Consider the following 57,671-nt stretch of genomic DNA (forward strand, 5'->3'; position numbering starts at 1 on the left):
TAAAAAATAAAGGGTATTTCAGCCGGGTTGATATAAAATGGTGATGGCAATCGGTGCGATCGCACATTGATGAAAAAATTAATCTTATTTACTCTATATCTGATTCCTGTCCTCTTATTAATCGGATTTGTATCGAATTTTAGCGTTAACGTTCCCGTTGATGACGAGTGGAGGTTAGCTAGCCTTTTTGAAAAAATAGCTGCGGGAAATGTAACTTTTAACGATTTTTGGGCTTTGCACAGCAACCACCGCATACTTTTCCCTAAAATAATTATTGCGGTGCTGGCTTTTGCTTCCCGATGGAATATTAATTATCAGTTGTGTCTCAGCATAGGTTTGGCTGCGATAACTTTTATCGCTATGTACAAGTTATCCTCGATGCAAGTTAAGACTGTCGCGGATGATTTGTGGCATTTAGCTAATATTTTAACTTGTATTTTGCTTTGCTCTCTAGTTCAGCACGAAAACTGGCTTTGGGGATTTCAATTAGCGTGGTTTTTCGTAAACCTTTGTTTTGTAGCTGCGGTTTATGCGCTGGTTTCAAATCACAAATTATTGCCTAATATTAGAATCTCTCTTGCTGCTGTATTCTGCTTTGTGGCGAGTTTTTCGCTCGCTCAAGGCTTGCTGTCTTGGTTGGCTGCGATTCCGGCTGTGGCGGCTTTAGAAGGAAATGCGGCGCAGAAAAGAAAAAGACTTATTGTCTGGATACTGCTGTTTGCGACAACTTGTGCTGTTTACTCAATTGATTATCATCCCAGTCGGAAAACAAGTATTATTTCATTGTTGAATAAGCCCCTGCTGGTAATTGATTACTTTTTGAGTCTGTTGGGTTCCCCAATTGTGCGATCGCCTGGAATTTCCGCATTGGTTGGATTGCTAATATTTGCCACTTTCTTATTTTGGGGATTCCACTTTGGGAGAAAGATTACCGAGCATCGTGAGGCTTTACCTTGGCTGTCAATAGGTTTGTTTTCGGTTTTATCGGCTCTGTTTATTACGGCTGGTAGGGCAGAATTTGGGGCGATTCAGGCGATTGAATCGTCGAGATATACGACTAATTCGATATTGCTGTTAATTGCTTTGGTTCAGCTCGGTCAATTGTTTGTCCGAGGTAAGATTGCTACCATAAATCGCACCTATAAGTTTGTTTATCGGGTGTTAGCAGGGCTGTTAATTGGGATAATTTTTGTTAACTCTCAACAGGCGATCGCCCAATCTCGCTCAGCACTTCTTTACAAACAAGGCGCTCAAGATTGTTTGCAGTTAATTAACTATCTGGAACCCTCGGATTATTTCAAAAATTCGCCGGAAAGCTGTTTGAGGGTGCTGAGCAAAAAAACTTGGCTGGTAAGAGAAGGCGCTGCAATTATCGACAAAATAGGTTGGATAAAGTTCGCGAAAAATATAGAGTTTATTTCTAATACCGAGAAAGTGTACGGCTATTTACACAAACCTCAAACCAGCAATAAATCCTTGACTGTTAAGCAAAATGATGCTGTCAAGGCTGCTGGTTGGGCGGTTTTGCCAGAAAAATTGCAACAGCCGAATATTGTATTGCTATCTCTGGGCGACAAAAAATCTTTTTTTGCTAACGCTTATGTAAATTTGGACAGTCCCGATATAGCTAAAAGTTTAAAATCTGAGTTATACAATAATGCCAGGTGGGCTGTTGATTTGTCGGATAATAATTTGCCGATCGCCCAAACGGAAATTAAAGCTTGGGTGTATAATCCTGTTGACAACCAGTTTGTCCAGTTGCGTGGAGGATGAGGAGTGAAAATTTCTGTGATAATACCAGCCCACAATGAGGAGGGCTGTTTGTACGGTACTGTGCGGGCGATCGCCCAGACGCTTGATTTAGAAGGCATTCCGCACGAAATTTTGATTGTCAATGACAACAGTGTCGATCGAACTATTGATATTTGCCAGGAGTTGTCAGAGACTTTTCCCACAGTTAGATACATCAACAATCAACCTCCCAACGGTTTCGGATTTGCTGTGCGCCGGGGATTGGCAGAATTTGACGGAGATGCTGCAGCAATTGTGATGGCGGATGCTTCCGACGATCCCATAGATTTGGTAGCAGGATACCGCAAGTTGCAAGAAGGATATGATTGCGTTTTCGGTTCCCGCTTTATTAAAGGTGGCTTTATAGTTGATTATCCAATTCACAAGTTAGCAATTAACCGTTTAGCAAACTGGTTTGTCAAAAGTATTTTCGGCTTGCGCTACAGCGATGTCACCAATGCTTTTAAAATTTACCGCAGAGAAGTAATTGAAGGCGTACAACCGATTTTGAGCCATCATTTTAATTTGACAGTGGAACTGCCTTTAAAAGCAATTGTTCGGGGTTTTTCCTATACGGTAATTCCTCTGAGGTGGTACAATCGGACTGCTGGTATTTCTAAGCTGAAAATCAAAGAGATGGGCAGTCGATATTTGTTTATTGTCTTGTATGTCTGGCTGGAAAAACATCTCTCACGCGGCGACTACCACCGCACTAGAAAGATAGCAAAGTTGAAAGTGAATGCCTGAGAGAATTTTAATTGTTGGTGGTGCGGGTTTCATCGGCAGTTGTTTGGCAATTGGCCTGAAGAAACTGCACCCGGAATGGCAAATAATTTGTTTAGATAACCTGCGTCGCCGGGGTTCGGAATTGAATCTGCCTCGGCTTAAAAGTTGCGGGATTCAGTTTGTTTACGGGGATATTCGCACAGCGGCGGATTTAGATCCAGTTGCACTCAATGCTGACTGCATTATAGATTGTGCTGCAGAACCTTCTGTGCTGGCTGGTTTTAGTTCGCCACAGTACGTTTTGCAGACGAATTTACTGGGAACTGTGAATGTTTTGGAGTTGGCGAGACAAACGGGTGCGAGTTTGCTGTTTTTGTCTACCAGTCGGGTTTATCCGATCGCCAGTGTCAAATCTGTTAAGCTGTTAGAGTTGCCGAATAGATTTGCGATCGCCCCTGAGCAAACTTTACCCGGTATATCGGAGTTAGGCATATCAGAAGACTTCCCATTAAAAGGACACCGTTCGCTTTACGGAGCAACTAAATTAGCTTCGGAATTGCTGATTGAGGAATATAGGGAAGCATACAATGTGCCGGCAATTATTAACCGCTGCGGGTTAATTACTGGTGCTTGGCAAATGGGTAAAGTCGATCAGGGAGTTTGCGGTTTGTGGGTGGCGGCTCACTATTTTCAAAAGTCGCTGAATTACATCGGTTTTGGTGGCAGCGGGAAGCAAGTTAGGGATTTACTGCACGTTGAAGATTTGTTGAGGTTAATTAATTATCAGTTAGAACATTTTGCTGAATTTGACGGCGAAGTTTTTAATGTGGGCGGTGGTTTGAGCAACAGTCTTTCTTTGGTTGAGACAACTGATTTGTGCCGCAAAATTGTGGGTAAATCGATTTCAATTAATCCTGTTTTGGAGGAACGCGCGGGGGATATTCCGATTTTTATTACTGATTCTTCTAGGGTGATGGAGAAAACAGGATGGCGGCCTGTTATTGGGCCGGAAGCGGCTTTGCAGGATATTTATGATTGGATTGCTGCTAATGAGGTTGTTTTGAGTTCGATTTTGTAGGGATTTTTTAACCGCAGATGCAGGGGGATGTGTTGTGCAATTTGGTAATAAAACCATTTATTCTGCGGTAGGGAAACGGCTTTTGGAGTGTCCGGTATTAGGACACGGCAGTGCCATTTCCCTACATAAATTTATACATAACCCTATTTTTTAAATCAGACGAGAGCCAATTATATCTCAATTATTGCCCGATTAAAACATGAGGAATTACCGCTCGCAGATATTGAACGCGATTCAGCATTCATCCCCAAACTTCTGTCAAATCTAAGACAAACCCAGGTAACACATCTTCACCGGACAAACTAATAGGATTTTCCAAGGCTTCTACATCTTGACTTGACCTGTAAATCTCCACTTTTTTGTTTTTCCGATCTATCAACCAACCCAAACGAGCGCCATTGTTCATACACTCTTTCATCTTGGCTCGCAACGGTTCCATGTTGTCAGTTTTAGAACGGAGTTCTACCACAAAATCAGGACACAAGGGAATAAAACTTTCTTTTTGTTTTGGGGTGAGCCCGTCCCATCTTTCTTGAAGCACCCAAGCAGCATCGGGAGAGCGATCGGCTCCATTGGGTAAGTGAAAACCAGTAGAAGAGTTAAACGCTTTACCTAGTTTAGTTTGACGGTTCCACAACCAAAGTTGTCCTTCTATATCGAGATTTCTGTATCCTGTTTCGCCTCCGGTTGGTGGATTCACGATTAACTCTCCTTGTGCTGTTCTTTCTAATTGTAATTCTCGGTTGGCGATCGCCAATTCAACGAATTGCTCGCGGGTAACGGTGAGTGTTAGTGTCGGCGGAATATTCACAGCAATGGCGCGGGATGTTTGTGTCATCATTTTTTTCCTAAAATTGATGCTGTTTTAGCAAATTTATCCTGATTTTGCCCAGCCCAAACTACAGGAATACTTGCAAATTTTATTATAACAATTGAAATAGTCTAGGGGCGGCGATCGCTTTTCCCGATCATTAATTGTTTGGTGTCGATGCTTTGACAAACATTTGCCCTCCCAAAAACCGCCACAACAAAGGCAAGTTCAAGTAAACTTTTAACAGCAAAGGCGAGGCAGGTCTGCCTTTAGTCGAAAACGGTAAAAATCTCGGTATAATTAAGTCGATTTCAAACCCGACTGTTTGTAACAGTTCTTGCAGCGATAAGTGGGTAATTGGTAATTGATGATCGATAAAATCGTAATACTCTTTGAAAGAATATTTAAAATTTGGTTGGACAACTAAGAGAGAACCCCCTGGCTTAAGCGCCTCAAAGCAAAAGGAAAGAATTTGGATTAGTTCTTCTTTATTGCGGAGATGTTCAAAAAAGTTAGAGATAAATATCCGGTCAAGTTGTCCGCTAAAAGCTGGTTGATCGTCAAAAGTTAACACATCAATGTTCAGCACTTTAACATCAGGATTGGCAAATAACTTGGAATCGGGATTGAGATCAATTAAATATTTTTTTTTAGCCCGAATTTGATTTATAAACTCGCAGTAACCCCCGCCTATATCTAAAACTGCTGATTCGGGAGGAACATAATTTTGTAAAAATTCGTCAATTAAAACTTTCCATAGTGCCACCTTGGCTTGCAGTTGTCGGGAATCAAATCGATTGGCGTACAATTTTTTGAGATATGTGTCGGCTTTCATAGTAAAATAGCAGAGACTGAGTATGAGTTTATCACTTTCACAGCTAACTATGAATGTTATATCTACCGAAATACCGGAAGTTCTGATCATTGAGCCGAAAATTTTCGGAGACGATCGCGGTTTCTTTTTTGAGAGTTTCAATCACAAAGCTTTTGTCGAAAAAACAGGCGTGATAGCCGAATTTGTTCAAGACAATCATTCCAAATCCTCTAAAAATGTGTTGCGCGGTTTGCACTACCAACTGCAGCAGCCTCAAGGCAAATTGCTGCGGGTAGTTGCTGGCGAAATATTTGATGTAGCGGTGGATATTAGAAAAAGTTCGCCGACTTTTGGGCAGTGGGTTGGCTGTTTGGTGAGTGCAGAAAATAAACGTCAATTTTGGGTGCCGGCGGGATTTGCTCACGGTTTTTTAGTGGTTTCGGAGACGGCTGAAGTTTTGTATAAAACTACAGATTATTATGCACCAGCACACGAGCGGTGTATCCTGTGGAATGACCCCGATTTGGCGATCGACTGGCCGCTAGATGGTGCCCAACCAATCTTATCAGCTAAAGACCAAGCTGGACAAACGTTGAAAACAGCTCAAGTGTTTTGATTATGAAAATTTTACTCGCAGGTGGCAGCGGACAGCTAGCTCAAGAATTGCAGCCGATTTTATTATCTTCGGGAGAGGTTATTGCGGTCGATCGCACTCGCCTCGACTTATCCCAACCGGAAAGCATCCGTCAGGCAATGGCTGAAATTCAACCGGATTTAGTCGTCAATGCGGGTGCTTACACTGCGGTAGACAAAGCAGAAAGCGAACCGGAATTAGCAAACGCCGTCAACGGTATTGCACCCGGAATTCTCGCAGAAGAATGCGAAAAACTGGGAGCAAGTTTGATGCACTTTTCCACTGATTATGTATTTGACGGTAGTCACGGTTCTGCTTATCTGGAAACAGATTCTACAAACCCGCTGGGAAGTTACGGGAAGTCGAAATTAGCAGGAGAGGAAGCAATTCGGAAAGCCGGAAACCGCCATATTATTATTAGAACCGCGTGGGTTTACGGCAACGGTGGCAAAGGTAATTTTGTCAAAACCATGCTGAGGTTGGGAAAGGAAAGGGAAGAAATTCGAGTAGTAGCAGATCAGATCGGAAGTCCTACTTGGACGGGCGATTTAAGTGCGGCGACTTCGCAAATTATTCCTCTCCTTGGGCAAGAAAGTTTTGGGACTTACCACTACACTAACAGCGGTGTTTGTAGTTGGTACGATTTTGCCATCGCCATTTTTGAGGAAGCAGCACAACTCGGTCTTCCCCTAAAAGTTCAGCGCGTAATTCCCATCACCACCTCCGAATACCCGACACCCGCAAAACGTCCGGCTTTTTCTGTCCTCTCTACGGTAAAAATATCAGCACTTCTAGGCACGTATCCTCCCCACTGGCGGCAAGGACTCAGACAAATGCTGGCAAGAGAAGTGAAATAAAAAATTGAGGAAGACTCAAAACGCGAGGGCGAGTTTTGTTCATGAGTTACCTGTTATATGCAAAGTTTCTCACCTAAACTCGCCCCTACCAATTAATAAAAATCTCCCCATGTCTGAATCCATGAAAGTTAAGCAACAATATATTTTAATTGCCGCATCCGTTCTCGGCATTCTAATACCAGCGTCATATATTTTGTACTTGATATCCCAAGCGGGAGACTTGTCTAATTTTGATTATTGGTGGATGACATGGAATTTTTATTCGGTAGACGGTTTGTCTACAAATCCTTTTAATTGGATATTTCGGGCGAACGAGCATTTTGTCTTGATTCCGGCAATTATTTATGGCTTGAATATAGTTATTACCCAAGGTTCAAATATTGGTTTGTGTTTAGTTGCCTGGTTCTTGGCTTGGATTCAGTGCCACGTATTAATTGCTCTGCTGCCGTTAAAATTGAGGCGTTTTCCCCTGCAATTTATCTCGCTACTCCTTTGCATTTCTATTTTTAATTTTACTCCGGCGGCGGCTCACAATTGGATGCGGGGATTCAGCGGCGTTCACTGGATAATTGCTAATTTATTTGTGATTTGTTCGATATTTTGTTTGCAATCCTATGTGACAGTTTTGTTGAATCAAAGGGAGGCAGAGCCTGCTGATATTCATTCCCAGGCAGATCCTGGTAACGAGTTTGTAGGGGCGGTGCCCCCGTGCCCGCCCCCGCATTTACAAAATAAGTGGGTAATTGGCAGCATTGTTTTTGGCGTTTTAGGCTGTATTAGTTACAGCACTCCTTTAGCTTTGTGGCCGATATTGTGTGCTGCTGCTGTTGTGCTGCGGTTTCCTCGGCGAATAACTTATTTGTATTTCATTGCTTCGATTGCCGTGATTGGCATTTATTTTTTAACTTATAAAACTCCATCTCATCACCCTTCTTTAACTAAAATTAACCCGCTCAAAACTCTTGAATATATTCCCACTTATCTCGGCGGAATTTTTAGTGAAAATATTATTGTTGCTTCAATTATTGGTATAATTGGTTTGATTGCAACGACGGGTTTTGTGAGTTATTGGCTATTTGTAAAAAAGGTCGCTAGACCGGATTGGCTGCCTTGGCTATCAATCCAACTTTACACGCTGCAAACGGCGTTAATGGCCGCTGTTAGTCGATCGGGATTTGGCGTCGAACAAGCCACCGCTTCCCGCTACGCCACACTCCCAGCTTTGTTTTGGATGAGCACAATTGTGCTGACAGTATTGTGGGTGCGCGAGTTGCAGCCAACACCAAGAATTCAAGGGCGTTGGCGGACACCGCTGTTTGCAGTCGCCACAGTCGCCATTATTTTAATGTACGGGGTGGGAGGCGAAACTGCAATGACGATCGCCCACAGAGCAACCTATCAACCGTTAGTAGCATTATCACTGCAATTAGGCATCACCGACGTAACGCTAATTAAAGACCGCGTAGGCAACAAACCCGCCGCTTTTGTCGGGTTAATTGACGCCTTAAAAACTAACAACTTAGTGCCATTTAACCGAGACATAAAAAAACACAATTTTTGTGCAGCATTAGACACAAAAATCGACGAAAATTTACTGTCAGCACCCAAAGACGGAGTACCCGGATATTTTGATACAGCCACCAAACTTGCACCAACAGCAGCGAGAGTAATTGGCTGGGTAGGAGACCCCGAAAACAATGTAAAATGTATTGCCATTCTCAACCACGAAAATGTCGTTCGAGGTTTCGCCATGTCAGGATTTCCCCGCCCAGATTTAGTTAAATTGTTTGGCCCTTCCTACGAATTCGCAGCTTGGAGAGGATACATTCAAACATCACCAACAGATAAATTGTTGACAGCCTATGCCTCCTTTAAAAACCGCAAAGGTTGGGTAGCCTTGCGAAACTCCCAAGTTATCAATAAAAACTAAAAAACCTCTCCTTCTCCTCCTCTGCGCCCTCTGCGCCCTCTGCGGTTAATAAAAAAAATCTCATTGACAACACAAATGAAATAAAATATCTCTATGCCAAAACAACTCAGCTTCGTAATCCCAGTTCACAACGAAGAAGCTACCCTCAAATTACTGTTTGAAAAAATCCAAATTGTCATGTCCCAAACCGGAATTGACAGTTACGAAGTCATTTTCATAGATGACGGTAGCCGCGATTATTCCTGGCAAGAAATCACAGACTTAGCCAGCCAACATCCCCAACTCATTAAAGCGATTAAAATGCGCCGCAACTTTGGCAAATCCGCCGCACTTTCAGCAGGATTTCGCAATGCAGCAGGGATAATTATCTTTACTCTCGATGCTGACCTTCAGGATGATCCCGCTGAAATTCCCAAATTTTTACATCATTTAGAATCGGGATTTGATTTAGTTTCCGGTTGGCGAAAACAGCGGAACGACCCGCTTTCTAAAACTTTACCTTCCAAGCTGTTTAATGCCGTTGCGTGTTTGCTGACAGGGGTGCAAATGCACGATATGAATTGCGGTTTTAAAGCTTACCGTAGGGAAGTTTTGCAGTCGATTAAATTGTACGGGGAATTGCACCGCTACATTCCAGCTTTAGCAAACAATTTAGGGTTTAAAATTGGGGAAGTAGTTGTAGAACATCATCCGCGAAAGCACGGAAAATCGAATTACGGCTGGGAACGCTATGCGCGGGGATTTATTGATTTGTTGACGGTGTTAGCCACGACGCAGTATTTACACAAACCGGGTCATTTGTTTGGGGGTTTGGGATTGTGTTTTGGCTTGGTTGGAACTGTTTCGCTGAGTTATTTGATAGTTATTTGGTTTCTGAATTTGGCGGGGATGAATTTTGGGCCGATCGGGAATCGACCTTTGTTATTTTTTGGGATTTTGTGTACAATTCTGTCGGTGCAGTTGATTTCTTTGGGGATTTTAGCTGAGTTGATGGCGCGGAATGTGGATGCTGATTATGTGGACAAGCAAATTAGCGAAATTATTGATGATTCGGGTTTTGATATTTAACCGCTGATTAAGGCGGATTAACGCTGATTAACGCAGATAAATCGGATCTTGAAATTGCTTCTACACAAGCAAAGTCTGCCTTTGGAGACTAAGATAAAAGTCATATTTGGATTTAACAAGTTTTACGAATTACCTATGATCTAATTTTAAACAGTATCCATTTGCCTTCTTGCTCTACTATTTCTCCGTCAATATTTGGATGCCAATCGCTGCGAGTCAGGATATAATCGGCATGATAGTTTCTGGCTACTTTGACTAAATCCGCACTGCTGCGTCGGATGAATAAGTCATTTCCTCCCCAAATCATTTGCGGGTTTAAGGGAATCCCTAAAACAGCTTCCATGCGATTTTGCCATTCTTTGATGCCTTTTTCGGTAAAGGGGAAGTTCTTGAAGTTGACGACAATCGCTCTTTCGGAGAAAAACTGGAATCTGGTAACTGAAGGTGGAATTAATACGAGCGAATCGCGGCTGCTAATTTGCGAAAATCGCACAGCTAATCTGCTTAAGTCGTCGCTGGAAAGGGCATTGATATTAACTCTTGTTTGAAATACATTTAATATAGGTTTGGGCAGAATTCCTGCTACTCCCAAAACTAAGGTGGCGGTAGTTATTAAGGCTAATGTGTGAGTTAGAGTCTGTTTTATAGATTTAGCAAGGGATGTTTCTTCTAAAATGAATGGGAAGGCGAGGATTGAGAAAAGGACTGGGATGCTAATTATTCGATCGCCCATTATTTCCCATGAATCAGTCACCGGATATATCAAGCTGTAAATTACCGTTCCTACTGCTAAAATCCACAACAATATATTATATCGTTTGGGAAATACGTAATTTTTTGTTTGCCAAACTGATAATCCTAAGAAAATGATGCCCCTAAAAGGCAAAGTTAGTACAACTAACAGCAACAAGCTAATAGCTATTTGTTTGTCTCTGTAAAGTCTATCGACCATCAAAGCAACAGCAATAAATATAATTAGTTGAGCAAAAGGTACGGTTCTAGCTAACTGTAGTTTTGCGATAAAAGCCACCGGGTAAATTTCTACAAATATGTAATTTAGAAACAATCCAAAAATGGATGTACCAACAATGATATAAAAATTAACCTTGTCTTCTTTTGGCAGTAAATCGGAATTTTTGAGGCACAGCAAGCCACCAACTATAAAACATATAAAGTTGAACCAATTCCCGACATCCCAATTTGACGGGAGGATGTGGTGGGGGTTGCGGACTTTCGCATGAATGTAGACAAACTCGGCGTTGTCGATAGTGTAAGTGCTGGTAGTACCTGTTAATAACATCGGTACGTAAACGATACTTGCCATTGCTGCTAAAAGTGCGATCGCCAAAATCAATGTTTTAAACTTCCGCTGTCTTACAGATTCAATAAATAAAACGGGAACCATCATCAATCCCGGCAACAAACCAACTAAAAATTGCAGCAGACAAGCCAGTCCAAAAAATAAATATCCGCTCAGCCATTTCTGGCGCAAACTAAAGTAAATTCCCCAGATGGCGAAACCCATTGCGAAGGTACTGGGTACTGATTTTGTGGAAAATATAAGGGTGTTACCAACATCTGTAAATGAAGCCGCTATACATAAAAAAGCCATCGCTGCTGCAGGCAGTTTGGAATTAGTATAGATATTGAGAATTGCGTAGCAAGCTACGATAAATGAACCGAAGGCTAGGAATTGATAAATAAAGTGCGCTAGGGGAATGCTTGTTCCTAAGTTGGCGAGCAAATAGATAATATAATAATAGTAATATCTCGGATTAAACTTAACCATTTCCTGAACGTAATAATCATTTTTATACAGTTCAGGATTTAGCATAAGTTGAATGGGTGGCACTTCCGGGAAATTGCCTCCAATGGGGAAAATATAACCAGTGGCAATCAGGGAGCCAATGATGACAAAAGTATAGAGAGATAGATTAAAATACCAGTGAGATTTTGGGTGTTTTTGCATTGACGGTTCAACTTACCTACTGACAGCTAAATTGTTAATCTCCAGTCGGCATTGGTTTGTTAAATCCTGTTTGCTGCTACTCAATACCTCAAGCAGCAGATAAATGGGATTTTTGCCCTCAACTAATAGATTTAAGCCGATCGCACTTTTGTGACTATAAGCCATCTCTGCTGAGTCTATTAATTTACCTTGCTTGTCCCACAAAGTCAAGAGCAGGGCAACTGCCGGACATTGTTGGTTCGGTAAATTGAGTTGACCAGTAACTTTCGCTTTGTCTGAAATGGAACCTAAATACAGGAAAGATGTATCGAGTTTCTTGCTATTTTTAATTGGATGAGTTACAATTTTATAGAGGTTATCCGATTCTTGAGTTACTGAATAATTGGCACTTGTGTAGATTGACTGATGCAAACTAATCCAATCTAACTGTGTACCAGGTCGATCGCCTATTTGTCGCTGCATCGCCTCCAGAGTTCTAACTGCCGTTGCTGTATCAGTCGGCCGCATCCTCCGGTAAACGCTGACAGTCACGCCGTTTTCTAGCTTAAACTGTTCCGGTAGCAATTGGAAATCGCGGGAAATTTCCCACTTTTGAGTAAAGGCATCGTACACAACTTTAACAACATCTTGTTCGTGCGATCGCAAAACTTGTTCGTCAGTCGGTAACACCTGCTGAAAAGGTACAGCAACCACCGCATATTGTGCCTGCAACAACTCCGGTAGCGGGTAAGTATCGCGCGAGTCAATTTGCGGCCTCCCGATTGTATTTAATTTCCACCAACCCTCCGGCGGGTTTAATTTTCGGTTAGCTTGCCTGAGTATGTTAGCATTGAAATTGTTAGAAGCACCGACAATATAAATTGGTTCTTCATTCGGTGCTAATTTTCGCAGAAACTCTACTAATTTTACAACTTCGTCGTAGTCCGATCGCACTAACGGGGGAAAATTAGCCATAAACAGTCTTGACAAATCAATTTTGAGAGGAATTAACCCGACTGCGGCATTCAAAACCAGGTACAAACCCGCGGCGCCCAGCATGAAATACCGAACTTTTCCCTTGAGTGTCAGCCAAGTTGTCCAGAAAAATGTGGAGAGTCCCAAAAGTGCGATCGGTGTAATATGAATTGTATAGTGCAAGTAGCCGTAACGCAACACTAACAGCCATTCAATCAGCGACAGAACCCCAAACAAAGAAACAAAAATAACCGCCGCCGGAACCAGGATTCGGGCGAGAATTCCCGCAGAAAAACCAATCAGTACCAGCAGCCAAGTTCCCAAACCGTAAAAATCAGCATAACGAGTTAAAATATCATTTACAGGCAAACTCCAAGCGACATACAAATTGCGGTAGTCAACCGTCAGAGCACTGCGAGTAAAATCTCCCGCTACCAACATTAAAATAGTCAAGCTAGTTGCAGCTATAAAACCCAATTTGATGCCGGATTCAAACAAGCATCTGTAGGGAAACGGCAGTGCCGCGTCCTTGTCTTTTGAAGACGAAAATGCCCATTTCCCAGGGTATATTAGTACAATAAATTCGATGAAAGCCTGTAAACTCGCTGCACCAAAAAATGCGATCGCACTATAAGCAAAATGACGCCGCAACAAAATCGCCGCCGCCAGCAAAAACCCAATTAATGGGATTTTCCACCAAGATTTCAGCTTAACATCCTGCAAATAAACCAAAATTGCCAAGGCTACAAACACACAGCCGCCAGTATCCAGATATCCCCGCAGAGTCGGTATCCAACTCATCGGAATTAATAAACTCAGCAGCACAGTTAACCAAAACACCCGGCGGGGATAAACTGGGATTAGCTTTGCAGAAATTGCCCCCAGCAACAGGCGAAACGGCAGCACATAAATCAGGGATACGCTGAGAATGTAACTCAGCCGAGACTCGCCAAATAAGAGAATAAACGGCATTAACGGCAGAGAAATTAACAGGTTTTTTTCCTTAGATAGCGATTCTATAACTCCGCGCCATGCTTTATCTGGTGAGTCTCGAAATAAATTTGCCGTGTTGACTGTAGCGGTATTGTATCCCGCGTAATCCCACCAATAAAAAGTATGTTCCCTAGATACATAGATTGATGTTACTGCCACTGTGACGAGAACAACTAAAAACAAGAAAAACCCATCAATCAGAAACTTGCGAGGCAATTTAAAAGAAACAACATCAAATAATCCCATCAGTCTAGCAACCCTAAATAACTCCTAAACTTCCTCTTTATCTCTTGCTTTGCGCCCTTCGCGGTTCGTTAACTTACCTTAAAACAGTATCTACGATAAATTATGAAAAAAGACTTTATTAAAACCTCTATTTTCAGATTAATAACATATCTAATTTTTCCAATTTTTTTATCCACCACCACGGCTGAAATTGTCTTGCGAGTTGCGGGATACAAACCCTGGCAAATAGAAAATGTTGATGTTGCGGTCGAACCAAAAGGTAACTTTTTTACCAAAGACTCGGAACTTGGCTACAAGCATTTTCCGGGAAAATTCAAGGTGATACTTAACGGCAATTACTCATTTAATGCAACTCATCTCAATAATAGTCTCAGAATAACACATCCACTCACTACTTACAATCAATCCTCAAAAAAACCTGAATTTTGGATATTTGGCTGTTCTTTTACCTACGGTTGGTCATTGAATGACAGCGAAACTTATGCTTGGTTGCTGCAAGAGAAATTACCCCAATATGAAATAGTTAATTTTGGAGTTAACGGCTACGGCACGCTGCACTCGTTGATTCAATTCAAAGAAGCACTCAAACAAGCAAATAAACCCAAAATTGCGGTGATTGCTTATGCGGGATTTCATGACCGCCGCAATACTTTGTTAAGGGCGAGAAGAAAGCAAATGGCTGCTTGGAATAAACTCGGTATTTTATTCCAGCCCGATGCTAGGCTGAATGGAGAAAATAATTTTACCTACAAGATGGCAAAACTTGAATATCGCGAATTCCCGCTGATGCGGGTTTCTGCATTAAGCCATTTTTTGGAGGTTAATTACAATCAATTTGAAGAGGGATTGTATAGAAGTCATGAGGTTTCTCAGGCAATTATTAAAGAGTTTAACCGTGTGGCTGAGGCTAATGGTGTTAAGTTAGTTGTGGCGGGAATTAATGCGGGTTCTGCTAAGATGTTGGGGGAGTTAAGTCAGGAGGGAATTGCTACAACGGATATTTCGGTTGATTTGAAAATACCTGCCAATAATAATTTACCTCATGACATTCATCCAAGTGCGATCGCGAATCGGCAATATGCAGAAAAGCTGGAAGGTTTTTTGCAAGGGGCGGGTTTCACCAACCATATCGGCGTAAGACCAACAATATAATAAACCCGCCCCCGCCCAACGAATAATCGGAATCTACATTTTTTTCCATGATCTCAAACATCAGGTTAATCTAGATTATCGGCTGTGTGGGGGCGGGTTTATCTAAATTGTTTGTGAACCTCAAATATTGTTTGTAAAACCCGCCCCTACAGGCAATTGTAGGGGCGGATTTCACCAATTATCTATGTCTAAAACAAACAATCTCGTAAACCCGCTCCCGCCCAACCGATAGATTAATTCCTAATAACCAGGCTCCTCCTCATACTCAGGAGTCTTAGTTTTCTCAGGGATATTCACCCGAGGAGCCTGGTAAGGCTTCGGTGCCTCATCGTCAGCCCAAGCATCAGCCTCCACATCATCCTCGTACTCCACCACCGGCTGCTTCGGGCGAGAAATCTCAGGGCGAGTGTATTGCGGCTTCTCCTCGTACTCCTCCTCCTCGTAATCGTCCTCCTCGCCGCCCCAATTATCCTCTTCGTAATCCTCGTAATCCTCGATTTGCTGCTGCTGAACCTGCACCGCGCGCATCGGAGGCTGGCGAACCGCAGGCCGATTCCACTCTAAATCCTCATCCCAAGGAACTTCCTCCACCGCAGGCGCGGCTACCCGGCTTCGCATTTCCGGTGCAGGTATCCGCACGCCCGGACCCAATTGATTTCCCGTCGCCACGGGTTTCGGATAATAACCTGGGTCGTCCTCTTCTCGTTCCCAAGGTGCTTGGCCCAAACCAACGCGCTCCAGCAAACCTACACTAAGCTGCCTGAGCCTTTCCTCGGAACCTTCAAACACAATCAAGCGATTCGGGCCGCTGCTGACAATTTCTTCAATCCCCAACTCGTAAGTGCTGAGAACTTGGTCGGGGATTTGGGGGATTCCCAAGGAAGCGATAATTATAGAAACTAACTTACCGTCTTCGGGGTCGAACCTAAAGCCCCGCACTCTACCCAAAAGTTCGCCGGTTTCGGTAATAACTTCGCTGTTAATCAAAATGCTGTAGACTTCAACATCAACATCATCTTCGATCGCGCTCTCATCTTCCACCAACAGCACGTCGCCGATTTCACTGACATTGCTGAGGAACATAAACTTCGGCATTCCAGCGACCGCGAATATATTATCACGCAGACCGATCGCCACAACTTCCCGCCGATCGATGTCCACCCACAATTGACTAACCACCCCCAAGCGTTTACCTCTGTCGCGGGTGATGACTTGAGTGCCGAGAAGGTCGGAGCGTTGGCAGATTTGTTCGGATGTCATTCTAACTTTAATCCTGATTTATTAAGTACATATATCACTCAACACGAGCGTTAACATAAACTCCGGGACTACAACTTCAGTCCTATGACTTGAGTATAAGCTCCCCGTGCTTGAGTAACACCAATTGTACGCTCAGCCGATTGAATCATAGGTCGCCGCAAACTCACAACAATAAACTGGGCTTGTTCAGACTGTCGTTTTATCATTCTAGCTAATCGCTCCACATTTGCCCCATCTAGAAACATATCCACTTCATCAAAAGCGTAAAACGTAGACGGGCGGTAGCGTTGCAGCGCAAAAATAAAACTCAGCGCCGTCAACGACTTTTCGCCTCCAGACATGGAAGCCAGCCGCTGTACGGGTTTGCCCTTCGGGTGAGCCACCAAATTCAAGCCGCTGCTGAAGGGGTCTTCCTGGTCATCTAGCTGGAGATAGCCATCGCCTTCGGAAAGTTCCGCAAAGATAGTCTGGAAGTTCTCGTTAACCGCGTCGAAAGCTTCCTTAAAAGCGCGCCGCCTGAGTGTGGTAAAATTTTCGATTCTCAACAGCAGTTCAGTGCGTTCTCCTTCCAATGTCGTCAATTTTTGACTCAATTCTTGAAGGCGTTCTTGAGTGCGGTTGTACTCTTCCAAGGCTAGCATATTGACTGGTTCTAAAGCTTGAATGCGTTTGGCGATCGCCTTTACTTCTTGCTGCAATTCCGTCAAATTGGCTTTCTCGACATTTTCAGGAATCGACGGCACCGGGTCGGGCATTTCCGCCCGCTGCGTTTCCAATAGAGTGCGGATTGCGGCCAATTGTTCCCGGCGTTCTTGCTGAGTTTCGTGGAGTTTTTGCAACTGCCATTGTAACTGCTGTTTGGCTAAATGCTGTTCTCGCAATTGAGATTCCGCCCGATCGCGCTCTCCCTTCTGCACGCCCAATTTTTCCTCAATTTCCCCCAAAGCCGCCTTAGCTTCCGCAATTTGTCCATCGAGTTCTAACTGCTGCGAAACAATGGAATCGAGTGCATCCGCCCCCGCGTTTTGCTGCACTTGCCATTCCTGCAATTTCTCACTACCTTCCTTAATTTTCTCTTCCAAACGCCCGAATTGATTTTCCAAGTCTACAAGGCGCTGCTGGACGTTTCTCAGAGCCAATTCTCGCTCTTGGAGCTGCGCTTCGAGAGCGCGCAAACTCGATTGCATTTGCTGCCATTCGCTGTGACTGTTCGACTCTTCCAACTGCGCCAAAGTTTGCCGGTACTGCTGCAATTGAGTTTCCTGTGCGGGCAATTCTCGTTCCAGCAACTGCAATCTCGATCGCGAATTAGTTAATTCCTGTGTATTTTTGGCAATTTGCGATCGCACTTGTTCCTGTTGCGCTTGCAAATTCTTAATTTCTGAATCCAACTGTTCCAAGCGCAACTGATTTTCGCGCAAATTCTGTTTTGCTTCCATCAATTCTTGGCTGCGAGTTTTGACTGCAACAGACGCGCGGTCGATCGCTATTTTGCACCGTTCCAAAATCCGCTCAATTTCCTCCAACCTTTCTTGCAGAGATGCGATCGTCCGCGCTTCACTAGCAGCCTCGCTAGCCTCAACCGTGCCAAAATGCAAGGTTGATCTGTTAGTAGAACTTCCCCCAGTCATCGCCCCGCTAGTTTCCAAAATTTCCCCGTCCAAAGTGACAATCCGGTACTGTCCCAAATAGCGGCGGGCGTCGCTGAGGTTGCTAAACACAACCGTACTGCCAAAAACGTAAGCAAAAATTTCCTGATACCGCGAATCGCAATCAATCAAATTAACAGCGGCATCCACAAACCCAGCCGCGCGCCGCAAATTTTCATTCACCGAATACCTGCCGCCTCTAATCTTATTCAAAGGCAAAAACGTCATCCTTCCCGCCCGTTTTTGTTTCAGCAATTCGATCGCAGCAGCAGCCACGCTGTCATCTTCCACCACCATATTTCCCATGCGGCCGCCTGCAGCAATTTCCAGGGCCAACTGATAGCGCGGTTCTACCCTGCCCAGTTGAGCCACCAAGCCACAAACTCCGCCAATTCCGCTTTGCGCGACAATTTTTGCCGTAAACGTTCCCGTCGCTTCTTGCAGTGCTTGAAACTGCACTTCTAGTTTGTCTAATTTGCGCTGTCTTTCCCGCTGTTCTTCCAACAAACGAGTTTGAGTTTCCTGTTGCAGTTGCAATTCTTGTTCGGCTTCGACTAAAATCTGATTCAGCGATTCTACTTGCAAAGATGCCATGCCTTTGGTTTCCCCAAGGCGAGATTGCTGCTCTTTTTTCGCTGCAATTTCCTGTTCCAATACTTGCAGCGATTGGTTTTGTTCTTGAATTTGACTTTGCAGGCGATCGGCTCTTTCGCCAATAGTAGCTTGTTCTGTACGCTGCGGTTCCAAAGTTTGCTGAATTGTTTCGATTTGGCGGTGCAGTTCCGTTTGCTGCTGTACCCAAGCTTCTGCCGTGGAGGCGATCGCATTTGCAACTTCCCGATTTTCATCTAAACTTTGCTGGGCTGCGTCCCGCTGTTCCTGCAAACTTCCTATTTGAGACTTAACATAAGATATTTCAATCTCTATTTGCTCCAAACTTTGCTTAAATTGTCGAACTTCTTCCTCGGTTTGTGCTATGTTAGCCGCCATTTGCCCAGCAGTTGTTTCCAAATCCTGTTTGCGGTTTTGCAGTTGTCGCCGTTCCGCTTCCTGAGTCGCAATCGTCGCTTGCAAAGCCAACAATTCTGACTCCCCCAAAGCTTTAACGCGGGCATTCAGGGCGTCAAGTTCGGCGGTTGCTGCTTGAATTTGGGTGCTAATTGTTTGCAGTTGTTCGGTGAGAGATGCCGAAGTGCGATCGCCCATTTCGATTTGTTCTCGCAGCTTCCATTCTTGCTGCTGTAATTGCCGGAATTTCAGCACAATTTCCCACTGCGATTTTTCTTGAAATTCCGCCCGTAATTTTTGATATTTTTCCGCTTTTGTGCGATCGGAAGCCAGCCTATCGCGCTGAGAAATCAGCTCTTTTTCCACAATCCTGCTGCGTTCTTCCACCTCCTTAACTTCATCCAACTTCTGCCTAGCTAAAGAGATTTTGCGATCGAACTGAGCCACACCAGCTAATTCGTCAATGATTTCTCTGCGTTCCTTAGAATTCATCGAAATAATGCTGGTAACGTCTCCTTGCAGCACGACATTATAGCCTTCGGGATAAATTCGCAAGCGGTTGAGTTGTTCGTGAAGTTGAGTCAGCGTGCAAGGTTGACCGTTAATGTAATAAGTTGAAGTGTAAGTACCTTGGCGAGTTACCCGAAGTTTGCGCGTCACACTCCACTCATCCGATTTTGGATTTTGGATTTTGGATTTTTTATTAGTAGCGAGTAGTTGTCCGTTGTTGTCTTGAGTTGCTGCGATTTCAATCTCTTCTACGTCTTCAACAGATAACTCATCCGATTTTGGATTTTGGATTTTGGATTTTCGATTGACAGGAAGTGATTGTCCGTTGTTGTCTAGAGTTTCGGCAGTTTCTATCCCTTCGACTTCTTCAATAGATAGAGGCGATTTTTGATTGACAGGAGATGATTGGCCGTTGTTGTCTAGAGTTTCGGCAATTTCTATCCCTTCCACTTCCTCGGCTTCAACAGATAACTCATCTGCTGCATTTTCATCCTCATCTTCATCCTGGGCGAACCATTCCTCCCCCACATCTTCCAGCGCAAAAGTCGCAGTCACACTAGCTTCGATCGTACCGCGTTTGTTTTGGGCGCTGTTCACCAAATCCGGCAAACGTTCAGCTCGCATTCCCTTAGAACTCGAAAGTCCGAGACAAAACAGCAAAGCGTCGAGGATGTTCGACTTCCCAGAACCGTTGGGCCCGGAAACCACAGTAAAACCGGGCAGCACGGGAATGGCCGTCGTGCCGCCAAAAGATTTAAAGTTCGTCAGTTCGATCCGTTTAATGTGAACCATATGCTAGGAGTAGCTTTGGCTCTAGGTTGTTGTCACAGGGTAGCACAGGCAATAGGGCGATCGACAATGTGTTAACTTTCTGGCATTGTCGATCGAACCGATATCTTACACCTTTGTCAACAACCGAGTCGGCTTTTACTTAAAAAGATCGTTGACAAAGGTACAACATCTGAGATCCGAGCGAGCGCTACAAATGAACGTAAATTTTGATACAGATAAGTTCATGAGACGCGATCGACATTATTTGTGGGATTAAACATGAAAGCCATGCCCAGAGCGAATTCCAGTAAATATAATTCCCGCAATTCCTAATGTTACCCCTAGACATATAAAAACTTTCCGGTAAAATCGAACCAAAATTAATAATGTATAAAGTAACGAAGCGCATTATGGAGGGCAAACCCATTACACCAGCTCAGAACTCATCTAACCTGCCAGCTTCACCTGAAAGCGACGAACAACAAGTATTACAAATTTGGGGTCGCGAACCCCTTAAAGGACACGTTAAAATCAGCGGCGCCAAAAACTCGGCCTTAGTCGTCATGGCAGGAGCCCTGCTATGCCCAGAGGATTGCCGTCTCCGCAACGTTCCCGGTCTAGTCGATGTCGCCCGCATGGGGCAAATTCTCTCGGCTGTAGGAGTCAAATTACAGCAGAACGGGGACGTTTTAGACATCAACGCCAGCAACCTCATAGACGCTCAAGCCCCCTACGAATTAGTCAGCCAACTGCGGGCGAGCTTCTTCATCATCGGGCCGCTGGTAGCGCGTTTGGGATTTGCCAAAGTGCCCTTGCCCGGTGGGTGCGCCATCGGTGCCCGACCCGTTGAACTCCACGTTCGCGGTCTGCAAGCCCTCGGCGCCGAAGTCCACATCGACCACGGCACGGTTCACGCTTACGTCAAAGGGCCGAACCGCCGCCTGAAAGGAGCCAAAATTTATTTGGACTACCCCAGCGTTGGCGCAACTGAAACTTTGATGATGGCAGCGACTCTGGCTGAAGGAGAAACCGTGATTGAAAATGCGGCTCAAGAGCCGGAAGTCGCAGATTTGGCGAATTTCTGCCGCGCAATGGGAGCAAAAATTCAAGGCGCCGGCACGAATACGATCGTCATTTCGGGAGTTCCCAAGCTGCACGCGGTAGACTATTCAATTATTCCCGATCGCATTGAAGCCGGAACATTTTTAGTAGCAGGAGCCATCACTCACTCGGAAATCAGTTTGTCGCCGGTAATTCCCGACCACCTGACCGCAGTCATTGCCAAATTGCAGACAATTGGGGCCAAAATTATTGCAGAATCCCCCGACATTTTGCGGATAGTTCCCGGCCAAACTCACTCGGCCACAGACATCGAAACTCTGCCTTATCCCGGTTTCCCCACAGATATGCAAGCTCAGTTTATGGCTTTGCTGACGCTGAGCGAAGGCGACAGCTTGATCAAAGAAACCGTGTTTGAGAATCGCTTGCGCCACGTAGCAGAGCTCAACCGCATGGGCGCAGACATTCGCCTTAAAGGCAATGTAGCGATTGTGCGGGGAGTGTCGCGGCTGTCGGGTGCGCCTGTCGTGGCAACAGATTTGCGGGCTTCGGCGGCGTTAGTGTTAGCGGGACTTGCAGCCGATGGTGTCACCACCATCAGCAGCTTGCAGCATTTAGACCGCGGCTACGAGCAGTTAGAGGTGAAACTGCAAAAATTGGGAGCTAAGTTGCGGCGGGTCAAAGAGGGTACAGACCCGGCGACTGCTGAGGCTCCTGTCAATCCCGTGCGATCGAGTTTAAAGTAGTCAGAAGGAAGAAGGAAGAAGGAAGAAGGAAGAAGGAAGAGGAAAAAAGGAAGAAGCAAAAGAATTCCCCATGCCCAATTCCCCATGCCCCATGCCCAATTCCCAATTCCCAATTCCCCATTCCCAACTGACTAAAATGTCGAACATACCGCTCATCGGTTTGAAAGCAGACCAGTTTCGCCACCCGCTAGACTTGGAAGCTACCAGCACTCTCAAACAACTGCCCGGCCTGGATTTGATCGTGCGGCAGTTGCTGGGACAACTTGGCGAACAGTTTTTCATGCTGGAAAATCTGGCTTCCAGCGTCCAAGTCGGCGAAAATCAATTGCCCCACCTCCATCAATTGCTGTTGGATGCCTGCAAAACTCTTGATTTGGAGCCGCCGCAGCTTTATGTCCGCCAGCATCCGATGCCAAATGCTTACACCTTTGCGATGCGGGGAAAACAGCCTTTTGTGGTGATGCACACTTCTCTGATTGATTTGCTCACAGAGGAGGAAGTTAAGGCAGTAATTGCTCACGAGTTGGGGCATTTGAAGTGCGAGCACGGAGTTTACCTGACTCTGGCTAATTTGATTGTGTTGGCCGCCGGTCAAATTTCCCCTGTGGGAACCGTGCTCGCGCAGGGTTTGCAGGCGCAAATGTTGGAATGGTTGCGGTGTGCGGAATTTACGTGCGATCGCGCCGCCTTGCTCGCCACCCAAGACCCAAAAGTGGTAGCATCGCTGTTGATGAAACTGGCCGGAGGTTCACCGACTTTAGCTCCGAAACTGAATGTCGATGCGTTTTTGGCGCAGGCGCGGGCCTACGACGACCTCAGCAGCACTCAACTGGGAGAAATGCTCAAACAAGCTCAGACGGCTCAGTTGTCCCATCCTGTACCAGTATTGCGCGCCAGAGAGATCGATCGCTGGGCAAGTTCAAAAGATTATGAATCTTTGCTTGCAGGAAATCGATCGGTGTGTTATGATGGTGAAACCCAAAAGGGCGGGTGGCGAAATTGGTAGACGCATCAGACTCAAAATCTGACACCGAAAGGTATGAGAGTTCGATTCTCTCCCCGCCCACTGCTAAAAAAGCTAGTGATGTATTAATAAACAACTGTGTGCTAGGTAGCCCAGTAGCTCCAAGTGCATATCTCATCACTTGATCTCCCCCTTCCTGGTGGCTGTGGTTGGTAGCCGAGTATTTTCCGAACTTCAGTTGAAATAACTCATGACCAACCGCACTATTACTTTGGTCTTCTTTTTTATGTAATAAAAACAGAAAAAGATGAGTAAGGAGGCAAGCAATATACCTTCTGTGGATTTAGCTATGGTTCCAGGCACAGTTTATCTCCAAGATTGTGTCTCGAATCAGTTAAGTAAACTGTATACTCTTGATTTAGCAACAGGTAAAGCAACCTTCATCGGTGAGATCATTACAGAAGTTTATGATATTGCCTTTGTTGATTCACAACTCTATGGCATGGAGCGAGTACGATCTCGATAAAATGCTCGTTGCTGCTGACTTCGCACCACTGAAAGATGAGAAAGATGTATCGGCTCAATAATTCGGGGCGGACTACCCACTCAGGAACGATTTTGCGTCATTTGAGGTGCATCGTTGAGCGATTTACCCCGGATTATTGAGCGGATACAGAAAGATGTTACGCTTTATTACTAAAAAAAAAATTATCTACCCTTCTAGATAGACTAATAGTCATCCCCGGAGCGGTCAAACTTGCGACCAATTCTAGCAGATGCTGAGTTTATCAGCACTAAGGGAAATACCGTCATCAGCAACCTCGATTATGATTTCTTAACTGTTTGGCAAAACAAGTCTAATAGCAGATATCACATTAAGTGATTACCAAAAACTGAATGTAGACGAGTTTTTGGCGCAGGCGCGAGCCTACGACGAGCTCAGCACCACTCAACTCGGAGATATGCTCAAACAAGCTCAGACGGCTCAGTTGTCCCATCCTGTACCAGTATAGCGCGCCAGAGAGATCGATGGCTGGGCAAGTTTAAAAGATTATGAATCTTTGCTTGGAAGAAAGCGATCGGTCTATTATTATGGTGAAACCAAAAAGGGCGGGTGGCGAAATTGGTAGACGCATCAGACTCAAAATCTGACACCGAAAGGTATGAGAGTTCGATTCTCTCCCCGCCCACTGCGAGGAAAGCTAGTGATGTCTTAATAAAGCGCTCTGTGCTTAATAGCCAAGCAGCTCCAACTGCATCTCTCATCACTTTATCTCGCACTCGCTGGTGGCTGTCGTTGCTAGCCGAGTATTTTCCCAAAATCAGTTGAAATAACTGATGACCAACCGCACTGTTACTTTCGTCTGCTTTTTTATGTAATAAAAACAGAAAAAGATGAGTAATCAGGCAAGCAATATACCTTCTGTGGATTTAGCTATCGTTCCAGGCACAGTTTATATCCAGGATTGTGTCTCAAATCAGTTAAGTAAACTGTATACTCTTGATTTAGCCACAGGTAAAGCAACATTCATCGGTGAGATCATTACAGAAGTGTATGATATTGCCTTTGTTGATTCACAACTCTATGGCATCGATCGAGAAGGCGACACAACGCAGCTCGTAAAAATTGACATCAAAACGGGCGATACGGCTGTCATTGGGGATACGGGCTTTGCTACAGCCGGCTTGGCTTATAATGCCCAACGTCAAACCCTTCATGCCACCACAGCTAAACAACTGATTGCCCTTGATCTCAAAACAGGAAAAGGTACACCAGTAGCTACCGTAGCTAATAAAGACTACAACTGTGGCGAAGTTGCCTTTGATAGCAAGGGCATAGCATATATCACATTAATTGGCTACGAAAAGAAGAAATTACTTGCTAGATGCAATCTCGATACTAGCGAAGTTAAAACTATTGGTGATACCGGATTTCCTGGTATTGGCAGTATGGAATTTGTTGGCAATGTCCTTTATGGCGTTACGGGCAGATTTTTTAACTTGGGGAAAGACGGTCAATTAATCCGCATTAATACCAAGACAGGTAAAGGCACATTAGTGGCTCAAACCAAGCCTAGCGGTCGTTGGGCAGGAATTGCGGTTTATCAACCAGCAACAGAAGTGAGCGAAACCGTCACTTCAAAAGTTAACACTCAAGCTACACAAGCTCCACAAACAACTACTACAACGGGTGAGGAAACTATGAAACTGTTAACGATTGATACCAAAGAAAACTGTTACGTTATCAATAGCGCTCAGATGAATAGCTTGCAACAAAATGTTGCTAAGTCTCTGACATTAGACAAAGGAACTTTTGACATCCAAATTACCAGTGGTAGCTACAGTTATAGTGCCGACAATACCGTCGCTGAGCCTTTTGTTTTTCTCTGGATTTATGGACTTGATGACAGTACCTTTATCAACACAAAGACAGGTGTTGAGACAGGTGCAACTTGGGCAACTTTAAACGGCTATAACGACAAATTGCAGTTAGACATCAAAGAAAAAGCTGTAGTCTGTGCTTTATTCTTTGATACCTATAGTGGTGATAATCAAGGACAAGTCACTGTTTCAATCACTGGCAATCAACAGTTTAACCCCCAAACTTTAACCGTTGATAGCAAGGAAAACTGCTATTCCCTGGATGGCAATTATCTCTCCACTCTTAAAAAAGCCAATGCTAATTCTATCGAGTTAGCCCCAGGGAACTATCGCGTCAAGATTCGGGAAAGCAATGCCACTTATGGAGCAGAAGCCAAAAATTTCCAATTAGAGCCTTGGGCGTTACTGTTGATTCAAGGGGGAAAATTTATCTCCAAGTTGACAGGAATTGAACTTAGCGAAAGTTGGTGTTCCTTAAATGGCTTCAAAGATGACGTTATTTTTGAAGTCAAACAAAAAACCACCCTCTCCGGCTTCTTTTTTGATACATACATAGAAGATAACGAAGGGCAAGTTGTTTTAGAAATCAACAACATCAGTGATCTAGAAGTAGCCCAAGAATATGCACAGTCATCACTACAACCTGGTATGGGCAGCAGCGGAAGCACTGTTAGTGTAGTGGGTGGTGGTAGCACAACTAGCTCTGGTGGTACAGCAGTTACCACGGGTGGTACAACTAGCTCTGGTGGTACACGAGTTACGACTGGTGGTAGCACAACTAGCTCTGGTGGTATACCAGTTACCACTGGTGGTACAACTAGCTCTAGTAGTACAGCAGTTACCACTGGTGGTACAACTAGCTCGGGGACTGAAAATATCGATATTAGCAGTGGATTTAACTTCAGTTTTGACCAAGATCAGATGGAACAAATGTGGCAGCAAATGGCAGCCCAAATCAATAGTTCCATTACAGTAACAGGTGATCCGAACGAGAAAAAAGAAGCTTATTGGGACAATTTGGAAAAATGGCTGCTTAAAGGCTATCAAACTCAAGCTAAAGACTTAGGGATGAAGGTAGCACGGCTGGAGTTTATGCTGAAGACTCTTACCCAACAAATGGAAGTTAGTTTTAATCAGAATTTCCACAATTGGTCGGGGTACTTCAACAAAAATCTCAACGACTTATTTATTTCCCGAATCCCCCGCATTGTTAGTGAGCAGGTGAATTTAAGAATCTCTGAACAAACCCAAGAGATTAAACACTTAGTGCTGCAACAAATGCAAACCGAACTCAATGAGCGTGTTGAGTCCGTCGTTAATCTCAAAGTGTCTAATCAGACTCAAGAAGTTAAGAACCTCGTAGTTCAGCAAATGCAAACTGAACTTGAGCAACGGATTGAGAATGTAGTTAACATCAAAATTGCCAATCAGTCTACAGAGATTAATACCCAGGTAATTAATCAAATGTCGGCTGATATTGATGAGCGCATTAGTAACTCCGTTAATGTCCAAATCGCCAATCAATCTCAAGAGATTACTAATCAGGTAATTCAGCAACTCCAACATACTATCGATCAGCGTGTTGAGAATGTGGTGAGCATCAAGATTTCCGATCAAACCCAGAATGTGAAGAATCTGGTGATTCAGCAAATGCAAACTTACATCGATCAACGCATCGATAATGTCGTGAACCTCAAAGTGTCTAATCTATCTCAAGATATTAACACTCAAATTGTTCAGCAAATTCAACACGACATAGATCAGCGGATTAATGCGGTAGTTAATCTCAAAATTGCTGACCAAAGCCAAAACATTAAAAATCTGGTCATTCAGCAGATTGAAGCTAACATGGATCAACGCATCAATACAGTGGTTAATCAATCTAGCAATCACAATGTGCAGTTAGTGACTACTAATATTGTCAATGATCTTGACAATCGCATTAATACTAGCTTGGATAACAAGATTCTCAACTTCCGTAATGATGTCTCTGCTATCGTCAAAAATGAGCTGAACCAAAACTTCACGCAGAACATCAAAAATACGATTTTTGCAGAATTGAAACAGCAACAATTCTACCTAGATATGAACTTGATCAAGTCAGAAGTTGAGAACTTCTACTCTAATCTGGCACAGTTTGAGAATCAGTTCTATTTACGCATTGAACAAGGGGACACTCAACTGTATAACTGGACGCTGGAACAACTTATTGCTCTCCAAGGTTGCTTAACAGATCGTCAGGCTTTAGTGGATATGTTTGAATCTTTCGCCAATAAACTCAAAGACGAATTAGATAATGCTGAATGCGTTCGTCCCGATCGTTTTAGTTCTTGGGTAAGAACAGATATGCGGTCACAATTTCAACCTACGCAATCTCCGGGATTACCACAAGGTTAATCAGTAGGTAGACATATATCTTGGGTGTCCGAAGAAAGGAACGAAGCAATCCCAAACTGCAAGCGAATTGCTTCGTTCCTCTATTCGGACATGATGGTATTGATTTATGTTCACCGCCCACTGCTAAAAAAGCCATATAAATTAGGGTTCCAGGTAGGCCACCGGGAACCCTAATTTATATGGCATGGGGAATCGGGCATCGGGAATTGCAAATTGGTAACTAATGACAACAGTCAACAGTCAACCATTAACAGTCAACAGTCAACAGTCAACAGATTTTATGGGTGAAATCGCCGCTTTAGGCGCTGCATTTGTCTGGGCTCTATCTTCCACCATCTGGCAGCGAGTGGGACAGCAAATCCCCGCAGTCGTGCTAAATTTGCTCAAAGGTGCGATCGCCCTTTTCATGCTCCTTGCCACTGTAATAATTTTAGGTAAACCCTTACCCGCAATCAACCCTAATATTTTAGCAATGCTGCTGATTAGTGGCGGCCTAGGAATTGGCATCGGAGACACCGCTTTCTTTATCGTATTAAAATATTTAGGCGCGAGACGAACGCTGCTTTTAGAAACCCTTTCTCCCCCTTTAACAGCTTTATTGGGCTTAATATTTTTGCAAGAAAAGTTATCGCCCATTGCTTGTACTGGCATTCTTTTAACAATCTGCGGCGTAGCGTGGGTAATTGCAGAACGAACAGCCGAAACAACCTTATCATCAAAACATCTTTGGCAGGGATTAGGTATTAGTTTATTAGGACAAACAACCCACGCCGTTGGAGCAATTTTATCCCGCGCCGCCTTCACTCAAATAGATATAGATCCCCTGTGGACGGCGGCGTTGCGTTTGAGCGGTGGTATGGCAGTCATGCTGTGCTTTTTGAAGCCAACAAACCTTGACAGTTTCAAACAATTAAAATCCCAAAAAATATTAGCTACAATAATTCTGGCAGCTTTTTTAGGAACCTATCTCGGAATTTCCCTGCAACAGACTTCACTGAAATATGCACCCGCAGCAATCGCTCAAACACTCAGTGCGACCAGTCCCCTATTTATACTGCCTTTAGCGGTGCTGGCGGGCGAAAAAGTGAGCATTCGGGCTGTTTTGGGGGTAGTGGGTGCGATCGGCGGAATCGCCTTATTATTGGGTTTGAAGTGATTAGATTTGATATCAATTCCGGTGCCACCGGAATGATTGTTGACTGTTGACTGTTGACTGTTGACTGTTGACGGGCGGGTCGGAAAACTGAATGGTTGAGTGTTAACTGTTGACTCGATTAGGCACGGCGCCGTCTCGAAAGCAGTGGGTAATATTAATTCCGATGCTACCGGATTTGATATCACAACTCCGACAAGTGGAAACAAAACTCTACGGAGAGATTGAGAAGCAAATTGCAACCGATCGCGAGAAGGAAGAGGAAGTGATTTATGCTTCTCATACTTGGGTAAAATAATTGGCAGAAGTACATTGCCGGATGTCCAGAAGTCGGCACAGTGTATCAATGCAAAACCATAGAAGAAGCGATCGCCAATCTTAAACAAGCTACAAAACTCTATCTCGAAGAACGTCCATTATTGGAGCCCCGACTTCTTAAAGAAGCCGGGGCTCTAGCTACTCTTACAAATTGCAACTCATATCCCCAGATAATTGACTGAAACGCGCATTTTCTCGATAGTCTACCGGACAATCAATCACGCAAGGGACATCTTGAGCCAGGGCTTCTTTCAGAATCGGAATTAAATCGGTTGCAGCTTCCACTCGATAGCCTTTTAAACCCATACTTTCAGCAAATTTCACAAAATCGGGATTGCCAAATTTGACGAAATCGGAATGACCAAAATAATCTTGCTGCTTCCATTCAATTAACCCGTAACCGCCATCATTAAAGATCAGCGTCACAAAATTAGTACCGACTCGCAAAGCAGTTTCTAACTCTTGACAGTTCATCATAAAACCGCCGTCGCCGGTGGCTGCTATTACTTTGCGATCGGGATAAACGAGTTTTGCAGCCACCGCACCCGGAATCGCAATTCCCATCGCCGCAAAGCCGTTGGAAATCAAACAGGTATTCGGGCGATCGCAATGATAGTGCCGCGCGATCCACATTTTGTGAGCTCCCACATCAGATATAAGAATATCTTCCGGGCCCAGGACTTGCCGCAAATCGTAAATGAGTTTTTGTGGCTTGATCGGGAAACCGTCGTCGGCTGCATATTGTTCGTACCCAGCGCGAATATCCGCCCGCAATTGCTTAGCAAAAGGGTCTACTTTCTCCATGCGATCGGCACGCTGCAAAATTTCATTGAGGGAATCAGAAATATCTCCCACAACTTCTATAAGAGGAATATAACTGCTGTCAATTTCTGCTGGCAAAGATCCAATGTGAATAATCGGAATTTTTCCTTCTGGATTCCACTTTTTCGGGGAATATTCAATCAAATCGTAGCCAACAGCAATCACTAAATCCGTTTCTTCAAAAGCACAGCTAATATAATCCCGTTTTTGCAATCCCGTCGTCCACAGGGCCAAAGGATGAGTGTAAGGAATTACACCCTTGCCCATGAAAGTATTAGCTACAGGAATATTCAATCGAGTAGCAAATTGTGTCAAAGCATCGCTGGCGTTAGCGCGGATCGCGCCGTTTCCTACTAAAAGCAGAGGGCTTTTTGCCTTGGAAATTGCCACAGCGGCTTTATTCAAACTTTGGTAAGCGCCAAAAGTTTTTTCGCGGTTGTCTTTGGTGAGCGGATTTCCTTCAGCCGGCATTGCTGCGATGTTTTCAGGTAAGTCAATGTGAACAGATCCCGGCTTTTCACTTTGAGCTACTTTAAAAGCTTTGCGGACAATTTCTGCCGTCGTGCTGGGGCGAACAATTTGAGCATTCCACTTAGTAACTGGCTCAAACATGGCGACCAAATCTAAATATTGGTGCGATTCTATGTGCATCCTGTCTGTGCCCACTTGTCCGGTAATTGCTATTAAAGGAGCGCCGTCTAAGTTAGCGTCAGCAACTCCTGTCATTAAGTTAGTTGCGCCGGGGCCCAAGGTGGACAAGCAAACGCCGGCTTTGCCGGTGAGACGACCGTAAACGTCGGCCATGAAAGCGGCGCCTTGTTCGTGGCGAGTAGTAATAAATTTAATTGAAGAGTTTCTCAGGGCTTCTAGAATTTCTAAATTTTCTTCTCCAGGAAGTCCGAAGACGTATTCGACGCCTTCATTTTCTAAACATTTTACCAATAGTTGAGCTGTGTTCATTTCCGTTTCTCTCCTCGGTTAATGGGGGTTTGTGGTCTTTTTAAACCGATCGCAAAAATACTAAATGGGAATTTTTAACCGCAGGTAAACGCAGATAAACGCAGACTTATGTAGATTCGTGCGATCGGTTGATAGAGTGGGAGCTTATTTCACCCACACTGTTTTTATGTTAACAAATTCGTGCATTCCTTGGATGCTCAATTCGCGTCCGTAACCGGAGCGTTTGATGCCGCCGAAGGGCAATCTCGGGTCGGATTTTACTAAACCGTTGATGAATACCGCGCCGGCCTCTAGTTCGGAAATAAAGCGATCGCTCTCTGAGTTTACTGTAGTCCAAGCTGAGGCACCCAAGCCAAAAGATGTGCTATTTGCGAGAGCGATCGCCTCATCGATGCCTGCAACTCGGAATACTAAAGCTACGGGCCCGAAAAATTCTTCTTGACGGGCAGAGGCATTCGGCGGAATGTCTGCCAGAATAGTTGGCAAGTAGAAATTGCCGGCCTTCTCTGACAATGGGCGGCCACCTGTCAGAAGTTTTGCTCCCGATTGGACGCAGGTTTGCACTTGATTGTCCAAGTCTTTGAGGATTGCGGGAGTAGCTAAAGGGCCGATATCGGTTTCTGGCAACATCGGATCGCCTACTTTTAATTGCTCGAATTTTTCGACAAATCCTGTGATGAATTCGTCGGCAATCTCTTCTGCTAAAATAAAGCGTTTGGCTGCGATACAAGATTGACCGTTATTGAGCATCCGGGATGTCACAGCAGTTGATAAAGCTGCTGCTACATCGGCGCTGGACATCACAATAAATGGGTCGCTTCCTCCCAATTCCAGCACTACTTTTTTCAAATTTTTGCCTGCATTTGCTGCCAAACTTTCACCCGCTGGTTCGCTACCGGTGAGAGTTGCTGCTTTTATACGATCGTCCCCAACGATATCGGCTACTTTGTCGGCGCCGACTAACAAAGTTTGGAAAACTCCTTCGGGAAAGCCAGCAAGCGTAAAAATTTCTTCGATTTTTAAAGCGCACTGCGGCACGTTGGAAGCGTGTTTGAGCAAGCCGACATTGCCCGCCATCAGTGCTGGCGCCGCAAACCGAAAAACTTGCCAAAATGGGAAATTCCACGGCATGACGGCTAAAATAGCCCCTAGTGGTTGGTAGCGGACAAAGCTGCTGCTAGCGTCAGTGGTTGCCGGTACGTCTGCCATAAATTGAGCGGCATTTTTGGCGTAATAGCGACAAACTAAGGCGCATTTTTCCACTTCGCCGATCGCAGATTTGAGCGTTTTGCCCATTTCCAGGGTCATCATTTCAGCGTAAATTTCGCGATCTCGCTCCAAGATATCCGCAGCTTTCTGCATCCACAGGGCTCTCTGCTCAAACGGCAGTTGGCGGTATTTTTTAAAAGCTTGCTGTGCTAATTCCAGCTTAGCTTCTATTACCTCATCCGCGATCTGCTCGAAAGTTTTCAGCGTCTCTCCCGTTGCCGGGTTGATAGTAGCAATAGCCATGGTTTTATCTCCTGTGTGAAAAACACAAAACTCCCTGCTAGTTTTCAGCCTAGGCAGGGAGTTGTATCAAGGTATTACAAAATAGGAATTTACCAGCCACGTTTTCTTTCAGGTCTTGCCAACTTGCAAGTGCCGCGATTTGTTTAAATTTCTCTACTTTTAATTATAGTTCACAGTCTCGATCGCAAATCTTAAGAAAATTTGTCTTTCTGAAATCACGCACAAATCTCAAGAACCAGCTTTCCGGCCTGTTCCACAAAAGTTAAAGGTTCTTGTGGGGCGTCCCGCCCGCCCCTGAAAGCTTTATTCACAATTAATGGTGCAAGATGGATGAAATATCTTGTCTGGTGTCCCGCCCGCCTTGCATTCTCAAGAACAGACCGGACGGCCTGTTCCATTACACATTTCTCACTTCCTCTCCCTCAAACAGACTGTTCCTGGACGTAATCCTGCACGTAAGACTGATAGTAATACCTGCTGCCTTTATCGTTATTCGCCACCATTCCCAACAGCGGAATTCCCGCCATTTTCAAATCTTCAAAAGCCAACACCAGCGCCTCCCGCTCAGTTTGATGCAGCCCTACTACCAGCATCAATCCATTAGTGTGAGCTGCCAACAAATTCGCATCCGCCAAACCTAAAAGCGGCGCAGTATCGTAAATAACTAAGTCAAAATGACTTGACAAAGCTGCCATTAAATGCTGCATTTTTCGGGAAGAAAGCACCTTTGTGGGATCGAGAGGAACCGGGCCGGAAGTTAACACAAACAAATTTTCATCGCGGGGCGATCGCAAAATCACCTGTTGCACATCCACATCATCCGCGATCACATTGTGCAAGCCTTGCCAATTCGGTAAACCCAGCATTTCGTGTACCTGCGGGCGCCGCAAATCCCCATCCACCAACAGCACTTGCTGCCCCATTGCAGCCGCTGCCCGCGCCAGATTTACTGCTACCGTAGACTTGCCGTCACCTACTTGACAAGAAGTAATTACACAAGAATTGATTGGAGTCTCAAGGTTTAATAAGCGAATATTAGCATTGAGCGATCGAAAAGCTTCCTGAAAAGCATCCGTCGGCATCGGCGAAATTGCCACATCCACCGGGCTTGTCTCAGCAGGAGGAAGTCTCAAAATTTTATCGCTAGCAGGAATTACCCCCAACAAAGGCAGGCGAATCGACTGTTTGACATCCTCTGGAGTTTGGAACACGGTTTTATTTTTAAACCGTTCCGCCAACTGCGCCGCCAGCATACCGAACAGCAAACCAGCCAATCCCCCCAAAGCCAAATTCAAAGGCATAATCGGAGCAACAGCCATCAACTCGCCATTTTTGTAGCGCGGAATTTCCGGCTTAGCAATAACTTCCCAAGCCACCTCTTTTTTACCCACAGCTTCAAGCTGCAAAGCTTGCTGTTTTGCCAGCAAACCATTCAGCGTATTGTTAGTTAAATCCAACTCGCGCTGCAAATCGGAATAGCGCCGCAAAATCACCGGGAATTTTTGAGAGTATTGATTCAACTGCTTAGCAGCTTGTTCCAAAACTTGATTCCGCACGCCCAGCACCTGAATTAAATTAGCAGTACCGATAAACTGCTCGATTAATTTAATCCGCACCGGATCTTGAAAAGCCAGCACTTGTGAACTTACCTTAGCCAAATCAGTTCCCAGAACTTGTTGGGCTTCTTTCTTCAACAAAGGAATCAGGTTCTTGCGCTGTTCTCGCAACAATTGCATTTGCGGAGTTTCGTCTGTAAACGTAGCCGAGTTAATCGCAATTTGTCCTTCTAATTGCTGCAATTGAGTCAGCATCCCTTGATAGCGGGGAGCTTGACTCAGAGCCGATGCCATCAGCGCTTGCTGCTGGTTCAGTCCGAGCTGATTTTGCAGATTGGAATAGAGCAATCTCTGCTGATTGAGCTGCGTTTGCGCTTCCAATCTTTGCGTTTGAAGTTCACTGATTTGCTGCGCGAGTTGTTGCGTTTGAATTTGCGGGTCGATGAAATTGTACTGCTGCCGCAATTTTTGAATTTCTGTTTGCAGAACTTGTTGGCGCTTTTGCTGGTTGGGAATTTTCGATTTTACAAAATCTAGAGTCTGACTAATTTGAGTGGTGGTATCTTGCACGCTGTAGTTGCGGTATCCTAACGCAACTTTTTCCAAAACAAACTGAATTTTTTTCGGGTCATAATCCCGATATCTAACTTCGATAATTTTGGTATTTTTGAACCGATTAATTGACAGCCTGGTTTCCTGAGAAAACGGCAAATTATCTGCTTTTTGGTTCAAAAGGTAATTGTAATTTATTTCGGGATACTTAGCCTGCAACTCTTTAATAATCGGCGCCATTACTTGCGGACTTTGCAAAACTTGAATTTGGGATTCGTAGTCAAAACCGCCCTTTTCTTGGGTCGCGGGGGCCGCTGGTTGCAGTTTCAGCTCACCGGAGTAGATTTTTGCTAAAGTATTTTGCGTAACCGCTGGTTCTACTAATAATTGAAAGCGCCCTTCGTACTCGCTTTTTTGATTCAGTGTCCAGGCGAAAACTCCGGTAGTCACTGCCGCTGCTACGCCGATGACTAAGATGGAGCGACTGCGGCAAACTTCCCAAAAACTTAACTCTTCTGCCTCGGTTTTGTTGCTGCCTAAAAATTGATCTTCTTCATAAAGCCCAGAAGACATTTTTTGCAGATCAGCGGCTTTTTTATGATTAAACAGTGCTACTTGAGATTGTTTCCCTGGTTTCATTTGATTTCTACAACTTATTAGTTTAAACGTCTGTCTTGGTGGGAGAGTTTCAGGAATCCGGTTGATTTCTAGATATTTCATTACCAAACCGCAATTTTTTCTAGAAACCTGGTTTCTGAGGCCTTAATGCCAGTCTATTCAAATCACCGAAAAATATCGAACAACCGAAATATTCCTAACAGCGGGCTGAGAGGAGCGAGAGTCCCGCCTACATTATCCGAGAACGTAGCGCGACCCGATCGCCTTACCATAATTACATCATTATTTTTCAGTTTGGGATTAGTTTCTTCATTGGCAGTTGCAGAAAAATCAACCTTAACAGTTAGCTGCGAAACGGTGCCGTTAGGATTGAGGCGAATTAAATTCACCGAATCCATTTCGGCCCGCGCTTTATTAAAACCTCCCGCTGCTACCAGCGCTTGATTTAAAGTTGTGTTGGGCACCACCGCAATCACTCCGGGTTTCAGGACTTCTCCTACAATGTTCACCCTAATCGTATCCGGTGAAAAATTAGAATTAGCAACTTGTTCGTCTTGGGTTTCATCAAGGTTTTCGGCTTTGGGAACGATTACCGTATCTCCCTGTTGCAGCGCTAAATCTTGGGATACATCTCCCCCTTCCAAAAGTTGCCACAAATTCACATTAATAATTTGTTCTGTACCCGCGCGCGTCAGGCGGCGAACTTGTATTTGTCTGATATCAGCTACCGGCGTAATGCCGCCAGCCATTTTAATTGCCCTCGTTACAGTTTGCTGCAAAACATTTTCCCCGCCGTTGGTTTCGCTGGCAGCAAACAAACCAGAATTTTCACCCATTTCATTCTCTTGTACCCTACTTTGAGCCTCTTTTGCCAAAGTATAAGTACCGGGGCGAGTTACTTCGCCCACCACAGCAATATTAATTGGTTGAGTGCTTTGTCCGGTAATGTTAGCTACTGCTAAAGTCGGTGCTTCTTGGCGGTTGAGGCTAGTGACCGTGGGAATAAATATAGTATCGCCGTCGCGCAAAGTCATATCGGCCCGCAAATCGCCGTTTTGCAATAATTCCCACAAATCCACACTAATAATTTGTTCCGGTGCGTTGCGCTGGGGGCGGCGGATTTTGATTTGCCGCACGTCTGCTGACTGGGTAATTCCACCGGCCATTCGCAGAGCCCGCGATATCGTTGGCATTTGAGTTCCCATTTGCTCTGCTGTGCCTCCGGGGCCTGCTGCTGAGGATATTGTATAGGCTCCGGGGCGGTTGATTTCGCCCGCGATCGCAATTTGCAAAGGACGCGGCGCCAGCAGTTTCAAGGTAATCCAGGGACGTTTAAGGTATTTGCCGTATTTGTCTTTAACAGCATTAGAAGCTTGTTCTAGGGTCATCCCGTACACCGAAACGCTGCCAATTAACGGCAAATTCAGGGAACCGTCTGCCTGTACTTGGTGTTGACCGTTGGGGCCGCTGTATTCCGGGACGTTGAAGATGTCCATTTGAATACGATCGCCCGCGCCTAAAGTGTAAACTTCCGATCGTACACTTGAAGGTTCACTTGCGGGAAATCCCGGCGCTGCCGGTACCGGTACAGGAACAGGAGAACCCCCATCAGCAGGAGGAGGAGGAGGAGGAGGCATAAACTGGGCCGCCGCAGGAGATGAACCCACGGCCGCGAGCACTGATACTGTTAAACTTTGGGCTATTAAACTTTTGACAGCATTGCTTGCCCAATAACTTAGCTTGCAGCTTTTGCTGGAAACCTTTGCCTCAGCCCCTTTCCTTGCAGCAAAGGAGAGAAATTCTTCCCTTTCCCTCTCCGCGAAGGGGACAGAAGGGTGAGATTTTTTCTCAAGTTGCACCTCGCGCGAATAACTTTTCACCACCATCGCTTTTTGCCCCTATCCTTATCCAACCCCGCCAACATCAAATGTAACCCAACTGTTCTAACTTGCTTAGAACTTTTTTAACACTCTCTTCCACACTTTCTCGCTCTGTGTAACAAATAATCTCTGGATTGAGCGGTTCTTCATAAGGATCGTCAATTCCCGTAAAACCCTTAATTTCTCCTGCTCTCGCCTTAGCGTATAGCCCCTTGACATCGCGACCTTCGCACACTTCTAACGGCGCTGTGATATATACTTCAACAAAATTGGGCTCCATTGCTCTAATTTCGTCGCGAATTGCTCTGTAGGGGCTAATAGCTGCGGTCATTACGGCTACTCCATTGCGGCTCAGCAGGTGAGCTACAAATCCAATCCGCCGAATATTAGTATCTCGGTCTTCTTGGCTAAATCCCAAACCTTTTGACAAGTTGGTGCGAACGACATCTCCATCCAATATTTCAACTTTGCAACCTCTTGCCTTCAATTCGGGTTCGAGAGCTTTGCTGATAGTTGTCTTGCCGGAACCGCTCAGCCCGGTAAACCACAAAATAAAACCTTTTTCCATTTTCAGCCGTTAATTACTAACTCGGAAATTATTAAGACGTAAAACTTTATAGATGCTGTTCCCTTCTTTCTATTATGGTTATTCGCGGTGTCATATTGGCAATAGTGGCGCGGCAAAAGTGAGAAATCAAAAGTGGCGATCGCTCCTGCGGTCATTTAGTAACAAAATTGTGCGCTCGCTGCATAATTCCCGATTTATTATTTGTCAAGTCTTTCCACAGTAAAATTTAATTCGCCATCGCCAACGCCGAACATCTATCCGTAGCGCACTCATCACCTTACTGAGCCTTTCGCAATCTCAAATCTCAAATCTCAAATCTCAAATGGTATTGCCCATGTCTTCGGTCTTAAAAGCAGATGTTTTGGTAGTCGGTGGCGGCACCGGCGGCACCGCTGCAGCCGTCCAAGCAGCCCGCCGAGGTGCCAAAACTATTTTAGTAAGCGAATTCCCCTGGCTGGGAGGAATGCTGACTTCCGCTGGCGTTTCGGCCCCCGATGGCAATGAATTAGCAGCTTTTCAAACCGGTTTGTGGGGCGCGTTTCTCCGGGAACTCCAGCAGCGACAGCCGGGAGGTTTGGATTGGGGCTGGGTAAGTTTTTTTACTTACCATCCCCGTATCGGTGCTGAAATTTTCGCTGATTGGGTTAAATGTTTGCCGAACTTACAGTGGATTTGTGGACAAAAAGCTCACGATGTGGTGTATGAAGGAGAGCGCATTTCTGGCGTTCAGTTTGCAGATTTTACAGTTTGGGCCAAAATCACTTTAGATGCAACGGAATTGGGAGATTTGCTGGCTTTAGCCGAAGTTGGGCACCGCTGGGGTTGGGAATTCCAAGCCGAGTGGGGAGAACCCAGCGCGCCGATCGCCTCTAATGCCCTCACAGAGAGCTATTTGGTGCAAGCTCCGACTTGGGTGGCAATCATGCAGGATTTTGGTAAAGGTGCGGCTGGGCCAGAAATTCCCGCGCCGCCTGTTGACAATCCCGATCGATTTATCGGTGCTTGGGACGGTTACACTCCCGAACAATTTCTCAATTACGGCCGACTTCCAGGCGGATTGTTGATGATTAATTGGCCGATTCGAGGTAATGATTATGGTGAAGGGGTCGATCGACTCATTAAATCTGAAGCATCTCGACAAGAATTCCTCCAAGAAAGTCTGTGGCATACTCAAAGTTTCGCCCGCTTCATTCAAACGCAACTCGGCCCCCGCTACGGCCTTGCACAGAATATTTTCCCCATTTCAACGATCGACAATCAACAAAATTCTTCCCTTCTTTCTTCCTTTGCCTTACATCCTTACTACCGAGAAAGTCGGCGCTTGCGAGGGATAAGTACAGTCAGAGAACAAGATATTTTGCCTATTGTCGGTGGCAGAGTCGCGAAGTTGCCGATAAATTCTGAGGGCATTTGTGAAACAATTGCGATCGGCAACTATGCCAATGATCACCACTACACCAGTGGCGACATTCCGTTGCAGCCCAAATCGATCCGCTGGGGCGGCCGCTGGACGGGAACTCCGTTTACCATTCCTTACAGCGCCCTAATTCCTGCGAGTACAGACGGTTTGCTAGTCTGCGAAAAAAATATTTCCGTCTCTCACATCGCCAACGGTGCAACTCGCTTGCAACCGACGGTAATGAATATTGGACAGGCTGCGGGGATGGCGGCGGCTTTGTGCGCGGAATCTGGATGTCAGCCGCGGGACTTGCCGGTGAGAGTTTTGCAGGAAGCTTTGCTGCAAGATTCCGAGGCGAGTGCGGCGGTTATTCCCTTATTTAATTTGACACAGGGGCGATCGGACTGGCTGGATTGGCAACGCTATTATCTCGATCGACCTGAAGCATATCCCGCCAGTGGCGAATGTCAGGAGTCAGTAGAGAAACAAAGCAGTCAAACAGCAAATACCCACAGCCAATTTTCGGGCATTTTCCGCCGCCTCGGCGAACAAGACTGGACACTAACGCTGACAAGCCCCGCATCCTTAGCCGGTCAAACTTGGCAACTCGTGACTTTGGACTCGGAAACCGACAGATTTTTACAGAATTGCGAAACCGAAAAGCCTCTGACAGTATGGGGCAGGCTGAATTCGGCAGGTGCTTGGCTGCTGGCGGAATCCGTAGAATTGAAGAGGTAAGGTTTTTTGCAGAGATCCGAAAATTTCACAGAAATTTATCCTGATCGATCGGGGAGAGTCCGTATCAGTTAATAGACAATGACACGGATACTAACCCCATGCAAACTTACACACCAATTGCTTTACAGAATCTTTTGGGCGTTACTTTGAGCGCCACTGTCGTTCGAGCCTTGGAATCCCTCGTCGGACTGCTCGAAGTTGCCACCGCTTCATACATTTTATCCGCCCAAACCGAACAAAGGGGCGATCGTTCTCCAGAAAGAGGCAGCGGACGCCGAGAGTTCATTGAGCCTAATCTTTACACTCATCAACTACAAGCATTTTAATGACATTGGACGAAAGCGATTTCCGTTATTGAGTTAGTTTCTGCCGCCCGTGTCTAGCGCTCAATTTGATTTTCTGGGATGCTAGTTTTTCAGGTTTCCAAGGCAACTGCATTTCTTGTTTACAGTCATTAGGCTCTTCTTTTATGTGAGTGATGATAGCATATAAACCTTAAACCGCCATCTATCGAGAGATTGAATCTTGTATTTGGCGGTTTTGTATATTATTGCAACCCTCTGGGTAGTGCCATTAGGAATTTTTTTATTAGTGAAGCCAGAGATTTTATTTATTCCCTTTTACATCGACTTCTGACAGCTCTCATAGCTCAGATGCTACGCATCATCTAAAGTGTCTGTTGCTTCGGGAGGGGAGAGGGTGAGAAAGGGGAGCATCTCAATGAAAGCAGCCCAGCCCAAAATTGGAGCCAGGAGCCAGGAGTCAGGAGTCAGGAGTCAGGAGGAAAGACGAAGAAGGAAGAAGGAAAAAGGAAGAAGGAAGGAGCCAGAATAAGTGTTTTTACAAATATGAGATGCTCCCGTAAGAAAGGGAGAGGGAAAGATAATTTTCCGCTTTTTATACAAGGATTTTAGGATACAATTTAAATACGCGATAGCTTAACCCAAGCCGGATTTGTTCTTCCTTTTTCCTTCTTCTTCTTCCTTCTGATTCCAGATTCCTGATTCCTAATTCTATAGTTTGATAATTTCAGGGAAATTCATCCTGATCAACCTGGGTAAATGTCGTATCTCTAAATAGATACTGATACGAATACTACCCATGAAAACCTACACTGCAATTGCTTTACTGAGCCTGTTGGGCATTACCTTGAGTGCCAGCGCCGCTCAAGCTTTTGAATCTCCACTCCCCATGCTCGAAACTGGCACCGCTCAATATATGTTGTCAGCGCAAACTCAACAAAGGGGCGAGCGTGGTCCTGAGAGAAAGCGCATCCGCAGAAATTTTACTGAGCCTACTGTTTACACTCATCCGCTACAAGATTTCTAATGGCACTGGACGCAAGTGATGACCACAACTGAGTTGCTTTGGGCCGTTCATTCGATCGCTCGATCGGATTTTCTGGGATTCTATTTTTTCAGGTTAAGCGACAAGTGCACTTTTTGTGGACAGTTCTGAGGAGATTATTTTTTCTGTGATAAATTTTAGCATATAAACGGGGAACCGCCATCTATCTAGAGAGAGATTCTAGTAAGTGGCGGTTTTGTATTGAAAACGCTTCAATTAAACAGGAACTAACCACAGACCTCTGATCATCTGGGTTTTTCAACCGATATCCCTCGCCCTCCAGGCCTTATTTTGGCATTGCACAATTTGAGGAGGATTCTTGTGGGGTGTCCCGCCTGCTGTGAAAATAAAGCGGACGGCCTAGGAAAGTCCATCCCACAAAACATCAAAATTTTCGCGCAATTATGCAACAGCCTGATTTTAGTTGATCAAACTGGGTTTCGGCCTCCATGACTATTCAAGAATTAGGGGCTCGGAGTCGCCTCAAATTCCTGGGAGCGCAACAGTTATTTACGTTCTCCCCCCCACAGGTAGGGTTTAATTTTCAACCACTGCACTATAATTAACTTGCGATAACTAACTTATATATAGGTAAACTGTCAGCGCAGAGGGTGCAGCAATCTACTTAAATTGGCCACCAATAAGAACCACTTATGCGGTGTGGATAGCCTTTAAGCCCATGCCCCTGTTACCTCAGGGAAATTAACTAACCTGAATATTAGGGTAGCTGGCAAGCTTTCCGGCGACAGTCGGCTATGCTTGATTCGGCGCTCTCGCAATAATTTAATGGAGGATGACAAAATGCCTCCTAATTTGGCTATTTCGGGGATAGTGATGAAAAATGACTCTTTGGATCTGGTCAAAAGCCTCAGCCCTAGTGCAATGGATCAGATCATGCTATATCTGGCGTTTAGCGCCATGAGAACCAGTGGGCACAGGCACGGGGCGTTTCTAGACGCGGCCGCAACGGCGGCTAAGTGTGCCATTTATATGACTTATATGGAGCAGGACAACAACCTGCGGATGACCGGACACTTGCATCACATTGAGCCTAAACGGGTGAAGGTGATTGTTGAAGAAGTCCGGGAAGCTCTGACTCAGGGAAAATTGCTGAAAATGTTGGGTTCCCAAGAACCTAGATATTTGATTCAGTTTCCTTATGTCTGGCTGGAACAGTATGGTTGGATGCCGGGACGCCCTCGCATTCCGGGAAACAATTTGACTGTAGATGAAAAAAAATATCTCGAAGGCAAGATTCCTCCGAATCCGCCAGACGCTCAACTGATCAATTCTTTTCAGTTTATGGAGTTGATCGAGTTTCTGCACAGGCGATCGCAAGAAGATATGTCTCCAGAAAGGCGAATGCCTTTGAGCGAAGCTCTAGCAGAACACATTAAGCGGCGCTTGATCTATTCTGGGACAGTTACTCGCATTGATTCTCCTTGGGGAATGCCGTTTTATGCCCTGACTCGCGCTACTTACTCTCCCGCAGAGCAGGAAGAGCGGACATTTACTATGGTTGAGGATACGGCTAGATATTTCCGGCTGATGAAGGATTGGGCGGAAAAACAACCGAATGTGATGCGAATTATGGAGACTTTGGATATTCCGCCGGAACGGCTCGACCAAGCCCTTGAGGAATTAGATGAAATTATTCGCAATTGGGCCGATCGCTATCACAAGCGGGGCGAACCGACGATGATTTTACAAATGGTTTTTGGGCCGCAAGACGACGCTTAGTTTGATTAACTATTAATCATTAGTCATGAGTTGATTGCTTGAGACTAATGACTAATGATTAATAGCTAATAACTCGCGATGCCGAAACCGGGTTTTTATGGAAAATACTGCGTTAAGGCCTTGAATTCTCGTAATAAACCAGGTTGATTGGGTCGCGAATGCGTCCAAGATTAACTAAGCTAAAAAAGCTCTCCATGTCGCCGCTAAAACGATTGCTGCGATCGCTCCTATGAGCGTATTGAAAAAATTTACCACCTCGTTCGTGAGCCACTCAAACTTTGATTGCACCGTCGCGCCAATCACGCTCTCGATATTCGTGGCAATAAAAGCTGAAATAATACAAAAAACAATTCCTGTCAAGTCTATTAAACCGACGGCCCAACTCAAAAGCGCGATCAGAATTGAGCCGACAATACCTGCGATCGTTCCTTCCAAACTTACGGCCCCTTCCGTACCCCTAGGTACAGGCTGCAAGCTGGTAATCAAAAAAGTCCGCTTGCCGTAAGCTTTGCCGATTTCGCTGGCGCTGGTATCGGAAAGTTTGGTGCAAAAACTCGCCGCGTAACCCAGCAATAACAGGGAAATAACATCTTGTGGCACAGGCATCTTGCCTGTCTCTCCTAAAACAGACATTTTGCCTGTCTCTCCTAAAATAGATAATGCCAAAACTCCCAAAGCACAAAGAGTAGCGGTTAAAGCAGAACCCCAGACATTTTCGGGGCCTCGTGCGCCTGAACGCTTTTCGGCTATGCCTTCTGCTTCTTTTTGGGCTTTGCCGATGCGGGTAACTCCCGAACCGACAAGAAAGTAAAACATCACCACAGCATAGCCTTGCCATCCCAAACAGCCCCAGATGAGGACACCCAATACCCAGCCGTGAAATTGGCCAGCGGGAGTGAGCAATTTTTTAGGAGCAATGGTGGCGAGCGCGAGTAAAACTGTATTTAGGGCGATCGCCACCAACCAAGGATTAGACCAAGATAAATAATTAAAGAACAATTCTGAATTCTGCATTTAGTACCTCCATGAGCCAAGTCTTATTTCATCTTGCCTTCCCCGTGACCGATATTGCCCAAACCAAAGCGTTCTACGTAGACGGACTCGGCTGCCAACTAGGTCGCGAATCGCCAAATTCTGCGATTATGGGTTTGTGTGGGCATCAAATTGTCGCCCACGTCAGCCGCGAACCTTTGACGCCTCAGCGAGGCATCTATCCCCGGCATTTTGGGTTAATTTTTACTTCCGAAGCTGACTGGGAAGCGTTGCTAGAAAAAGCCCAGCAAAACAACTTAAATTTCTATCAAGAACCGAGACGGCGATTTGTTGGTTTGCCTACAGAACACCGTACTTTCTTCTTAGAAGACCCTTTCCACAATATACTTGAGTTCAAGTATTATTGTGAACCTGAAGCAATTTTTGGTCGCAGCGAATACGCTGAAGTTGGGGATGCTGTTTGATATTTAGTCCGGTAGCGATTTGCCGCCTGTGGGGGCGGGGTTAGGAAATTGTTGGTTTTAGGCAATTACTGTAGGTGAAACCTGCCCCTACAAAATTTGACATTATACAACAATGAATCAAACGGTTAATCCTGAACTTTCAATGGTTCTGAAAGAGCTTCAGCGACCGCTTTTAAACTGCTGGAATGCCTCGCCATCATGGCATGGGCGAAAACAGACAATTTTACTTCTTTTGCAGCAGATATTTGGGAACTAGAAGCCGGTACGATGATGAAATCCCACTCTGTCCAAATCGAAGTAAAATTGAGCTTTTCCAACAAGGCCGCATCTCGATTTAAATCTTGCAGAAAAGCACTGCCAGGACGCATTTGAACGCAGCCTTTTCCCCAGAGAGTGTAAGCCATCCAAGTACCGCTGTGAGGAGAAGATATCGCAATAAAGCGCTGCACTCGGTTAATGCCACCTAACCTTTGGAGGTAGTAGCGAGTTACTAAACCACCCATGCTCAATCCTACTATATCTAGATGCTGTTCTGGCGCAAAGGTTTTGTCTATATAATCTGCTATTTGTTGGGCTAATTCGTCTATGCTGGCGTTGCCCCAATGGGGCGAGAGATTGAGGGTGTAGACTGACCATCCCAGTTGGGTGAGGTAGGCAGACATTTTGTAAAAAATTCCCGATTTTCTGAAGATTCCGTGAATTAGCAAGACTGGGTTGCGGCTGAAATTGCTATTCATTTTTAAGTGGAAATTTTATTTTCTATAGGTGCTTTGAGTTCTTCAACTAATGCGTTAATACTTAGGGGTTCTGTCACCATTTGGCGGTGCAGCAAAACGTTGACTTTAACTTCTTTACCTACTGGCATTTGGGAACTGTTCGCCGGTACAATCATTATGTCAAATGGCGTCCACATTGATGTAAAGTTTATGCGTTTGAGCATTGTCACATCTTGATTCAAATCGCGCAGCAAGCCACTATCGGGGCGCATATCCAGGTATCCTGGTAGGCGTAGGGAATAAGCGGTGAGTGTGCCGTGGTGGGGGGAAGATAGGGTGATGAAACGCTGTACGCGGTTGATTCCTCCGAGTCGCTGGACGTAGTAGCGACTGACGATGCCACCCATGCTGTAGCCTACTATGTCTAAAGGCTGTTCTGGATCGAAGGTTTCAGAGATGTAGTCTGCGAGTTGCTTGGCCAGTAAGTCGAGGCTGAGGCTGCCGTCGTTGGGGGTGAGGTTGAGGCTGTGGACTGACCATCCGAGTTCGGTGAGGCGGGCGGACATTGTGTTGAAAATAATTTTTGTGTCCCAGATGCCGTGTAGGAGGATGACGGGATTGCGATCGAGCGAACTGTTCATTTGAAAAGAAAATTGCTTGCTAATTACAGCATAAATCACTCCCCTAGGGAGTTTTACCCCTACTAGGACAGCTAGCGAATCGGATCGAGGTACGATCGACAATGAGTGGGAATCCCTAACAAATTCTGAGATACTTTGTAAATAAGTGCAAAGCACTGTGAGTATTCATACCTAAAATTTGCTTTGATGAGGTAGCTTAAATATAGGCAAATGTAAATTTTGATGAATAAATGTAGACAAAGGTTGCCCTAGCTCGTAATCTAACTTTGTTGACAAGCTTGTACAAATTTCTCTAAAAGAACAAAAGGAGTAAGTCTAATGTTTGGTTTTATCAAAAATTTCTTCGGCGGTATTTTCGGCTTTTTCGGCAGACTGTTGGGCTTGAAAAAGTCTGAATATTTCCTAGATTTGGGCGAATCGGGAGCGAAGGAACCAGCAAAAGTTGCGCCTGCGAAGTCTGAGCCTGTGGCGATCGCACCGGCAAAAGTTGAGCCTGTTAAGTCTGAGAAGTCTGAGAAGTCTGAACCGGCTAAGAAGGCTAAGGTAGAGAAAAAGTCTAAGAAAGACAAGGAACCAGTCGCTAGCGTTCCTGCTAATACTCCCGAACCTGCGAAGATACCTGCAGCGGCAGCAACTAACGGGAAAGTGCCGAGTCAAGCTGAACCGAATCGGACTTTTGCTCCTAATAATTTAATGCCGACACCAAATGGAAGTCGTCGAACCCCTGGCCCCAGCATGAACAATTTCCGGGAAATGGCCCGTCAGGTGAAAACGAAATAGGAAATTGGGAATTGATAATAGGGAATTGGGCATGGGATAATTCCCAATGCTGGCGTTAACAAATTAAAAATGGGATTCCTCATTTTTAATTGTAACTCTTTGTTCTATTCCCTATTTTCTGGGTTTCTGAGGAAGGCTAATGCGCTGTATAGCTGAAAAGCTGAGTCCCAAGGAGTTTCGGATTTGCGCTCGACTTCTATATGAGATTCGATCTTGCTCAACATATTAGTGTAATCGAGCACTGTCTCGGCAAAGGGCGTAAATTCTGACCAAACTGTAACGTCAAGCTGGCGATCGAATATTTCCAGTAAGTTATTCCAGTTAATTCTGGTGGTACTTTGAGGAATTTGTTGAGAGTTTTTGACTCTCGATGTTTTGTTTTTCGGGTTCGGTGAAGTGGGAAGTTCGGCAGAAGCTTTGGTGAAGTCAACTCCTTGTTGAAATTCGTAACTTTGGTCGCAAATTCGCAGAATGCAGTTTCTGCTGGGAATGTGCAAGTCACAGATTTGAGCGTAATCTTGCCTGATTTCTCTGTGGCGAAATTGATCCTTTCTGCGGTTGGGGGAGTAGTCCATGACTTCGATGAACATCGGCAACAAGCCTTCTACTCTTTGGGTAACTTCTGACCAGCTAAATTCGATCGCACCGAGTCGCTCGAGTTTATCTTTGCAAACAACGGCTGGAGAAGAGAGAGAGTGGAAGTGTTGCACTCGGAAGATTTGGATTTTTTGAATATCGCTTAGGGTTGCCCAAAATACGGGAATGCCGGCGTTGAGGAGTTCTTGACCGTAAATTCGGAGTTCGGCGATGGGGCCAGTTTTGTAGAGTCTCCAGCCGCGGCTTTGGATTTGCATCCGGGTTGTGTAGGCGTCGATTTTAAAGATTCTGCTGATATTTTGTACGGCTGCGGCTTTGTTTTCGGGACTCACGGGTTCGAGGATAAGGAGTCCGGGTTCGAGGTTGCTGGGGTCGTTTTTGGCGGTTTCTATGGCTTGTTGGCGGAGGTTTTGTTGTGCGGTTTCAATCCGTTGAATAGCTTGGCGGGTCTGGGAGACGATTTTGGCGTTGGTGATGTCGCGGAGTATTTGTTTGTAGGTTGTTTGGGCTTTTTCGAGGTTGTTGGTGAGTTCGTAGTAGCGGGCTATATAGTATTGTACCCACGGATTTTCGGGGGATTCTTTTTGTAGTTGTTTGATGAGTTGGGCAGCTTGTTTGTAGTTTTTACCCTCTAGGGCGGCGACTATTTGGTTGATGTCTGTCATGGCGATTGCGGGAATGGCGTTGTTTCTATATTGGCTGATGTTTGGGTGGTTTCGCCACTGGTTAACAACTTTCGCTGTTATGTTAGTTTGGAATTTTGACCTGTTGGGAAAAATTAAGATTTAAATTTTTTAACCGCAGATGAACGCGGATGTGTATAGATGGATGTTGAGTGGATGTGAAAAAAAATATAAGTTAAAGCTGATTGGAATTAACGCTTAATGTGTAATTACCTTTGCTTGTGCGATCGCCTCCTTTAACAACTATTTTATAAGTGCCGTTACTAGGCAATTTTATAGTGAGTTGAGACTCTCGGCGATTCTGGGAGTTGCCTGTTTTTTCGGCAATAGTTTTGCCGCTGGTGTCCAACAGTGTTATGTTGTGGTCGAATGCTCTGCTTTTGAGGTCGATCGTAATAGATTGACCTGCCCGTCCTTGAAAGGTGTGTTCGCTGGGGTCGCCGTCTTTGAGGGTTCCCCGCTGCTGTAGGATGGAAAGGGAGGTGAGTTTTGGGCGATCGACATTGCTCAATTCTAAGGCGTAATTGGTCATGGGTACATCGAGGCCATTTCCTTCTCGGACTACGATGATAAAAGCTGTTTTGTTGTTGATATCTCGGACTATTTTGTCAATAAATTGGGATTGTATTTGTTTTGCTGCTAGAGGTTTAGGTTGGTTGAAGTTGGGTTTTGAGGTACAGAAAAGCACGGCTCCGTCTAGATAGCGGGCGGCGTAGAACCAATAGTTTTGACCGTTAGTTGTAAATTCGTTTCTGCTAAAGATAGTGAATCTTTCAAGTTGCGGTAGTTGCTGGTTGCGCTGACAATTTTTATCGATGTATATTTCGTTGGCTGATGGCAGTCGCTGGGCGAAAACTGCTGGTACGGTGGTGGTTACAATTGCTGAGATGAGGGTGAGGGTGAGGGTGAAGGGCGATCTGCTTTTCATAAATACTTGTTTCTCTTTATTGTTGTCAGGTATTGTACGCTGTACTTCCTATTTTATCTCTGTTTTAAATACTGTTCTAGTTCCGCAGTGCCCTGTTTCGTCATGCGCTCCAAACATTCATTGAGGAAACCTCCATAACCAGTACCGCCACGGTTTTTATAAACTTCAAATTCACAGGTTTTATCTCTTAACTTAATCCACCCTAATTGTGCTTCAGACAGTAGCGCCCGCTCTTCGCCACTCAATGAGGAAATCAGTTGTTTGTAAACCTCGTTCAGTCGTTTATCCGAGGCTTCGTAATTCAACCGAATACAAGTTCTGACTTGTGCATCTCCTTGCGGGCGATCGCAATTAATCTGTTGAGCAATGGGAAAGCTCGGAGATTGTGCAGAAACTGATGTTGTACCGAAAATTGCCAAAAGCGCGTGAAGCGAAGCTATCCCGTAGGGAATCGACCAAAAGCGCGATCGATCTTTCCTCAACTCTATTTTCATTCACCCTCAACCCACCTATTTTATGAATTATTTGTTATTTGTTGATATTAGCACTTTTCAAAGGCCGCTCCAACTAAAGACAAAGCCACAATCGGTGCTGTCACCGCTCTCAGAATTCTACTCCCCAAAGAAACAGCTTCAAAATCAAATTCGATCGCTCTTTCCACCTCACCCTCAGTCCATCCACCCTCCGGCCCAACAGCAATCACAATCGATAATTCTCCCCCAGCCGGGGGCGGGGACGGGGGCACCGCCCCTACCAAGGGGGGATGGAAAATACCAATCAAACAATCCCACAAATGCCGATTGTCGCCGCGAGCAACACAAATAAATCGATATTTTTGACCGCAATCTTTCACAGCAACATCAAACGAAACAGGCTCTAAAATCGTCGGCACAATTTGACGTTCCGACTGTTCCGCCGCCTCCGCAGCAATTCTCCTCCACCGATCGACCTTCTGAGAACTCGGTTTGAGCAAAGTTCGATCGCTCGTCACCGGCACAATACTTGCCACCCCCAACTCGGCCGCCTGCCTGACAACCTCATCAAAGCCATTTCCCTTGGGCAATGCCGCCATCAAAGTTACTTCAACGGGTAGCTCCCTGTTCACAGCAATCTCCTCTGCTATCGAGGCAAATAACCCGGTTTCCCGCACTTCTAGGACTGCTAACCACCAATGTCCCCGTCCGTCCATTGCAATAAATCGATCGCCCGCTTGCAAACGTAGCACTCGATTTAAATAATGCTGCTGTTCTCTAGTTAAGTCGATTTTGCGATCGCAAATTTGAGCGGCAGTAATTGCTAATCTTTGTAATTGAGGCATTGAATTTGGGATTGTTCGTTTTCTATTAGAGATTTTTTTATTTAACCGCAGAGAACGCAGAGAACGCAGAGGAATAGAGAATGAGAGGAGATAGGCAGGCGGGGTTTCAACAGTTCAAAAAACAATAAAGGCAAAGCATCTACAACCGGAATTATTTTACAAATTCAAGTTTTTTTCTGCAAATGCTCTGCCTTTATATTACTTTTGCCAGAAGTCTATTGAATACAATCGAAAATCACAAAGCGCAAATTTAAAATCGGCTTATGCTTCCTCCTTAATCTTCTTTAAATAAGTGGAAATCGCCTCTGTAGCTAGTTGTGTAATCGGCTTGCCCTGACGGGCTGCTTCTTCCTTGAGCTCGTTGTAGATTTCATCGCGGACGCTAATTCGACGGCGGACTTTGCCACCGCCAGCAGTGGCAGTCTCGTTTTCCTCGCCGTTACTAGACGTAACTTCTAATTCATTAATCTCAGTTGTCATCGAGTCAGCAGATTGGTAGTTGGTTACAAATTGACGGATAGATTCTAACCCGACGCGATCGCAAAAATTGCCAAAACTCTCGCTCAGTTGCCGTTTTTGCTTGAAATAAACAAAAATCGGCTCCAGAAAAGCTTCAAAATCATTGACGTGCAGCTTTTCCTCAATTGGTTTTGCCAGCCGCGTTTGTTCGGGAGAACCGCCCAGCCAAATCTGGTAGGATTCCGGCGAACTCCCGACAAACCCCAATTCTGCCATATAAGGGCGGGCGCATCCATTGGGGCAACCAGTCATCCGCACCACCAAATGCTCGTCTTGCAAGCCAACTTTGGTCAAAAGCGCCCGAATCCGCTCTAAAATGCTCGGCATCACGCGCTCAGACTCGGTAATCGCCAGCCCGCAAGTCGGCATTGCCGGACACGCCATCCCATAGCGCACCAATGGGTCGATCGCAGTTTCCCGCTGAATGCCGCATCGATCGAGTATTCCCTGAATTTCCTGTTTGATATCCGGCGAAATATCGTAAATCAGCACGTTTTGGTGGGGCGTCGCCAATATAGGCAAGTTGTACTTCTGCACAATTTCCCGCAAAGCCGTTTTTAGTTGAAATGAACCTTCATCCTTGATCCGGCCATTGTCCACGGAAATGCCGACAAACAGCTTGCCGTCTCCTTGTTCCTGCCAGCCCAAGAAATCAAAATACTTCCACTCAGGCAGCGGTTTAAAGGCTTCTAGCGGCTTGCCAAAATATTCGGCTACTTTTTCGCGGAACCACTGTACGCCTTTGTCGTTAATCAGGTACTTCAGCCGCGCGTGCCGTCTGTCTGTGCGATCGCCGTAATCTCTTTGGGTTGCTACAATTGCCTTGACCAAATCGTAAACATCATCCTTGGCAACATAGCAAATCTCGTCAGCAACCCGCGCAAAAGTCTCTTCTTTATTGTGAGTGCGGCCCAAACCGCCGCCAGCAAACACGTCAAAACCTTGCAACTCGCCAGCTTCATTGGTAATTACCACTAAGCTCAAATCCTGAGAGTACAAGTCAACTGAATTGTCTCCCGGCACGGTAACGGAACACTTGAACTTGCGCGGCATATAATGGCTGCCGTAAATCGGTTCTTCTTTGTCGTCGCTAAAGATTGTGCCGTTGCCGTTTTTCTGTCTCGCGGCCTTCACTGCGGGGTCTTCCTCGGCCGAAATAGCTTTTTCGCCGTCCAACCAAATTTCATAATAAGCACCGGTTTGCGGTGTCAGCAAATCGGCGACATTGTTAGCGTATTGCAGCGCATACTGGTATTCTGGGCGATTTTTGTACGGTGCTGGAGGCGCCATGATGTTGCGGTTCAAGTCGCCGCAAGCTCCCAAGGTTGACCCCATATTTTTAATAATTGAGGAAAACACTGCTTTAAGATTTTTTTTCAACACGCCGTGCAGTTGGAAACCTTGGCGCGTTGTGACGCGGAGCGTGTGGTTGCCGTATTCTTCAGATAGCTTGTCTAAGGCTAGGTATAATTGCGGCGGAGTGAACCCGCCGGGATTGCGGGTGCGGAGCATGAACTGATAATCTTTTTCTTGTCCTTTAACTCGATTGTCGCGGTTGTCTTGCTGGTACGAGCCGTGAAATTTGAGAATCTGAAGCCCCTCTTCGGTGAAGTGGGTAGTTTCTTGTAACAGTTCAGTCGCAACGGGTTCTCGTAAATAGTTGCTGCGTTCTTTGAGACCTTCTGATTTAGAGGGCTTGCGCGCAACAGGGGTTGAAGTGGAAGATGTGATCATGGGAATGTATAGTGCCAGTTATAATTAGATACAGCCGATCGAATATTTCTTGAAATTTTGACACTTGACAAATTTGCACTTGACAAATCTCCTCAGAAATGCTGTGTCGGATATGTTGACAACTCGGTTAACAACTCGGTTAACAAGTAAGTTAATAACGGTAATCCGCTAGGAATTCTGATGTTGTTCAATTGTAACACGATCGAGCCCGGCCTGAAAAATTGTAATTAAGAGTTTATACTTTCGATCGCTTAAGTGTACGAAACTTTAGAAATAATTAACCTCAACCTTTGAAACTATGTCACTGTATGACGAAGACACCTTTGTGGTCTTAGAAACAAACCAGTCAGAGCAGTTTTTGACTGCGGCGGAACTGTTAGAAAAGCTCAAAGCCGTATTAACCGAGGAACATGAAGATTTGCCGCAGGACGTGGATAAAATATCTGGGGTGGAAGCTCAAGCCAAGTATTTGATTGATACTTATTGTGAATTAGATGTCGGGCAGGGAAAATATTTGCAGTGGTATGCAGTACGGTTAGAAAAGTAATTTTGGAAATAGGGCATCGCGCATAGGGCATTGGTTATTAGAACCAAAAAGTAACAAGTAACAAATAAAAAATAACAGGTAACAAGTAACACATAACCAATAACAACCAACTAATGCCCGATGCCCCATGCCCAATGCCCCATGCCCTATTCTTTCTAATTAATCTTCCAACTGTTGAACCGATGATACTTCAACTGCGGTAACATCGATCGTACCGGGCGGTGTCAAGCGACTAAAATGACCTTCCTCTATTTTCAGAGGTTCGCCGCAGTTGGCACACTGAAACTGAGTTTGATTTAAAGCTGTAAATTCGTACTGACAAACTGGACAGTTGTCCTCAATTAAATTGCGTTTCAGCCACCACTGAAGCGCGAAAAATGCGACCACAGGCGTCAGCAACAAAAAAGCTAGTACAATCAACACTGATTTAACTATCCAACCCAAACCAATAGACACCAACAAACACGCGATGCCCAGCAGTATCAACCAATTGCTAATACGGGGTAGGTTTAAAGAAATTTTGGGGGTGCCTTGGTTCACGGTGGTCTCCTTGGGTGTCTTTGCACGTAGGCATAACTCTATCCTACTCAGAAAATCACGCAGTTGTTCGAGTTAATTTTCCCATCATACACGGAGAAACCGCTCTCTACGTTATAAGTTAATCAGAGTGAGAGGGTTGAAAAATTCCTTGTAAGGATTGACAAAGGGATTCAAAACTAAATCTTGCCAGGGTTTGTTCTCTCAACCAGTGGCGATCGCACCTTTTATCCTCTCCTCGCAGCATTTCCACACAAGCAACCGCTACTGCTGCTGCATCTCGGTGGGGAACTCGCCATCCCAGTTTACCATCTTGCAGCGGATCGGCCGACCCGTCCGCGTCTCCCGCGAGTACGGGTACTCCGCAAGACAGCGCTTCCAAATAAACTATACCGAAGCCTTCCTGGGAGGGCATTACATAAGCATCGGCCAACTGGTAATGTGCTGCTAAATTTTCTGTCGGTACAAAACCCGCAAATATTACTCTTTCGGTAACTCCCAAATCCTCAGCGAGTTTGGCTAATCTAGATCGATCGTCTCCGCGTCCAATAACTAAGTATTTCACATTCGGAAAAGTTTCGGCTATTTGCGGCAAAGCTTGAATGGTGACATCGACGCCTTTGTAAATATCTGTCGATCGCAATCTGGCTACAGTCATCAATATTTTAGCACCAACCAGATTGTACTGCTCTAATAAATCCTGTGGCTTGTGCCCAGTCGTAAATATATTTTCATCTACCGTACAAGGCACTATTTGGAACTTTTCAGGATTTAATTGGTTAATTTCGCAAGTGCGATCGCGCGTGTACCTGCTAATAGTCCAAATACTGTCAGCTTTACTCATTGCTGCTTGATATTTGGGCGGAAGCGGTTCCCACACTTCCTTGCCGTAAGTTAAAATAGTGTAGGGAATTCCCAAGGGTTGGCACAGAATTTGAATTAGCGGTGCGAGTTTGATGTGACCGCAAAAAACCCGCTGCGGTCGTTTTTGCAGCAAGCGACTTAGTAATACTTTAACAAACTTAAGACGACCCAAGCCGGGATTCTCGGTTTTGAGGTAATAAAATTTCAGATTTTTTGACTCGTAAGGATTGTTGCAGTCTGGGGAATCTCGCAACAGCAAAACTTCAGCTTGTGGCGGCGAGTTTGTCCCTGCGGTTATGGACAGGTAAGCTTTGAAAATGTCTTTAATGTAGGATTGAATGCCGCCTTCGCTGGCAAATATTTCTAGGAAACAGAACACGTAATTTGCCGATCGCATCTCAGATTTACCCATTAACAGCGCAGACAATTATTGCAGTATAGTGATTTTGCCAAAAAGGGCGATCGCCATTGTCCATAGCTTTTAAACCATGTCAAGATGACTGTAGTTGCAGGTTTTACAGCCAAATATTCGACTTATCTACTCTCACCGTTGATTTTGAGTGACTATCTGCTTTTTTACTAGGGCTTTTTAACGGGCTGCATTGGTGAGTGCGAGACTTTGTTTGCAGTTTACTATAATCTACCGTAATTGACTGTAAACTTAATGATTTTTTACAACATCCTACCCCAAGTAAAATTTAAGATTTATTGAGTTGGTGCGGCGCGCCCGACCAGACTGAGGATTACCAGAGCGATGCCGATCGAGGATCTCGCATTTTTAGTTTGTGGTGAAAGTATGGTCTATCCAAAGATAGATATAGAGCCCGTATGTAACTGTTATCATCAGCAACATAGAGAGTTAAATTAAATATGACTCTGCCAGGTTTAAAAAACAACTTCTGAAAGATTTTGTCTAAAATATTCTCCTAAAATTTTCTCACGCCTTGCTAAAAAATAAATGCTCATAAAGCATTAAAAAAATTAAGAGTGTTGATTATTTTTGAATCTAGGAGAGAGATGCAATATTCATATCTTTTCCGTTTTTCAAAGTAGTCTAGCGAGCCGAGCGAGAAAGTTTCACGAGCAGAAAATAAACACGATCTCGTACAATCATGTACAAAGAAAAGCCGTTTACCTAAAACATTAGGTATTCGAGCTTAAACCTAACAAAAGCTAATGTTAGGTTGGCAACGTCATATTTACGAGCGACTCTCTCCAAACGAGCATTCATTGGAGTTTGAGGTGAAACGAGTAACGATCGCACTCAGTCTTTTTAGTCTACTCAGCAGCACTCTGGCAAGTTGCACCGCAGCTTCCCAGAACGCTCAAAACAGTATACAACCAAGCAGCTCCGAACTTTCATCAGTTGCTGTAGCAGTCCGCGACCTCGGCAATCCATTCTTCGTACAAGTTGGCAAGGGCGCTGAGGCCGCAGCCAAGAAAATCGGCGGTGCAAACGTGAGGACAACTCTCGTTTCCAGCGGCGACGATTTAAATCAGCAATTTAATCAAATCGAAAACTTTATTGCCTCTAATGTCAGCATGATTGTACTCAATGCTGCGGACACCAAAGGCATTGCACCCGCTGTCGAAAAAGCCAAGCAAGCCGGAATTCCGATAATTGCAGTTGATACCGCCGCCGAGGGAGGCGTTGATGCCACAGTTACTTCAAATAACGTGCAAGCTGGCGAAGTAAGCTGTCAATATATAGCCGATCGCTTGAAAGGAAAAGGCAGCGTTGTGATTATCAACGGGCCTCCCGTCGCTTCAGTGGTCGAGCGAGTTCAGGGTTGCCAGAGTGTCTTCTCCAAATATCCCGATCTCAAAGTTCTTTCCAAAGATCAGAACGCAGAAGGCAGTCGCGATGGTGGGTTGAGAGTTATGAGCGATTTGCTTACTTCCTTCCCAAAAATTGATGCTGTTTTTGCAATTAATGACCCCTGTGCCATTGGTGCAGAATTAGCAGCCAAGCAAGCACAAAGGAGCGAGTTCTTCATTGTGGGAGTCGATGGTGCACCTGAAGCTTTAGATGCGCTCAAGCAGAACAACAGTTTATTTGTGGCTACAGCAGCTCAAGATCCATTTCGCATGGCAGCCAAGGCCGTTGAAGTCGGGAACGACATTCTCAAAGGAAAAAAGCCAGCCAATCCAAACATTCTGATTCCAGTCGCGCTGATTACTCGCGAAAACGTCAATCAACATAAAGGCTGGACAAGTGAATAAACCAGGACTTACTGGCAACCGAGTTGTTTGTGAAATTACTTCTTTTTAGTAGTCATTCTGCTATTGAGAGGAGTAAAGTGGGCCATGCGTACCTACAGATATACCTGCCGTTAATTCCACAAATTGATGGAGCCAACCTCGACTTGTAATTCGCCTAAAATTACGGTATTTGCGATGGTAAATAGCACTCAAGATTCAATTAAAACTAAGCCCGTCCTCGAAATGCAAGGTATTAAAAAAACCTTTAACGGTTTTGTAGCCTTGCACGATGTAAATATCACCGTTTACCCGGGCGAAGTCCACGCCCTCATGGGGGAAAACGGTGCGGGCAAAAGTACGCTGATGAAAATTCTGGCGGGAGCCTACATAGCCGATGCAGGCGAAATCAGAATTGACGGTCAAGCTGTTAAGATGACAGACCCCGCTCAAGCCAGAGATTTAGGGATAGCGATTATTTATCAAGAACTCAATCTTGCCCCCAATCTGACAGTTGCTGAAAACATTTTTATGGGCAGCGAGCTGAAGAAAGGAGGTACATTTTTAGACCAAGATGAAATGCGGCGCAAGGCATCTGAGGTCTTGAAAAACCTCGATGCAAATTTTGAGGCGGGAGACCTGGTTTCGACACTTTCAATTGCCGAACAGCAGCAAGTGGAAATAGCTAGGGCGCTCAAACACAATAGCCGAATCTTAGTGATGGACGAGCCGACGGCCGCGCTTTCAGAGCGGGAAACAGATAAGCTTTTTGAAGTGGTTCGCCGCTTGCGGAATGAGGGCATTGCTATTATTTATATCAGCCACAGAATGGCCGAAATTTATGCCCTTGCCGATCGCGTGAGCGTCATCCGAGATGGCGGGTATATTGGCTCTCTTGAAAAGCACGAAATTTCGGCAGAGCGCCTGGTGGAAATGATGGTGGGTCGTTCTTTACAGGATTTGTACGAAAACAAGCATCAAATAACACCGGGTGCAGTAGTTCTTGAGGTAACAAATTTAAGCGACGGCCGCAAAGTAAAGCCTGCCACTTTTCAACTTCATGCGGGCGAAATTCTGGGTTTAGCTGGTTTAGTTGGCGCCGGCAGAACAGAACTTGCCCGCCTGATTTTTGGTGCAGATAGAAAGGTAAGCGGTGAAATAAAACTGGAAGGTCGTCCTCTCAATGTCTCGACACCCGATGAAGGAATGGCCGCCGGAA

43 protein-coding genes and 2 tRNA genes (1 of these 45 running past the window's edge) are annotated in these 57,671 nt (G+C 45.1%); 24 read left to right on the forward strand and 21 right to left on the reverse strand.

Annotated features, from left to right (window positions below; genetic code table 11):
* Positions 1 to 69: 69 nt before the first annotated feature.
* From NDI35_RS04915 to NDI35_RS04925, 3 genes are read left to right on the forward strand one after another with little or no spacing between them, the layout of a single operon-like run.
* A complete protein-coding gene (locus tag NDI35_RS04915) occupies positions 70 to 1,773 on the forward strand; it encodes a hypothetical protein (RefSeq protein ID WP_445311733.1) in 1,704 nt (567 codons plus the stop codon).
* A gap of 3 nt (positions 1,774 to 1,776) precedes the next feature.
* Complete coding sequence (locus NDI35_RS04920; protein WP_333081288.1) at positions 1,777 to 2,538, forward strand: glycosyltransferase family 2 protein; 762 nt, start codon at positions 1,777 to 1,779, stop codon at positions 2,536 to 2,538.
* Positions 2,531 to 3,595, forward strand: a complete 1,065-nt coding sequence (locus NDI35_RS04925) for an NAD-dependent epimerase/dehydratase family protein (protein WP_445311734.1) — start codon at positions 2,531 to 2,533, stop codon at positions 3,593 to 3,595. The genes NDI35_RS04920 and NDI35_RS04925 overlap by 8 nt, the downstream gene beginning before the upstream one ends.
* A gap of 241 nt (positions 3,596 to 3,836) precedes the next feature.
* Here NDI35_RS04925 and NDI35_RS04930 read toward each other — a convergent pair whose 3' ends face one another.
* Both NDI35_RS04930 and NDI35_RS04935 read right to left on the reverse strand, forming a co-directional pair.
* Positions 3,837 to 4,436 carry a Uma2 family endonuclease gene (locus NDI35_RS04930; RefSeq protein WP_445311735.1) on the reverse strand — a complete coding sequence of 200 codons (600 nt, stop codon included), beginning with the start codon at positions 4,434 to 4,436 and terminating at the stop codon, positions 3,837 to 3,839.
* Positions 4,437 to 4,566: 130 nt separating this feature from the next.
* Entirely contained in the window at positions 4,567 to 5,241 is a 675-nt protein-coding gene (locus tag NDI35_RS04935; protein WP_445311736.1) for a class I SAM-dependent methyltransferase, read from the reverse strand.
* Positions 5,242 to 5,290: 49 nt separating this feature from the next.
* Between NDI35_RS04935 and rfbC the strand changes: the two genes are divergently transcribed.
* The 4 genes from rfbC (at position 5,291) to NDI35_RS04955 (ending at position 9,709) form a co-directional block, all read left to right on the forward strand.
* The gene (rfbC, locus tag NDI35_RS04940; protein ID WP_445311737.1) at positions 5,291 to 5,836 is read left to right on the forward strand and encodes a dTDP-4-dehydrorhamnose 3,5-epimerase; all 546 of its coding nucleotides are present in this window, start codon (positions 5,291 to 5,293) and stop codon (positions 5,834 to 5,836) included.
* Between the two features lie 2 nt (positions 5,837 to 5,838).
* Entirely contained in the window at positions 5,839 to 6,711 is an 873-nt protein-coding gene (rfbD, locus tag NDI35_RS04945; protein WP_445311738.1) for a dTDP-4-dehydrorhamnose reductase, read from the forward strand.
* Positions 6,712 to 6,820: 109 nt separating this feature from the next.
* Complete coding sequence (locus NDI35_RS04950) at positions 6,821 to 8,641, forward strand: hypothetical protein (protein ID WP_445311739.1); 1,821 nt, start codon at positions 6,821 to 6,823, stop codon at positions 8,639 to 8,641.
* Between the two features lie 93 nt (positions 8,642 to 8,734).
* A complete protein-coding gene (locus NDI35_RS04955; RefSeq protein WP_445311740.1) occupies positions 8,735 to 9,709 on the forward strand; it encodes a glycosyltransferase family 2 protein in 975 nt (324 codons plus the stop codon).
* Between the two features lie 133 nt (positions 9,710 to 9,842).
* Here NDI35_RS04955 and NDI35_RS04960 read toward each other — a convergent pair whose 3' ends face one another.
* Positions 9,843 to 11,678, reverse strand: coding sequence for a DUF6798 domain-containing protein (locus NDI35_RS04960; protein WP_445311741.1), 1,836 nt, complete (start codon positions 11,676 to 11,678; stop codon positions 9,843 to 9,845).
* Between the two features lie 12 nt (positions 11,679 to 11,690).
* A complete protein-coding gene (locus NDI35_RS04965; RefSeq protein WP_445311742.1) occupies positions 11,691 to 13,871 on the reverse strand; it encodes a hypothetical protein in 2,181 nt (726 codons plus the stop codon).
* 102 nt (positions 13,872 to 13,973) lie between these two features.
* Between NDI35_RS04965 and NDI35_RS04970 the strand changes: the two genes are divergently transcribed.
* The gene (locus NDI35_RS04970; protein ID WP_445311743.1) at positions 13,974 to 15,023 is read left to right on the forward strand and encodes an SGNH/GDSL hydrolase family protein; all 1,050 of its coding nucleotides are present in this window, start codon (positions 13,974 to 13,976) and stop codon (positions 15,021 to 15,023) included.
* A 240-nt stretch (positions 15,024 to 15,263) separates the two neighbouring features.
* Here the strand turns inward: NDI35_RS04970 and NDI35_RS04975 are convergent, their stop codons facing one another.
* Both NDI35_RS04975 and smc read right to left on the reverse strand, forming a co-directional pair.
* Entirely contained in the window at positions 15,264 to 16,283 is a 1,020-nt protein-coding gene (locus NDI35_RS04975; protein WP_445311744.1) for a PRC-barrel domain-containing protein, read from the reverse strand.
* A 68-nt stretch (positions 16,284 to 16,351) separates the two neighbouring features.
* Positions 16,352 to 20,242: a chromosome segregation protein SMC gene (gene smc, locus NDI35_RS04980; RefSeq protein ID WP_445311745.1), complete on the reverse strand. Its 3,891-nt coding sequence runs from the start codon at positions 20,240 to 20,242 to the stop codon at positions 16,352 to 16,354.
* A gap of 365 nt (positions 20,243 to 20,607) precedes the next feature.
* Between smc and murA the strand changes: the two genes are divergently transcribed.
* The 7 genes from murA (at position 20,608) to NDI35_RS05015 (ending at position 29,220) form a co-directional block, all read left to right on the forward strand.
* Positions 20,608 to 22,026 (forward strand): UDP-N-acetylglucosamine 1-carboxyvinyltransferase, encoded by a 1,419-nt coding sequence (murA, locus tag NDI35_RS04985; RefSeq protein WP_445311746.1) that lies wholly within the window; start codon positions 20,608 to 20,610, stop codon positions 22,024 to 22,026.
* Between the two features lie 136 nt (positions 22,027 to 22,162).
* Complete coding sequence (locus NDI35_RS04990; protein WP_445311888.1) at positions 22,163 to 23,032, forward strand: M48 family metallopeptidase; 870 nt, start codon at positions 22,163 to 22,165, stop codon at positions 23,030 to 23,032.
* Positions 23,011 to 23,092 (forward strand) — tRNA-Leu (locus tag NDI35_RS04995). Before NDI35_RS04990 ends, NDI35_RS04995 begins: the two co-directional genes overlap by 22 nt.
* Positions 23,093 to 24,098: 1,006 nt before the next feature.
* Positions 24,099 to 24,180 (forward strand) — tRNA-Leu (locus tag NDI35_RS05000).
* 205 nt (positions 24,181 to 24,385) lie between these two features.
* Positions 24,386 to 27,769: a hypothetical protein gene (locus NDI35_RS05005; RefSeq protein WP_445311747.1), complete on the forward strand. Its 3,384-nt coding sequence runs from the start codon at positions 24,386 to 24,388 to the stop codon at positions 27,767 to 27,769.
* A 280-nt stretch (positions 27,770 to 28,049) separates the two neighbouring features.
* On the forward strand, positions 28,050 to 28,925 hold the full coding sequence (locus NDI35_RS05010; RefSeq protein ID WP_445311889.1) for a DMT family transporter: 876 nt from the start codon (positions 28,050 to 28,052) through the stop codon (positions 28,923 to 28,925).
* Positions 28,926 to 29,034: 109 nt separating this feature from the next.
* A complete protein-coding gene (locus NDI35_RS05015; RefSeq protein WP_445311748.1) occupies positions 29,035 to 29,220 on the forward strand; it encodes a hypothetical protein in 186 nt (61 codons plus the stop codon).
* Positions 29,221 to 29,384: 164 nt separating this feature from the next.
* Here NDI35_RS05015 and NDI35_RS05020 read toward each other — a convergent pair whose 3' ends face one another.
* The 5 genes from NDI35_RS05020 to cysC all read right to left on the reverse strand — a co-directional run bounded on the left by NDI35_RS05020 (position 29,385) and on the right by cysC (position 37,708).
* Positions 29,385 to 31,022 carry an acetolactate synthase large subunit gene (locus NDI35_RS05020; protein WP_445311749.1) on the reverse strand — a complete coding sequence of 546 codons (1,638 nt, stop codon included), beginning with the start codon at positions 31,020 to 31,022 and terminating at the stop codon, positions 29,385 to 29,387.
* A gap of 144 nt (positions 31,023 to 31,166) precedes the next feature.
* On the reverse strand, positions 31,167 to 32,534 hold the full coding sequence (locus tag NDI35_RS05025) for an NAD-dependent succinate-semialdehyde dehydrogenase (protein ID WP_445311750.1): 1,368 nt from the start codon (positions 32,532 to 32,534) through the stop codon (positions 31,167 to 31,169).
* Between the two features lie 422 nt (positions 32,535 to 32,956).
* Positions 32,957 to 35,281, reverse strand: a complete 2,325-nt coding sequence (locus tag NDI35_RS05030; protein WP_445311751.1) for a GumC family protein — start codon at positions 35,279 to 35,281, stop codon at positions 32,957 to 32,959.
* Positions 35,282 to 35,424: 143 nt separating this feature from the next.
* The gene (locus tag NDI35_RS05035) at positions 35,425 to 37,146 is read right to left on the reverse strand and encodes a polysaccharide biosynthesis/export family protein (RefSeq protein ID WP_445311752.1); all 1,722 of its coding nucleotides are present in this window, start codon (positions 37,144 to 37,146) and stop codon (positions 35,425 to 35,427) included.
* A gap of 37 nt (positions 37,147 to 37,183) precedes the next feature.
* Positions 37,184 to 37,708, reverse strand: a complete 525-nt coding sequence (cysC, locus tag NDI35_RS05040; RefSeq protein WP_445311753.1) for an adenylyl-sulfate kinase — start codon at positions 37,706 to 37,708, stop codon at positions 37,184 to 37,186.
* Positions 37,709 to 38,042: 334 nt separating this feature from the next.
* On the opposite strand from cysC, the gene NDI35_RS05045 reads away from it, so the two are divergent.
* The 4 genes from NDI35_RS05045 (at position 38,043) to hetR (ending at position 42,932) form a co-directional block, all read left to right on the forward strand.
* A complete protein-coding gene (locus NDI35_RS05045) occupies positions 38,043 to 39,845 on the forward strand; it encodes an FAD-dependent oxidoreductase (protein ID WP_445311754.1) in 1,803 nt (600 codons plus the stop codon).
* A 98-nt stretch (positions 39,846 to 39,943) separates the two neighbouring features.
* Positions 39,944 to 40,171: a heterocyst-inhibiting protein PatX gene (gene patX / locus NDI35_RS05050; RefSeq protein WP_445311755.1), complete on the forward strand. Its 228-nt coding sequence runs from the start codon at positions 39,944 to 39,946 to the stop codon at positions 40,169 to 40,171.
* A gap of 775 nt (positions 40,172 to 40,946) precedes the next feature.
* The gene (locus NDI35_RS05055; RefSeq protein ID WP_445311756.1) at positions 40,947 to 41,174 is read left to right on the forward strand and encodes a heterocyst-inhibiting protein PatX; all 228 of its coding nucleotides are present in this window, start codon (positions 40,947 to 40,949) and stop codon (positions 41,172 to 41,174) included.
* An 852-nt stretch (positions 41,175 to 42,026) separates the two neighbouring features.
* Positions 42,027 to 42,932: a heterocyst differentiation master regulator HetR gene (gene hetR / locus NDI35_RS05060; RefSeq protein WP_333077431.1), complete on the forward strand. Its 906-nt coding sequence runs from the start codon at positions 42,027 to 42,029 to the stop codon at positions 42,930 to 42,932.
* A 174-nt stretch (positions 42,933 to 43,106) separates the two neighbouring features.
* Here the strand turns inward: hetR and NDI35_RS05065 are convergent, their stop codons facing one another.
* Positions 43,107 to 43,946: a DUF92 domain-containing protein gene (locus NDI35_RS05065; protein WP_445311757.1), complete on the reverse strand. Its 840-nt coding sequence runs from the start codon at positions 43,944 to 43,946 to the stop codon at positions 43,107 to 43,109.
* Positions 43,947 to 43,957: 11 nt separating this feature from the next.
* Between NDI35_RS05065 and NDI35_RS05070 the strand changes: the two genes are divergently transcribed.
* On the forward strand, positions 43,958 to 44,389 hold the full coding sequence (locus tag NDI35_RS05070) for a VOC family protein (RefSeq protein WP_445311758.1): 432 nt from the start codon (positions 43,958 to 43,960) through the stop codon (positions 44,387 to 44,389).
* Between the two features lie 125 nt (positions 44,390 to 44,514).
* Here NDI35_RS05070 and NDI35_RS05075 read toward each other — a convergent pair whose 3' ends face one another.
* Both NDI35_RS05075 and NDI35_RS05080 read right to left on the reverse strand, forming a co-directional pair.
* Positions 44,515 to 45,126, reverse strand: coding sequence for an esterase/lipase family protein (locus tag NDI35_RS05075; protein ID WP_445311759.1), 612 nt, complete (start codon positions 45,124 to 45,126; stop codon positions 44,515 to 44,517).
* 2 nt (positions 45,127 to 45,128) lie between these two features.
* On the reverse strand, positions 45,129 to 45,746 hold the full coding sequence (locus NDI35_RS05080) for an esterase/lipase family protein (protein WP_445311760.1): 618 nt from the start codon (positions 45,744 to 45,746) through the stop codon (positions 45,129 to 45,131).
* Between the two features lie 318 nt (positions 45,747 to 46,064).
* On the opposite strand from NDI35_RS05080, the gene NDI35_RS05085 reads away from it, so the two are divergent.
* Positions 46,065 to 46,526, forward strand: coding sequence for a hypothetical protein (locus NDI35_RS05085; RefSeq protein ID WP_445311761.1), 462 nt, complete (start codon positions 46,065 to 46,067; stop codon positions 46,524 to 46,526).
* 104 nt (positions 46,527 to 46,630) lie between these two features.
* On the opposite strand, the gene NDI35_RS05090 is transcribed toward NDI35_RS05085, so the two are convergent.
* The 5 genes from NDI35_RS05090 to sir form a co-directional block, all read right to left on the reverse strand.
* A complete protein-coding gene (locus NDI35_RS05090; RefSeq protein WP_445311762.1) occupies positions 46,631 to 47,788 on the reverse strand; it encodes a tetratricopeptide repeat protein in 1,158 nt (385 codons plus the stop codon).
* A 193-nt stretch (positions 47,789 to 47,981) separates the two neighbouring features.
* Positions 47,982 to 48,734 (reverse strand): PPC domain-containing protein, encoded by a 753-nt coding sequence (locus NDI35_RS05095; protein WP_445311763.1) that lies wholly within the window; start codon positions 48,732 to 48,734, stop codon positions 47,982 to 47,984.
* Positions 48,735 to 48,787: 53 nt separating this feature from the next.
* Entirely contained in the window at positions 48,788 to 49,228 is a 441-nt protein-coding gene (locus tag NDI35_RS05100) for a lysozyme inhibitor LprI family protein (RefSeq protein WP_445311764.1), read from the reverse strand.
* Between the two features lie 47 nt (positions 49,229 to 49,275).
* Positions 49,276 to 50,052, reverse strand: a complete 777-nt coding sequence (locus tag NDI35_RS05105; protein WP_445311765.1) for a 16S rRNA (uracil(1498)-N(3))-methyltransferase — start codon at positions 50,050 to 50,052, stop codon at positions 49,276 to 49,278.
* 261 nt (positions 50,053 to 50,313) lie between these two features.
* The gene (sir, locus tag NDI35_RS05110; RefSeq protein ID WP_445311766.1) at positions 50,314 to 52,305 is read right to left on the reverse strand and encodes a sulfite reductase, ferredoxin dependent; all 1,992 of its coding nucleotides are present in this window, start codon (positions 52,303 to 52,305) and stop codon (positions 50,314 to 50,316) included.
* A 298-nt stretch (positions 52,306 to 52,603) separates the two neighbouring features.
* Between sir and NDI35_RS05115 the strand changes: the two genes are divergently transcribed.
* Positions 52,604 to 52,852 carry a CRR7 family NDH-1 assembly protein gene (locus NDI35_RS05115; RefSeq protein WP_445311767.1) on the forward strand — a complete coding sequence of 83 codons (249 nt, stop codon included), beginning with the start codon at positions 52,604 to 52,606 and terminating at the stop codon, positions 52,850 to 52,852.
* 159 nt (positions 52,853 to 53,011) lie between these two features.
* Here NDI35_RS05115 and NDI35_RS05120 read toward each other — a convergent pair whose 3' ends face one another.
* The gene (locus NDI35_RS05120) at positions 53,012 to 53,392 is read right to left on the reverse strand and encodes a hypothetical protein (RefSeq protein ID WP_445311768.1); all 381 of its coding nucleotides are present in this window, start codon (positions 53,390 to 53,392) and stop codon (positions 53,012 to 53,014) included.
* Between the two features lie 118 nt (positions 53,393 to 53,510).
* The gene (locus tag NDI35_RS05125) at positions 53,511 to 54,665 is read right to left on the reverse strand and encodes a glycosyltransferase family 4 protein (RefSeq protein WP_445311769.1); all 1,155 of its coding nucleotides are present in this window, start codon (positions 54,663 to 54,665) and stop codon (positions 53,511 to 53,513) included.
* Between the two features lie 764 nt (positions 54,666 to 55,429).
* Between NDI35_RS05125 and NDI35_RS05130 the strand changes: the two genes are divergently transcribed.
* Both NDI35_RS05130 and NDI35_RS05135 read left to right on the forward strand, forming a co-directional pair.
* A complete protein-coding gene (locus tag NDI35_RS05130) occupies positions 55,430 to 56,476 on the forward strand; it encodes an ABC transporter substrate-binding protein (protein WP_445311770.1) in 1,047 nt (348 codons plus the stop codon).
* A 174-nt stretch (positions 56,477 to 56,650) separates the two neighbouring features.
* A protein-coding gene (locus NDI35_RS05135; protein ID WP_445311771.1) for a sugar ABC transporter ATP-binding protein crosses the window boundary here: on the forward strand, positions 56,651 to 57,671 show its 5' portion. It continues 524 nt past the right edge of the window; the window shows 1,021 of its 1,545 coding nt (coding positions 1-1,021); it begins with the start codon at positions 56,651 to 56,653; its stop codon lies off the right edge, out of view.

Origin of the sequence: Microcoleus vaginatus FACHB-2002, from assembly GCF_040004035.1 — a bacterium.
GTDB classification, from domain to species: Bacteria; Cyanobacteriota; Cyanobacteriia; order Cyanobacteriales; family Microcoleaceae; genus Microcoleus; species Microcoleus vaginatus_C.

Coding starts and splice junctions, on each gene's coding strand:
- hetR (WP_333077431.1), top strand. CDS start 42,027: ATGAAAAATGACTCTTTGGATCTGGTCAAAAGCCTCAGCCCTAGTGCA.
- cysC (WP_445311753.1), bottom strand. CDS start 37,708: ATGGAAAAAGGTTTTATTTTGTGGTTTACCGGGCTGAGCGGTTCCGGC.
- patX (WP_445311755.1), top strand. CDS start 39,944: ATGCAAACTTACACACCAATTGCTTTACAGAATCTTTTGGGCGTTACT.
- NDI35_RS05085 (WP_445311761.1), top strand. CDS start 46,065: ATGTTTGGTTTTATCAAAAATTTCTTCGGCGGTATTTTCGGCTTTTTC.
- sir (WP_445311766.1), bottom strand. CDS start 52,305: ATGATCACATCTTCCACTTCAACCCCTGTTGCGCGCAAGCCCTCTAAA.
- NDI35_RS05075 (WP_445311759.1), bottom strand. CDS start 45,126: ATGAATAGCAATTTCAGCCGCAACCCAGTCTTGCTAATTCACGGAATC.
- smc (WP_445311745.1), bottom strand. CDS start 20,242: ATGGTTCACATTAAACGGATCGAACTGACGAACTTTAAATCTTTTGGC.
- NDI35_RS04950 (WP_445311739.1), top strand. CDS start 6,821: ATGTCTGAATCCATGAAAGTTAAGCAACAATATATTTTAATTGCCGCA.
- NDI35_RS05115 (WP_445311767.1), top strand. CDS start 52,604: ATGTCACTGTATGACGAAGACACCTTTGTGGTCTTAGAAACAAACCAG.
- NDI35_RS05065 (WP_445311757.1), bottom strand. CDS start 43,946: ATGCAGAATTCAGAATTGTTCTTTAATTATTTATCTTGGTCTAATCCT.
- NDI35_RS04975 (WP_445311744.1), bottom strand. CDS start 16,283: ATGACATCCGAACAAATCTGCCAACGCTCCGACCTTCTCGGCACTCAA.
- rfbC (WP_445311737.1), top strand. CDS start 5,291: ATGAATGTTATATCTACCGAAATACCGGAAGTTCTGATCATTGAGCCG.
- NDI35_RS04935 (WP_445311736.1), bottom strand. CDS start 5,241: ATGAAAGCCGACACATATCTCAAAAAATTGTACGCCAATCGATTTGAT.
- NDI35_RS05100 (WP_445311764.1), bottom strand. CDS start 49,228: ATGAAAATAGAGTTGAGGAAAGATCGATCGCGCTTTTGGTCGATTCCC.
- NDI35_RS05030 (WP_445311751.1), bottom strand. CDS start 35,281: ATGAAACCAGGGAAACAATCTCAAGTAGCACTGTTTAATCATAAAAAA.
- NDI35_RS04925 (WP_445311734.1), top strand. CDS start 2,531: ATGCCTGAGAGAATTTTAATTGTTGGTGGTGCGGGTTTCATCGGCAGT.
- NDI35_RS05045 (WP_445311754.1), top strand. CDS start 38,043: ATGTCTTCGGTCTTAAAAGCAGATGTTTTGGTAGTCGGTGGCGGCACC.
- NDI35_RS04930 (WP_445311735.1), bottom strand. CDS start 4,436: ATGATGACACAAACATCCCGCGCCATTGCTGTGAATATTCCGCCGACA.
- NDI35_RS04990 (WP_445311888.1), top strand. CDS start 22,163: ATGTCGAACATACCGCTCATCGGTTTGAAAGCAGACCAGTTTCGCCAC.
- NDI35_RS05125 (WP_445311769.1), bottom strand. CDS start 54,665: ATGGGTAAATCTGAGATGCGATCGGCAAATTACGTGTTCTGTTTCCTA.
- NDI35_RS05020 (WP_445311749.1), bottom strand. CDS start 31,022: ATGAACACAGCTCAACTATTGGTAAAATGTTTAGAAAATGAAGGCGTC.
- NDI35_RS05130 (WP_445311770.1), top strand. CDS start 55,430: ATGTTAGGTTGGCAACGTCATATTTACGAGCGACTCTCTCCAAACGAG.
- NDI35_RS05090 (WP_445311762.1), bottom strand. CDS start 47,788: ATGACAGACATCAACCAAATAGTCGCCGCCCTAGAGGGTAAAAACTAC.
- NDI35_RS05105 (WP_445311765.1), bottom strand. CDS start 50,052: ATGCCTCAATTACAAAGATTAGCAATTACTGCCGCTCAAATTTGCGAT.
- NDI35_RS05035 (WP_445311752.1), bottom strand. CDS start 37,146: ATGGTGGTGAAAAGTTATTCGCGCGAGGTGCAACTTGAGAAAAAATCT.
- murA (WP_445311746.1), top strand. CDS start 20,608: ATGTATAAAGTAACGAAGCGCATTATGGAGGGCAAACCCATTACACCA.
- NDI35_RS04960 (WP_445311741.1), bottom strand. CDS start 11,678: ATGCAAAAACACCCAAAATCTCACTGGTATTTTAATCTATCTCTCTAT.
- NDI35_RS05055 (WP_445311756.1), top strand. CDS start 40,947: ATGAAAACCTACACTGCAATTGCTTTACTGAGCCTGTTGGGCATTACC.
- NDI35_RS05005 (WP_445311747.1), top strand. CDS start 24,386: ATGAGTAATCAGGCAAGCAATATACCTTCTGTGGATTTAGCTATCGTT.
- rfbD (WP_445311738.1), top strand. CDS start 5,839: ATGAAAATTTTACTCGCAGGTGGCAGCGGACAGCTAGCTCAAGAATTG.
- NDI35_RS05010 (WP_445311889.1), top strand. CDS start 28,050: ATGGGTGAAATCGCCGCTTTAGGCGCTGCATTTGTCTGGGCTCTATCT.
- NDI35_RS04915 (WP_445311733.1), top strand. CDS start 70: ATGAAAAAATTAATCTTATTTACTCTATATCTGATTCCTGTCCTCTTA.
- NDI35_RS05095 (WP_445311763.1), bottom strand. CDS start 48,734: ATGAAAAGCAGATCGCCCTTCACCCTCACCCTCACCCTCATCTCAGCA.
- NDI35_RS05080 (WP_445311760.1), bottom strand. CDS start 45,746: ATGAACAGTTCGCTCGATCGCAATCCCGTCATCCTCCTACACGGCATC.
- NDI35_RS05070 (WP_445311758.1), top strand. CDS start 43,958: ATGAGCCAAGTCTTATTTCATCTTGCCTTCCCCGTGACCGATATTGCC.
- NDI35_RS04970 (WP_445311743.1), top strand. CDS start 13,974: ATGAAAAAAGACTTTATTAAAACCTCTATTTTCAGATTAATAACATAT.
- NDI35_RS04955 (WP_445311740.1), top strand. CDS start 8,735: ATGCCAAAACAACTCAGCTTCGTAATCCCAGTTCACAACGAAGAAGCT.
- NDI35_RS04965 (WP_445311742.1), bottom strand. CDS start 13,871: ATGGGATTATTTGATGTTGTTTCTTTTAAATTGCCTCGCAAGTTTCTG.
- NDI35_RS05025 (WP_445311750.1), bottom strand. CDS start 32,534: ATGGCTATTGCTACTATCAACCCGGCAACGGGAGAGACGCTGAAAACT.